General features: G+C 30.7%; 57 protein-coding genes and 1 pseudogene (1 of these 58 running past the window's edge). 30 read left to right on the top strand and 28 right to left on the bottom strand.

Features of this window, described 5'->3' with window-relative positions; all coding sequences use genetic code 11:
* Nucleotides 1–452 carry the 3' portion of a MarC family protein gene (locus Q0842_RS10335; protein ID WP_298497720.1) on the top strand. It extends 175 nt beyond the left edge of the window, so the window shows 452 of its 627 coding nt (coding positions 176–627); the start codon falls outside the window, past its left edge; it ends in the stop codon at nucleotides 450–452.
* A 9-nt stretch (nucleotides 453–461) separates the two neighbouring features.
* On the opposite strand, the gene Q0842_RS10330 is transcribed toward Q0842_RS10335, so the two are convergent.
* The 5 genes from Q0842_RS10330 to Q0842_RS10310 all read right to left on the bottom strand — a co-directional run bounded on the left by Q0842_RS10330 (nucleotide 462) and on the right by Q0842_RS10310 (nucleotide 4,763).
* Entirely contained in the window at nucleotides 462–1,364 is a 903-nt protein-coding gene (locus Q0842_RS10330) for a DMT family transporter (RefSeq protein ID WP_298497717.1), read from the bottom strand.
* Between the two features lie 138 nt (nucleotides 1,365–1,502).
* Nucleotides 1,503–2,309 (bottom strand): type 1 glutamine amidotransferase domain-containing protein, encoded by an 807-nt coding sequence (locus Q0842_RS10325; protein WP_298497715.1) that lies wholly within the window; start codon nucleotides 2,307–2,309, stop codon nucleotides 1,503–1,505.
* 8 nt (nucleotides 2,310–2,317) lie between these two features.
* Nucleotides 2,318–3,478: an iron-containing alcohol dehydrogenase gene (locus Q0842_RS10320; protein WP_298497713.1), complete on the bottom strand. Its 1,161-nt coding sequence runs from the start codon at nucleotides 3,476–3,478 to the stop codon at nucleotides 2,318–2,320.
* 47 nt (nucleotides 3,479–3,525) lie between these two features.
* Nucleotides 3,526–4,158 carry an NAD(P)H-dependent oxidoreductase gene (locus tag Q0842_RS10315; protein ID WP_298497710.1) on the bottom strand — a complete coding sequence of 211 codons (633 nt, stop codon included), beginning with the start codon at nucleotides 4,156–4,158 and terminating at the stop codon, nucleotides 3,526–3,528.
* A 17-nt stretch (nucleotides 4,159–4,175) separates the two neighbouring features.
* A complete protein-coding gene (locus Q0842_RS10310; protein ID WP_298497708.1) occupies nucleotides 4,176–4,763 on the bottom strand; it encodes a TetR/AcrR family transcriptional regulator in 588 nt (195 codons plus the stop codon).
* A 247-nt stretch (nucleotides 4,764–5,010) separates the two neighbouring features.
* Here Q0842_RS10310 and Q0842_RS10305 point away from each other — a divergent pair, with 247 nt between their 5' ends.
* From Q0842_RS10305 to Q0842_RS10265, 9 genes are all read left to right on the top strand, one after another.
* Complete coding sequence (locus Q0842_RS10305; RefSeq protein ID WP_298497706.1) at nucleotides 5,011–6,465, top strand: DUF3360 family protein; 1,455 nt, start codon at nucleotides 5,011–5,013, stop codon at nucleotides 6,463–6,465.
* A 203-nt stretch (nucleotides 6,466–6,668) separates the two neighbouring features.
* A complete protein-coding gene (locus tag Q0842_RS10300; protein WP_298497704.1) occupies nucleotides 6,669–6,953 on the top strand; it encodes an EF-hand domain-containing protein in 285 nt (94 codons plus the stop codon).
* A 95-nt stretch (nucleotides 6,954–7,048) separates the two neighbouring features.
* Nucleotides 7,049–8,644, top strand: coding sequence for a carbohydrate-binding domain-containing protein (locus Q0842_RS10295; protein WP_298497702.1), 1,596 nt, complete (start codon nucleotides 7,049–7,051; stop codon nucleotides 8,642–8,644).
* Between the two features lie 259 nt (nucleotides 8,645–8,903).
* A complete protein-coding gene (locus tag Q0842_RS10290; RefSeq protein ID WP_298497699.1) occupies nucleotides 8,904–9,782 on the top strand; it encodes an AraC family transcriptional regulator in 879 nt (292 codons plus the stop codon).
* Between the two features lie 100 nt (nucleotides 9,783–9,882).
* A complete protein-coding gene (locus tag Q0842_RS10285; RefSeq protein WP_298497697.1) occupies nucleotides 9,883–11,343 on the top strand; it encodes a hypothetical protein in 1,461 nt (486 codons plus the stop codon).
* A gap of 74 nt (nucleotides 11,344–11,417) precedes the next feature.
* On the top strand, nucleotides 11,418–12,047 hold the full coding sequence (locus Q0842_RS10280; RefSeq protein ID WP_298497695.1) for a class I SAM-dependent methyltransferase: 630 nt from the start codon (nucleotides 11,418–11,420) through the stop codon (nucleotides 12,045–12,047).
* Between the two features lie 7 nt (nucleotides 12,048–12,054).
* On the top strand, nucleotides 12,055–12,252 hold the full coding sequence (locus Q0842_RS10275) for a hypothetical protein (RefSeq protein ID WP_298497693.1): 198 nt from the start codon (nucleotides 12,055–12,057) through the stop codon (nucleotides 12,250–12,252).
* 1 nt (nucleotide 12,253) lies between these two features.
* Nucleotides 12,254–12,871: a ferric reductase-like transmembrane domain-containing protein gene (locus Q0842_RS10270; protein ID WP_298497691.1), complete on the top strand. Its 618-nt coding sequence runs from the start codon at nucleotides 12,254–12,256 to the stop codon at nucleotides 12,869–12,871.
* Between the two features lie 318 nt (nucleotides 12,872–13,189).
* Nucleotides 13,190–14,500 carry an ATP-binding protein gene (locus Q0842_RS10265; RefSeq protein ID WP_298497689.1) on the top strand — a complete coding sequence of 437 codons (1,311 nt, stop codon included), beginning with the start codon at nucleotides 13,190–13,192 and terminating at the stop codon, nucleotides 14,498–14,500.
* A 152-nt stretch (nucleotides 14,501–14,652) separates the two neighbouring features.
* Here the strand turns inward: Q0842_RS10265 and Q0842_RS10260 are convergent, their stop codons facing one another.
* Nucleotides 14,653–15,003, bottom strand: coding sequence for a helix-turn-helix domain-containing protein (locus Q0842_RS10260; RefSeq protein ID WP_298497686.1), 351 nt, complete (start codon nucleotides 15,001–15,003; stop codon nucleotides 14,653–14,655).
* Nucleotides 15,004–15,419: 416 nt separating this feature from the next.
* Between Q0842_RS10260 and Q0842_RS10255 the strand changes: the two genes are divergently transcribed.
* The 15 genes and pseudogenes from Q0842_RS10255 (at nucleotide 15,420) to Q0842_RS10185 (ending at nucleotide 33,103) form a co-directional block, all read left to right on the top strand.
* A complete protein-coding gene (locus Q0842_RS10255) occupies nucleotides 15,420–16,268 on the top strand; it encodes a DUF4437 domain-containing protein (RefSeq protein WP_298497684.1) in 849 nt (282 codons plus the stop codon).
* Nucleotides 16,269–16,299: 31 nt separating this feature from the next.
* A complete protein-coding gene (locus tag Q0842_RS10250; protein ID WP_298497682.1) occupies nucleotides 16,300–17,274 on the top strand; it encodes an LLM class oxidoreductase in 975 nt (324 codons plus the stop codon).
* Complete coding sequence (locus Q0842_RS10245; RefSeq protein ID WP_298497680.1) at nucleotides 17,271–18,071, top strand: SDR family NAD(P)-dependent oxidoreductase; 801 nt, start codon at nucleotides 17,271–17,273, stop codon at nucleotides 18,069–18,071. The genes Q0842_RS10250 and Q0842_RS10245 overlap by 4 nt, the downstream gene beginning before the upstream one ends.
* Before the next feature lie 223 nt (nucleotides 18,072–18,294).
* Nucleotides 18,295–19,998 carry a hypothetical protein gene (locus Q0842_RS10240; protein WP_298497678.1) on the top strand — a complete coding sequence of 568 codons (1,704 nt, stop codon included), beginning with the start codon at nucleotides 18,295–18,297 and terminating at the stop codon, nucleotides 19,996–19,998.
* 45 nt (nucleotides 19,999–20,043) lie between these two features.
* Nucleotides 20,044–21,252 (top strand): patatin-like phospholipase family protein, encoded by a 1,209-nt coding sequence (locus Q0842_RS10235; RefSeq protein ID WP_298497676.1) that lies wholly within the window; start codon nucleotides 20,044–20,046, stop codon nucleotides 21,250–21,252.
* 185 nt (nucleotides 21,253–21,437) lie between these two features.
* On the top strand, nucleotides 21,438–22,037 hold the full coding sequence (locus tag Q0842_RS10230) for a DUF6642 family protein (protein ID WP_298497673.1): 600 nt from the start codon (nucleotides 21,438–21,440) through the stop codon (nucleotides 22,035–22,037).
* Nucleotides 22,038–22,361: 324 nt separating this feature from the next.
* Nucleotides 22,362–23,416 (top strand): annotated as a pseudogene (locus Q0842_RS10225) (serine hydrolase domain-containing protein).
* Nucleotides 23,417–23,479: 63 nt separating this feature from the next.
* A complete protein-coding gene (locus tag Q0842_RS10220; protein WP_298497671.1) occupies nucleotides 23,480–24,214 on the top strand; it encodes an NAD(P)-dependent oxidoreductase in 735 nt (244 codons plus the stop codon).
* A gap of 239 nt (nucleotides 24,215–24,453) precedes the next feature.
* Nucleotides 24,454–25,110 (top strand): hypothetical protein, encoded by a 657-nt coding sequence (locus tag Q0842_RS10215; protein WP_298497669.1) that lies wholly within the window; start codon nucleotides 24,454–24,456, stop codon nucleotides 25,108–25,110.
* Nucleotides 25,111–25,243: 133 nt separating this feature from the next.
* Nucleotides 25,244–26,404, top strand: coding sequence for a carboxypeptidase-like regulatory domain-containing protein (locus tag Q0842_RS10210; RefSeq protein ID WP_298497667.1), 1,161 nt, complete (start codon nucleotides 25,244–25,246; stop codon nucleotides 26,402–26,404).
* Between the two features lie 550 nt (nucleotides 26,405–26,954).
* Complete coding sequence (gene dcm, locus Q0842_RS10205; protein ID WP_298497665.1) at nucleotides 26,955–28,007, top strand: DNA (cytosine-5-)-methyltransferase; 1,053 nt, start codon at nucleotides 26,955–26,957, stop codon at nucleotides 28,005–28,007.
* Complete coding sequence (locus Q0842_RS10200) at nucleotides 28,007–30,694, top strand: EcoRII N-terminal effector-binding domain-containing protein (protein ID WP_298497663.1); 2,688 nt, start codon at nucleotides 28,007–28,009, stop codon at nucleotides 30,692–30,694. The genes dcm and Q0842_RS10200 overlap by 1 nt, the downstream gene beginning before the upstream one ends.
* Before the next feature lie 4 nt (nucleotides 30,695–30,698).
* Nucleotides 30,699–31,442: a hypothetical protein gene (locus Q0842_RS10195; protein WP_298497661.1), complete on the top strand. Its 744-nt coding sequence runs from the start codon at nucleotides 30,699–30,701 to the stop codon at nucleotides 31,440–31,442.
* The gene (locus Q0842_RS10190) at nucleotides 31,442–32,431 is read left to right on the top strand and encodes a hypothetical protein (protein ID WP_298497659.1); all 990 of its coding nucleotides are present in this window, start codon (nucleotides 31,442–31,444) and stop codon (nucleotides 32,429–32,431) included. The genes Q0842_RS10195 and Q0842_RS10190 overlap by 1 nt, the downstream gene beginning before the upstream one ends.
* Before the next feature lie 252 nt (nucleotides 32,432–32,683).
* A complete protein-coding gene (locus Q0842_RS10185; protein ID WP_298497657.1) occupies nucleotides 32,684–33,103 on the top strand; it encodes a hypothetical protein in 420 nt (139 codons plus the stop codon).
* 811 nt (nucleotides 33,104–33,914) lie between these two features.
* Here the strand turns inward: Q0842_RS10185 and Q0842_RS10180 are convergent.
* The gene (locus Q0842_RS10180; RefSeq protein ID WP_298497654.1) at nucleotides 33,915–34,484 is read right to left on the bottom strand and encodes a hypothetical protein; all 570 of its coding nucleotides are present in this window, start codon (nucleotides 34,482–34,484) and stop codon (nucleotides 33,915–33,917) included.
* 149 nt (nucleotides 34,485–34,633) lie between these two features.
* Nucleotides 34,634–36,754: a translation factor GTPase family protein gene (locus Q0842_RS10175; protein ID WP_298497652.1), complete on the bottom strand. Its 2,121-nt coding sequence runs from the start codon at nucleotides 36,752–36,754 to the stop codon at nucleotides 34,634–34,636.
* A 184-nt stretch (nucleotides 36,755–36,938) separates the two neighbouring features.
* Between Q0842_RS10175 and Q0842_RS10170 the strand changes: the two genes are divergently transcribed.
* From Q0842_RS10170 to Q0842_RS10160, 3 genes are all read left to right on the top strand, one after another.
* Nucleotides 36,939–37,556, top strand: a complete 618-nt coding sequence (locus Q0842_RS10170) for a VTT domain-containing protein (protein ID WP_298497650.1) — start codon at nucleotides 36,939–36,941, stop codon at nucleotides 37,554–37,556.
* Between the two features lie 65 nt (nucleotides 37,557–37,621).
* Nucleotides 37,622–37,912, top strand: a complete 291-nt coding sequence (locus Q0842_RS10165; protein WP_298497648.1) for a DUF3817 domain-containing protein — start codon at nucleotides 37,622–37,624, stop codon at nucleotides 37,910–37,912.
* Complete coding sequence (locus tag Q0842_RS10160; protein WP_298497646.1) at nucleotides 37,909–39,195, top strand: mechanosensitive ion channel domain-containing protein; 1,287 nt, start codon at nucleotides 37,909–37,911, stop codon at nucleotides 39,193–39,195. Before Q0842_RS10165 ends, Q0842_RS10160 begins: the two co-directional genes overlap by 4 nt.
* Nucleotides 39,196–39,255: 60 nt before the next feature.
* Here Q0842_RS10160 and Q0842_RS10155 read toward each other — a convergent pair whose 3' ends face one another.
* The 6 genes from Q0842_RS10155 to Q0842_RS10130 form a co-directional block, all read right to left on the bottom strand.
* The gene (locus tag Q0842_RS10155) at nucleotides 39,256–39,978 is read right to left on the bottom strand and encodes a hypothetical protein (RefSeq protein WP_298497644.1); all 723 of its coding nucleotides are present in this window, start codon (nucleotides 39,976–39,978) and stop codon (nucleotides 39,256–39,258) included.
* 289 nt (nucleotides 39,979–40,267) lie between these two features.
* Entirely contained in the window at nucleotides 40,268–41,323 is a 1,056-nt protein-coding gene (gene leuB / locus Q0842_RS10150; protein WP_298497642.1) for a 3-isopropylmalate dehydrogenase, read from the bottom strand.
* A 136-nt stretch (nucleotides 41,324–41,459) separates the two neighbouring features.
* Complete coding sequence (locus Q0842_RS10145; RefSeq protein WP_298497640.1) at nucleotides 41,460–42,980, bottom strand: alpha-isopropylmalate synthase regulatory domain-containing protein; 1,521 nt, start codon at nucleotides 42,978–42,980, stop codon at nucleotides 41,460–41,462.
* Between the two features lie 3 nt (nucleotides 42,981–42,983).
* Nucleotides 42,984–43,580 (bottom strand): 3-isopropylmalate dehydratase small subunit, encoded by a 597-nt coding sequence (gene leuD / locus Q0842_RS10140; protein WP_298497638.1) that lies wholly within the window; start codon nucleotides 43,578–43,580, stop codon nucleotides 42,984–42,986.
* A 19-nt stretch (nucleotides 43,581–43,599) separates the two neighbouring features.
* Entirely contained in the window at nucleotides 43,600–44,994 is a 1,395-nt protein-coding gene (gene leuC, locus Q0842_RS10135; RefSeq protein ID WP_298497636.1) for a 3-isopropylmalate dehydratase large subunit, read from the bottom strand.
* Between the two features lie 180 nt (nucleotides 44,995–45,174).
* Nucleotides 45,175–45,558 (bottom strand): hotdog domain-containing protein, encoded by a 384-nt coding sequence (locus Q0842_RS10130; protein ID WP_298497634.1) that lies wholly within the window; start codon nucleotides 45,556–45,558, stop codon nucleotides 45,175–45,177.
* Between the two features lie 142 nt (nucleotides 45,559–45,700).
* Between Q0842_RS10130 and Q0842_RS10125 the strand changes: the two genes are divergently transcribed.
* A complete protein-coding gene (locus tag Q0842_RS10125) occupies nucleotides 45,701–46,117 on the top strand; it encodes a glyoxalase (protein WP_298497632.1) in 417 nt (138 codons plus the stop codon).
* Here Q0842_RS10125 and Q0842_RS10120 read toward each other — a convergent pair whose 3' ends face one another.
* The 6 genes from Q0842_RS10120 to Q0842_RS10095 form a co-directional block, all read right to left on the bottom strand.
* The gene (locus Q0842_RS10120; protein WP_298497630.1) at nucleotides 46,118–46,801 is read right to left on the bottom strand and encodes a DUF2461 domain-containing protein; all 684 of its coding nucleotides are present in this window, start codon (nucleotides 46,799–46,801) and stop codon (nucleotides 46,118–46,120) included.
* Between the two features lie 77 nt (nucleotides 46,802–46,878).
* Nucleotides 46,879–47,445 carry a hypothetical protein gene (locus Q0842_RS10115; protein ID WP_298497628.1) on the bottom strand — a complete coding sequence of 189 codons (567 nt, stop codon included), beginning with the start codon at nucleotides 47,443–47,445 and terminating at the stop codon, nucleotides 46,879–46,881.
* Nucleotides 47,446–47,495: 50 nt separating this feature from the next.
* Nucleotides 47,496–47,711, bottom strand: coding sequence for a hypothetical protein (locus Q0842_RS10110; protein ID WP_298497626.1), 216 nt, complete (start codon nucleotides 47,709–47,711; stop codon nucleotides 47,496–47,498).
* A gap of 167 nt (nucleotides 47,712–47,878) precedes the next feature.
* Entirely contained in the window at nucleotides 47,879–48,781 is a 903-nt protein-coding gene (locus tag Q0842_RS10105; RefSeq protein WP_298497624.1) for a mechanosensitive ion channel family protein, read from the bottom strand.
* Between the two features lie 51 nt (nucleotides 48,782–48,832).
* Nucleotides 48,833–49,336 (bottom strand): DNA starvation/stationary phase protection protein, encoded by a 504-nt coding sequence (locus Q0842_RS10100; protein ID WP_298497621.1) that lies wholly within the window; start codon nucleotides 49,334–49,336, stop codon nucleotides 48,833–48,835.
* Between the two features lie 204 nt (nucleotides 49,337–49,540).
* A complete protein-coding gene (locus Q0842_RS10095; RefSeq protein ID WP_298497619.1) occupies nucleotides 49,541–50,317 on the bottom strand; it encodes a tRNA pseudouridine(38-40) synthase TruA in 777 nt (258 codons plus the stop codon).
* A 95-nt stretch (nucleotides 50,318–50,412) separates the two neighbouring features.
* On the opposite strand from Q0842_RS10095, the gene Q0842_RS10090 reads away from it, so the two are divergent.
* Complete coding sequence (locus Q0842_RS10090; RefSeq protein WP_298497617.1) at nucleotides 50,413–50,832, top strand: hypothetical protein; 420 nt, start codon at nucleotides 50,413–50,415, stop codon at nucleotides 50,830–50,832.
* A 76-nt stretch (nucleotides 50,833–50,908) separates the two neighbouring features.
* On the opposite strand, the gene hisIE is transcribed toward Q0842_RS10090, so the two are convergent.
* The 8 genes from hisIE to hisG all read right to left on the bottom strand — a co-directional run.
* The gene (gene hisIE / locus Q0842_RS10085) at nucleotides 50,909–51,502 is read right to left on the bottom strand and encodes a bifunctional phosphoribosyl-AMP cyclohydrolase/phosphoribosyl-ATP diphosphatase HisIE (RefSeq protein WP_298497615.1); all 594 of its coding nucleotides are present in this window, start codon (nucleotides 51,500–51,502) and stop codon (nucleotides 50,909–50,911) included.
* Between the two features lie 52 nt (nucleotides 51,503–51,554).
* On the bottom strand, nucleotides 51,555–52,310 hold the full coding sequence (gene hisF / locus Q0842_RS10080) for an imidazole glycerol phosphate synthase subunit HisF (RefSeq protein ID WP_298497613.1): 756 nt from the start codon (nucleotides 52,308–52,310) through the stop codon (nucleotides 51,555–51,557).
* Nucleotides 52,310–53,044: a 1-(5-phosphoribosyl)-5-[(5-phosphoribosylamino)methylideneamino]imidazole-4-carboxamide isomerase gene (gene hisA / locus Q0842_RS10075; protein ID WP_298497611.1), complete on the bottom strand. Its 735-nt coding sequence runs from the start codon at nucleotides 53,042–53,044 to the stop codon at nucleotides 52,310–52,312. The genes hisF and hisA overlap by 1 nt, the downstream gene beginning before the upstream one ends.
* 1 nt (nucleotide 53,045) lies before the next feature.
* On the bottom strand, nucleotides 53,046–53,627 hold the full coding sequence (gene hisH / locus Q0842_RS10070) for an imidazole glycerol phosphate synthase subunit HisH (RefSeq protein ID WP_298497609.1): 582 nt from the start codon (nucleotides 53,625–53,627) through the stop codon (nucleotides 53,046–53,048).
* The gene (gene hisB, locus Q0842_RS10065) at nucleotides 53,627–54,763 is read right to left on the bottom strand and encodes a bifunctional histidinol-phosphatase/imidazoleglycerol-phosphate dehydratase HisB (protein ID WP_298497607.1); all 1,137 of its coding nucleotides are present in this window, start codon (nucleotides 54,761–54,763) and stop codon (nucleotides 53,627–53,629) included. The genes hisH and hisB overlap by 1 nt, the downstream gene beginning before the upstream one ends.
* 10 nt (nucleotides 54,764–54,773) lie before the next feature.
* Nucleotides 54,774–55,826 (bottom strand): histidinol-phosphate transaminase, encoded by a 1,053-nt coding sequence (hisC, locus tag Q0842_RS10060; protein ID WP_298497605.1) that lies wholly within the window; start codon nucleotides 55,824–55,826, stop codon nucleotides 54,774–54,776.
* Complete coding sequence (gene hisD, locus Q0842_RS10055) at nucleotides 55,823–57,106, bottom strand: histidinol dehydrogenase (RefSeq protein WP_298497603.1); 1,284 nt, start codon at nucleotides 57,104–57,106, stop codon at nucleotides 55,823–55,825. Before hisD ends, hisC begins: the two co-directional genes overlap by 4 nt.
* A 9-nt stretch (nucleotides 57,107–57,115) precedes the next feature.
* Nucleotides 57,116–57,671, bottom strand: a 556-nt coding sequence (gene hisG / locus Q0842_RS10050; protein WP_298497601.1) for an ATP phosphoribosyltransferase, incomplete at its 5' end; no start/stop codon positions are given.

The following is a 57,671-nucleotide window of genomic DNA, read 5'->3' as shown; positions in this document are numbered from 1 at the left end:
TACTTTTAGGTAAATATATTTTTGAATTATTTAATATTAGTATTCCTGCTTTTAAAATTACAGGAGGAATCTTAATATTTTATATTGGTTTTGAAATGCTACAATCAAAACAATCTAATGTCAAAAACCTTAAAAATGTACATATTGATGAAAACATTGCGGTATCGCCATTAGCTATTCCTATTTTAGCAGGACCAGGAACTATTGTAACTGCTATGAATTTTGTGTCGAATGCTGAAGCTATTCATATATTTTTAGTAATTGTAATTTTTGGCTCAATGAGTTTATTAACCTACTTTACTTTTAGATTAAGTGATCTTATTGTAAAAATTGTAGGGCACAATGTTATTTCGGTAATTGGAAAAATAATGGGTTTAATTATAGCTATAATTGGAACAGGGATGATTATACAAGGAATTAAAATATCCTTCAACTTAATGACACTACAATAATTACTGTTTTTAATTAGAATATAAAATTAAAAAAACACCAACCATAATTCCTAATAAAGGAATTAGTTTCTTTCGTTTATTTTGCTCTTTAAAAACCAAACCACCAACAACAACTGCTATAAGTATTTGACTTCTTTTTATTGCTGAAAGCAACATGATTAATGCTTCTGGGTCTTGTAATGCTTTAAAGTAAAAATAATCTGCAGCTTGTAATAAAATACCAACCGCAACAATAGACCAACGGAATTTAAAAGCCTTTCTTTTTTCAGCAAAAGGAAACCAGGTTACAGATAAAATAAATAATAAAATAAGTATTGTATAAAAGCAAAACCAAAATTGTAATGTTTGGGGGTTTAAGTTTAAATTTTGTATTAAAAACTTATCGTATAAACCACTTGAGGCACCCAAAAATGTAGCGCCAATTATTGCAAAAATCCATTTATTTCTTTTAAAATTAATACCCTCTTTTTTTCCTATTTTAGAATATATAAACACAGAAAATATAATTAAGAAAAAACCAATCCATTGGTAAAAACCAGGACGTTCATTATAAATTAAAATAGCACCAATAAAAGTAAAAAAGGGACCTGCTGATCTAATTGGTGTAACAATAGTTATAGGCAAATGTTTTAAAGCCTGATAAGCTAAAATCCAAGAACTAGCCATAATAACAGATTTTATAAAAATAAAACCGTGGGTTTGCCAAGATATTTCTTGAAAATTATAGCCATTAGCCTGAGCATATTCTGGATAAATATTAGATAGCACATAAAAAGTTACAATAAACAAAAAGCCGCTAGAAACGGTACCCAAAAGCACCGGAAATACTTCGTTACCCTGTACAGCATGTTTTTTGCACAGGTTATGTAATCCTAAAAAGAGAGCCGCCAAAAGGCCAAGATACATCCACATAATGCGCGCGAAGATAGTTTTTTTAATTATTAGATTTCAGTATTTATCCTTTGGAAATTTATGACTTTATAAAATCAAACAAAAAGCCCGTAAACATAATGTTTACAGGCTTTTTTAATTCTAATAAAAATAGAGAAACTATTTTAAACTATGTAATAATTTATCTGCTACCAACTCAGAAGAAGCAGGATTTTGACCCGTAATAAGGTTTCCATCTTGTATTGCATAGGCTGCCCAATCTTCTTTTTTAGAATAGACTCCGCCATTTTCACTTAACATATCTTCAACTAAAAAAGGTACGACGTCTGTTAATCCAACAGCAGCTTCTTCACTATTAGTAAAACCAGTTACTTTTTTACCTTTTACTAAAGGTGTACCATCTGCATTTTTAACGCCTTTTAAAGCAGCAGGAGCATGACATACAAATGCAATTGGCTTATCCTGAGCGTTAAATTTTTCGATTAAATCTATAGACGTTTTATCGTTTGCTAAATCCCATAATGGTCCGTGACCTCCGGGATAAAATACGGCATCAAAATCATCTGGATTTATTTCAGATAATACTTTAGTGTTAGCAATTCGTGCTTTTGCCTCAGCATCATTATCAAAACGTTTTGTTGCTTCGGTTGCAGCATCTGGCGAATCACTACTTGGGTCTATTGGTGCTGCACCACCTTTAGGTGTCGCTATAGTTATATGTGCGCCTTTGTCTAATAAATTATAATATGGGTTAGCAAATTCTTCTACCCAAAATCCTGTTTTCTTTCCTGTATCTCCTAACTTATCGTGAGATGTTAATACAAATAATATATTCATTGTCTTTTCTTTTTTTTGTTCTGTTTTCTCTTCTAAAGCGGTTTCAGAAGGTGCTACGCTTTTTGTGTCTTTACAACTTGAGGCTGTAATAATAGTTAATGTTAGCGCTAGTGTTTTTAAAAAATTCATCTTTAAAATTAATAAGCCATTTTTACTATTTTCTCAACTTTGTCTGGCGATAATGTTTTGTGTTCTCCTAAACCTGTCCAACCACGATTTGTAAAGCGTTTTGAGATTTCTTCTGCTGTACCTTGATAATCGTTTGTGTAATCAGATAGTTTTGTATCTATACCTAGTTCATGGAAAAATTCGATTGTTTTTTCGATTGCAGCATACGCTTTATCATCTAAACTTCCTTCTGTAATTTTCCAAACACGTTCACCATATTGAGCTAGTTTTTCTTTTTTAGCTTCAAAATTAAACTTGTAATGGCTTGGTACAATAACTGCTAAAGTACGTGCATGGTCAATACCAAATAAAGCAGTTAATTCGTGTCCAATTGCATGAACAGCCCAATCTGTTGGTACGCCTTTTTGGATTAATCCGTTTAAAGCCATTGTGCAACTCCACATAAAATTAGATGCTGCTTTGTAATCGGTTGGGTCTTTTAAAACCTTAGGAGCTACTTCAATTAAAGTTTGCAAAATACTTTCTGCAATTCGGTCTTGCAATAAAGCACCAATTGGATAGGTCATATATTGTTCTAATACATGAGTAAAAGCATCTGTTAAACCATTTGCTAATTGACGTTGGGGAATTGAGGTAATAACCTGAGGGTCTAGAATAGAAAATTCAGGAAATAAACCTGGTCCGCCCATAGCCAATTTTTCTTTAGTTTCAGCCCTGGTAATTACTGCACCAGAATTCATTTCAGATCCTGTTGCCGGTAAGGTTAAAACAGTACCAAATGGCATACCTTTTTCTGTTCTAATATTTTTAGTTAAAATATCCCAAGGAGTTTCACCATTGTATACAGCCGCCGCCGATAAAAATTTTGTTCCGTCAATTACAGAACCACCACCAACTGCTAATAGAAATGATATATTTTGGTCTTTAATAACTTGTAAAGCTTCCATAAGCGTTGCGTACTCTGGATTTGCTGGAATACCGCCAAACTCAGTAACATCAACATTTGCTAAAGCTGTTTTAACTTGGTCGTAAATACCGTTTTTCTTAATACTTCCGCCACCATAAAGCAGTAATACTTTAGCGTCTTGAGGTATTTCTTCTTTTATTTTTTCTATAGTATCCTTCCCAAAAATAATTTTGGTAGGGTTTTTAAAATCAAAATTGTTCATTTTCTTTTCTTTTTTTTTGTTGTTATTTTTTCTTTTAAAACTATAATTTACTCAATTACAGTTACTAACTCTTCCATAGGTTTTCTAACCTTTACAAGGTTTACTAACCAATCTTCATCTTCTTTTCTGTAACCAATTGGTAATAAAACAGCACTACGCAGTCCTTTTTCTCTTAGCCCCAAAATTTTATCGACAGCCTCAGGATCAAAACCCTCTAATGGCGTTGCATCAACACCTTCAAAAGCAGCAGCAGTTAAAGCTTCTGTAAAAGCAATATAAGCTTGTTTTGCAGCATGGTTAAAGTTTACTTCAGGGTCTTTTTGTGGATACATACCTAATAACATTTGTCGGTAATTTTCCCAACCCTCGTTTTCAAAACCACGAATTTTGTTTGTTAAATCAAACATGTGATTTATGCGATCTGCTGTATAGGTATCCCAAGCTGCAAAAACTAATAGGTGAGAACAGTCTGTTATTACAGATTGGTTCCAAGCAATGGGTTTAATTTGTTCTTTAATATCTTGATTTTTAATTACAAAAATTTCGAAGGGTTGTAAACCACTTGAAGTAGGAGCTAAACGAGCCGCTTCTAAAATACGTGCTATTTTATCTTCAGGTACTTTTTTACCGTTCATTGCTTTTGCAGCATAACGCCATTTTAATTTGTCTAATAATTCCATATTTCAATTTTTATTTTTTATTTATTTATTACTCTAATACTATTCCAAGCAGATTCGTATGCTTCTTGAATATTAGTGTCGTTTAATTTAAAAGCACCTCGTTTTTGTGAGATCATTAAAAAGGACAAAGGGTTTATAGAATAGGCATATAACAAATAATCAGACATGGGTTTTATAATACCTTCCTTAATACCACGAGCCCAGAGGTCGAGTAGGGGTTGTAAATGCTTAATACCCTCTTGTCTACTAGCTTCGTCAATCATAGGTGTATTATCACATTGTGCTAAAAACATAGCATTTTTACACTCATTTAATTTAAAGTCAGCTATACGTTTCCAGATTAATTCAAAACCTGCTTCCACAGACATGCTCTCAAGGTAATTCTCAAAAGCATATTTGGTGTATTTTGCTTTTACTTCAATATAGGTTTGATTTACTAAATCTTGTTTGTTTTCAAAATACAAATAGATAGTTGCAGGTGACACGTTAGCCATTTTTGCAATTTTACTCATAGGTGTAGCATGGAAACCATTGTTGTTTACCAACTCAATTGTAGCTTTAATTAACGCATTTCGCTTATCAATACTTTTTTGAAGTTTTGTCATTTTAATTTGATTTCTTGTACAAAGATAATAAAAAATGAACGTTCATTCTTTTTTTAACATAAGTTTAAAACTATCAAAACAGAAATATTAAAGTAAAAAACTATAAGTGACAGTATGTCAAAGTGTTCTAAATAAGCACAAAAAAATAATATACAACTGACAAAACTCATGTTTACAAACGCATTATGCAGTTAATTTTGCGAACTTATTAAGAAATAGTGTTAAAATATTAAATATTAGCAAAGGTATGAGCGAAAAAAAAGGGAATTCTTACAAGGAAAAACGAAGGAAGTCTAGCGAATTTGAAAATAGGGAAGACTACTTAGAACATGAATTACAAATCATGAAATTTCGTCGATGGAAATTACATTTACCGTTTAGAGATTTTCATATAGAATTTGAAGACTTAGTTCCTGCATTAGCAGCAACAATAGGTAAGGTAGTAATGGTTACAGCAATGGTTGCAGCATTTGCTGCACAATTTGGTTTATCACCAGAATTTGTTGCCGAAAATGTTCGATTCGAACTATTAATTGCAGGAGGTATTTTTGTTATACTTTTTTCTGCTCTTTTAAATCCTAGGGCGAATTTAGCTGGAACGCATGGCCCAATGATTCCATTAATCCCAATTATTGCAGCAGCAGGAGGTCATCCTTTAGCTTTGGGTATATTAATTGGTGTATTCGGGCTTATTTTAAGTATCACCAAAGGAGGCTCTAAACTAATGGCTTTAACAGGTGTTGGTGTTCGTGGTGGTTTACTTATTTACCTTGGTGCTGTGGGGCTTATTTCTCAAATTTCAAAATTCGAAACTTGGGCTGTAAATGCAGATGCAAGTACAGTATCATTTGTTGTTATTGGCGTTACAATTATTATTTATGCCTATTTAGCGCGTGTTAAAAAAAGATGGTTAGCCATACCACTATGCTCATTAATAGCAGGAATAATAACCTATGCTATGGGTGTTAATTTTGAGTTTACAACAGCTCCAGGACTACCTCATATGAATCCATTTTGGTGGTGGGGTGAAGATACAGGATGGCAATTAGGTTGGCCAAATATTGGACACTTTATTGCAGTAATACCATTTGCTATATTAGCTGTTGCTATGTGGTCTCCAGATTATTTAGGGCACCGTGTATTTCAAGAACTTAATTACCCTAAAAAAGCTAAAGATGTTTTAATGGATGTTGATGATACGATGACGGTAGCTTCTGTTCGCCAAATAGTTGGATCTGCTTTAGGTGGTGGAAATATTGCATCCTCTTGGGGAACTTATATGATTCCTGCTGCTATTGCTAAACGTCCTATTCCTGGCGGTGCAATATTAACTGCTATACTATGTATTTTAGCATCTGTTTTTGGGTATCCTATGGATTTAGCTATGTGGGAACCTGTATTGCGTGTAGCCTTAATAGTAGGTGTGTTTTTACCATTACTTGAAGCAGGTATGCAAATGGTTAAAAAACAAAATGATTCTTTAAGTGCTGGTACTTGTATTTTTGCTTGTGCTTTTGTAAACCCAGTATTTGGTTGGGCTTTAACCATGTTACTAGATAATTTAGGACTAATTGGCGATAGAGAAAGAGCAAAAGCATTATCGCTAAAAGAACGTTTAATTATCCCCGGAGCAATGTTTTTAGTTTGTGTTGTTTCTCTTGCTTTAGCAGGTCAATTGCCAGGAATTCCTGGAATTTTATAATAAAAAGAATATTTCTGGTTTATTCTAAACTTTTACTTTTATATCCTTTCCTAAAAGGATATTTAAAACGAAATCATTCTCTTAAAAATTTAAAAAGACTCTAAATATTTAGAGTCTTTTTTTTGTGTTTTTTTTAACAAGACAGCTCACAAGTTTATATAAAGGAACACATCTAAAAGTATATAACAATAAAAGTTTAAAAGATGAAAAGCAACACATTTAAGGTATTAGTTTTTGGGATTGTATTAATGATAACAAACAATTTTTATGGACAGTCACAAAATCAAAGAGATAGAAAAGAACCACCAACATTTAAGCAGTTATTAGAAGAAATGGACGCCAATGAAGACGGTAAACTATCAAAGAAAGAAATTAAAGGCCCTTTAAAAAATGATTTCACTAAAATCGATACCGATGAAGATGGATTCATATCAAAAAAAGAATTTGTAAATGCACCAAAACCACAACGAACACAAAATAAAAAATAATTAACAAAATCAAGGAGAGGTTTTAATAGAGTCTCACTTCTAATATAGCTTAATATTTAACGTAAAATTTCAATATTTAACTAAAAATTCAAATTATGAAAACAAGTAATATAAAATCTATTAAAGTTTTTAGCATATTAGCTTTAATAGTCTTTGCATTTGTTGCATGTAGTACTGATGATGATAACGATGATATCGATTCAACATCAGAAGATACAGTAATAACATCAGAAAATGTTACAATTACAGATACAAACACATCTGGCACAGCTGAAGGAGATACTAATAACACAGGTACAGATGAAGATGATTTAGTAGAAAATGCAACTTTTGAAAATACAATTCAAATTGTATTTTCAAATACATCTGCTACCATTACAAATCCTGTTCCTGATGATGTGGTAATTACACAAGATGGTGCCTATGTTACTATCAATTCCACTATTTCAAAAGTAGCTTACGAAATATCGGGTTCAACAACCAATGGTATGTTAAAAATTTATAGCGATAAAAAATTCAAATTATCGTTAAGTGATTTAAGTATTACAAATACTGATGGTCCTGCGATTAATATACAATCTTCAAAAACCATTTTTGTTGTATTGGAAGGTACAAATAACTTAACCGATGCATCAAATTATAATAATATTCCAGATGACGAAGATGCAAAAGCAGCATTTTTTAGCGAAGGGCAATTAGTTTTTAGTGGTTTAGGAGCTCTTAACGTAGCCGGAAACTATAAGCACGGTATTGCAAGTGATGATTATGTTAGAATAATTAGCGGAACAATTACAGTAACCGAAGCAGTATCAGATGCTATCCATACTAATGATTATATAATTGTAGATGGTGGTACGCTTAATTTAACAGCTGATAGCGACGGTATGGATTGTGAAAAAGGCTATATTATTATTAACGACGGAACCTTTATTATAAATGCAGTTGATGATGGAATTGTAGCCTCGTATGATATTGATGATGAGGAAGAGCCAGATGATACTATTACGCCATATGTAACTATAAATGGAGGAGATTTTGTTATAAATAACTCCGAAGGTGAAGGCATAGAAGCAAAAGGAATAATGACTATTAATAATGGTATCATAAATTTAAATTCTTATGATGATTGTCTTAATTCAGATGGTTTTTTATACATCAATGGTGGAAATATCTATGCTTATAGCACACGTAATGATGCTATTGATAGTAACGAAGGAATTACCATTACTGGTGGTACAACCATTGCTATAGCAGTAAGAACAGATGAACCAGATGGTAGTTTTGACACCGATGATAATTTATTTAAAATTACTGGAGGAACTATTTTAGGATTAGGACTAAACACATCATTTCCAACGGATAGTGAAAGCACACAAAATTCATTAATTTTTGATGGAGTTTATGCAAATCAGCTATTAAATATTCAATCAGAGGATGGAACGGAAGCCCTTACTTATGAAGTCCCTAATAGCGTAATAACAATTATATACTCTAATGCAAAATTAGAAACAGGTAAAACTTATAAAATCTATACAGGAGGAAGTGTTAGCAATGGTAATGAAATTAACGGATTATACACCTCTGGAACATATAGCGGAGGAACAAATTCAAGTGATTCTTTTATTATAAACAGCACAGTTACTCAAATTGGAGGAGAAATGGGGCCAACTGGAGAGCCAAGAGAAAGATAAGAATCTGGTGAAGATGGTATTACAGGATATTAAAAGCCTAAGATATGATTATAATAATTTATTAAGTTTCCCTTGATTTATTAGGTCAATTACTTGCAATTCTTAGGCTTTTCAAGCCGAAAGTGAAACTTAATTTAAACATACATAAAATGAGTATTAATCTATCCCGAACTTGTTTCGGGATGGCTTCTACTTTATTTTTATTGAATCATATTCAGGTGATATAGAAATCAATTTCTATATTTCTTACATTTGCATCATGGCTCATGAATTACCTAAGATTGCCTTTAAATCAAATTTTGAATTAGATATTGAAGTCATGACTTTTTCTGAAACTTTTCAGAAGTTAAACCAGTCTAATAATCACAATCCTTTTATTGCTCATAGAATACTATTTCATATTATCCTAATAGTAACCAAAAAATCGTATTCACATTTTGTCGATTTCAAATCTTATAATTTAATAGAAGGGAGCGCTATATTTATAGCTAAAAACCAAGTACATCATTTTACTAAGAAGTTAATAGAAGCAGATGGGTTTTGTATTATTTTCAATAGTAAATTTGTTGATAAATCTAATTATTTAATAAGTAGCTTAAATTTAAATAGGTTATTTAATTACCATATTGAATCTCCGGTTATTCATCAAAAAGATATGAATAATGATAACCTTGTTAGTATAGCAACTAGAATACGTGAGGAGTATCAATTTTCAAATAATTTTGCCAAATCAGAAATATTAGGTAACCTACTTCATGTGTTATTACTTAAAGCAGAGAGATCTAAAGAATTTCAATCTATAAAAAGCACAAATAACCATTGGCTAGAAAAATTTAACGCATTTAAAAACATGCTTGAAAAAGAATACACAAACACCAGAAGTTCAAGACATTATGCTTCTAACTTGTTCGTTTCTTATAAATTTTTAAATGATATTGTAAAGAATTTAACTGGTAAAACTGTAAAAACTTTTATTGATGATTTTGTAACAATTGAAATTAAACGTTATCTAGTATCAACTTCACTTTCTATTAAAGAAATAAGTTATAAAACAGGATTTGAAGAACCTGCAAATATGGTTAAGTTTTTCAAAAAAAAAACAAACTCCACACCACTTAAATTCAGACAACAAAAATAACAGACTGGTTACACTTTAACCATTTTTATAATCATTTTGATAATCATAATACTGTAGAGTAACTACATCTTTGCAGTATAAATTATTAAACAAATTAAAAATGATAAAGTATCTTAAATTTTTAGCCATTATTATAATAGCTTTTACAGTTAGCTCTTTTAGTAATAAAGAAACAAAATCTGTTTTAGAGGTTACTACTTTTAAAACGAAATCTGTTACAAACACATCTGTTTTCAATAAACTTGATGCAGAAATAGAAAACAATTTCACGAAAAAACAACCCGGTTTTATTAAACGCCAAAGTGGAGTAAACGCCAATGGAGAATATGTTGTTTTAGTGTATTGGGAAACTCTTGAAAATGCAAAAGCATCTATGAATAAATTTATGACAGATGCATCTGTAGCTGATTATGCTTCTAAGATAGAAGGTACTTCAATGAAAATGTCTCGCTATACTATTAATAAAAAATTTAATGCTCTAAATAGCAATTTTATTGAAGTTATGTCTTTTAAAACAAAAGCTGATGCTGATATGAAAGCATTTAAAAAAACCAATAAAAGAGTAGAGAAAGGTTTTACATCAAAACAAACAGGCTTTTTACAACGTTTAACAGGAGTAAATAAAAATGGAGAGCAAATTGTAGCTGTGTATTGGGATAACAAAAACAATTCTGATGCTGCATTACAACCATTTATGAACAATAACATATCCAAAGAATTTATGGGTATGATGAATGAACCATCTATTTGGATGGGACGATACCAAACACTTAAATCATTAAAAAACAACACTATGGAATTATCAAAAAAAGACAAAGTAGTAGCATTATTAAACAGTTTTAATACTGGGGATAAAACACCAATATCTTACATTAACCCAAACAAATACATACAACACAACTTAGCAGTAGGCGACGGTTTATCGGGGTTTGGAGAAATATTGCATCATGTACCACCACAAGGTTTCAAAGCTAATGTAATTCGTGCTTTTGAAGATGGAGATTATGTGTTTACACATACTGAATATGATTTTTTTGGACCAAAAGCTGGTTTTGATGTATTTCGTTTTGAAAATGGTTTAATTGTAGAACATTGGGATAATTTATTAGAAATTCAAAAGCCCAACCCAAGTGGAAGAACACAATTTGATGGAGCAACAGAAATTTCAGATTTAGACAAAACAGAAGCTAATAAGGATGTAGTAAAAGGATTTATTAAAAATGTGTTATTAAATCATGAAATGGATAAACTAACAACCTATATTAATCCAACAACCTACATTCAGCATAACCCTGCTGTAGCAGATGGTTTAGATGGTTTTGGAGCAGCAATGAAATATTTTGCAGAAAACGGTTTAGTTATGGAATATACGAAGCTTCATAAAGTATTGGGACAAGGAAACTTTGTATTATCCATAAGCGAAGGTAAATTTGGTAAAGGAGACCATACTGCTTATTATGATTTATTCAGAATTGAAAACAATCTTATTGTTGAACATTGGGATGTTATTGCTCCTATAGAACCGAAATCTGAATGGAAAAACAATAACGGAAAATTTTAAAAACCCCTTTTAATTAATAGCAATTAAGGAGTATCGGTTTTACCGATATTCCTTTCTTTAATAAAACAATAATTATGATAGTTGCACAACAAAATCAAATAGTAAATACATTAAATGAGTTGTATAATGATGCTGTAAAAGATAAATTTAAAATAATGAAGGGCTTAGCTAAAAGTGTTTTTAGGCCAATGCAACCTGCCGATTTTAAAGATGTATATCTTTCAATTTCTAAACAACAAGGTGAATATTTACAACAACTTATAAAGCAAAACAACTTTAAGAATATAGTTGAATTTGGGACCTCTTTTGGTATATCAACATTGTTTTTAGCTCAAGGTGTACTTGAAACTGGAGGCCATATTATAACTACAGAATTAATAGAAACTAAAGCTAAAAAAGCTATTGAAAACTTTAAAAAAGCTGGAGTTAACGAACTAATTGATGTAAGAATTGGTGATGCATTAAAAACCTTAAATAATCATAATGACCCAATAGACTTATTGTTATTAGATGGTTGGAAAGATTTATACTTAGCTATATTCCAGACACTAGAACATAATTTCCATAACAATAGTGTTATTTATGTAGACAATGCAAATATGGAAGAAGCAAAAACATTTTTAAAAACAATTAGTAAAAACAAAAAATACCAATTACAACCACAATTAGGCGGAAAAGTGGTATTAATAACTATTAAAAAATAAACGCATTATGAGTAAAGTATCTATTTGCCCAACTTGTGGCAGTAAATCAAAAATTAAAGAAGAAAATGGTATTGTTTCTTATGAAGCGATTCAAGAAGATGAGGTGTTTAAAAAAGTAAGTCAACTTAAAAAAGCAATGGAAAAATTTAAAACCAAAGCCGAAGATTTAGAAAAACAAATAGAAACAATAAAAAAAGACAATTAAGATGAAGTTTTTAAAAAAGAATTATGGATGGATAATAGTTGCTATACTAGCGTGTTTACCATTATTTGTAATTTTTAATATGATACAAATTAATTTTACAGACCGTATTTCAATTACTTTAATTAAAAATGGAAATAGTAATGGCATGACCACCTTAGAAATGCTTTATCATGTTTCTGGAGAATTTGCCATTAGGTGGATGACAGCTGTACTTACATGCACACCTTTTTATATAATATTTGGAGTTAACAACCTTTTTGTAAGACAAGCAATGGGTATAGCTACAGCAATATGGAGTTTTGTACACTTTATAATTTTTATTATTGCTGAAGGGCTATTAGAAACATTTACTCAAGTAAATTATATAGCTGGATTTATTGCTATTTTAATTCTAATTCCTTTGTTTTTTACTTCAAATAGAAAATCTATGAAACTATTAAAAAAACAATGGAAAAAACTGCAAAGCTTAGCTTATGTGGCTATATTTTTAAGTCTATTACATGTTGCCCTTTTAGAAAAAACTTATCTAATTTACGCCATAATTGTGGGTATAGGATTATTAATTAGAACTCCAATAATAAAAGAAAAACTAATAGGATTCCGTAAAACTAAATTATAACTCTTTTAGAATTATAGTACAAATAACATAATCTTATATAAATATCATATCAATTAATCTATTAGATTAGCATAAGAACTTACTAAAATTAAAACCCTATCAATTCTTAAAAAAGCAATATATCAGTTAGTTAGATACAATTTCAAATCGTATTTACACTTACTTATTTCTTATAAAAACTAATTTTTAAAAACCTTCTGTTTTCATAATAAAAATCTAAATATTATATTCGTTATAGGCAAAGCATGTGTATGTATCAAAATTCTATAAAATTACATGCAAAAACAAAATCTATATACCACCAATAACTTTTAAAAAGTGACTAAAAACGATAACAATTTAGATACAAAACAGTTTGAAAAGGATAAAATTATTGAAAGACATTTGCGCTTTCAAGATTTATTAATTAGTATTTCTACAAAATATATTAATTCAGATTTATCAGATATAGATAAACTAATTCGAGAATCTTTACAACAAATTGGTGAGTTTGTAACCTCAGACAGAAGTTATATTTTTTCATATGATTTTGTAACTAATACATGCTCTAATACTTACGAATGGTGTGCTAAAGGCATTGAGCCAGAAATAGATAACTTACAAAATATACCTTTAGATTATATTACACATTGGTTAGATGCACACAAAAAAGGAGAAGCCTTTTATGTAGAAGATGTGAGTCTTTTACCAAAAGATGGCGAATTTGGTTTGCGGGCTATTTTAGAACCTCAAGGCATAAAAAGTTTAATAACCATTCCAAAAATTAAAAACAACGAATTAATTGGTTTTATAGGTTTCGACTCCGTTAGAAAATTAAATTCCTACTCTGAAAACGAACAAGAAATCCTTTTTGTTTATGCCAATATGTTGGTTAATGTTATTCAGAAAAAAGAATATGAAGAACGCATAAAAGCTCAGGAAAAGAAAAAGGAAGAATTATTAAAAAGCCTATCTATACAAAACGAAGAACTTAATGAATATGCCCACGTAGTTTCGCACGATTTAAAAGCGCCGCTAATTAATATTCACACCTTAGTTAGCTGGTTTATGGATGATAATAAGGAGTCTTTAGCTGAAAATTCATTAAAACCTTTACATCAAGTATTGTTTAATGTAGAAAAAATGGACTTTTTAATTAAAGGAATTTTAGACTATTCTACTATTGATAAATTAGAACAAGAAGACAAACTCGTAGATTTTAATCTCATTATTAAAGAGGTATTACAAACCCTTTTAATACCAAATCATATACAAATTACTATACAAGATAACTTACCAAGTTTATATGGAAATACCTGGAGGTTTAAACAGGTTTTTCAAAATTTAATACAAAATGCTGTAAAATATTCTGATAAGGAAAACGGCATAGTAGAAGTAGGCTACCTTGATAAAGATACTCACTATGAGTTTTTTGTAAAAGACAACGGCATTGGTATTAATGAAAACTATTTTGATAAAATATTTAAAGTCTTTACCAAATTAGAAAGTACAGGATCTTCTTCTGGAATTGGACTCTCTATTGTTAAAAAAATTATTAATTATTATAATGGTTCTATTTGGTTAGAAAGTAAACAAAACATTGGAACCACCTTTTACTTTAAACTTTTAAAGGATTTAGAAAACGATTAAAGGTTTTTATTGATTATTAATTTGTTGTGAAAGTGGCCTTAAAAGGTTATGAAAATACATGCAAGGCTATTAAACACTATATTAAATGGCAAATTTTAATGCATTATATTTTCTTCAAAAAGAGAAATAAATTTAAATAAAATAATCTAATATTAATTATTAACTTCAATTCCTCCTTTTTCTTCAACAACATAAACACCCCAATCTGCTATAGATTTTATAAGTGGAATTAGCGTTTTACCAAAATCGGTTAATGAATACTCAACTTTTAATGGTGGCTTAGATGTATATACTTTTCTTTTAACTATCCCATCTTCTTCCAAAGTCTTTAATTGCAAGCTTAAAGTACGTTCTGTAACCGAAGGCATTTCTTTTCGTAATTCATTGTATCGAAGTGTTCCATCAATTAAATGGAATAATATAACTGTCTTCCATTTACCTCCAATTATTCCCATTGTTAAACTTGCACAACATGGGTATTCTTTACCTTTAAACTTATACATAATATAGTTAAAAATTTAATTAACATTATTTAAGATTACTGCAAAGATAAAATACTATAATAACTTTAACAACTATACTTTGTATAGTAAAATATATTTGCCACATACAACTCATTATCAGTATGTTAAAATAATTTTTTATACTATACATTTTGACCGTTATTGTGAGGTCTATTAACTATACATATATTTGAGACTATAAAAATGATAGTATAATTTAAACATTACTGAAATTATTAAAACCGATACTTTAAAAGTCTTTTAAAAATAAACAACACAATGCTCTTTTTAAGTAATTTGAAAAGTACAGGTAAGACTAAAAAAGAGTTAATTAAGGCAGTAACAGAAAACTAAATTAGACATTAAAATTAATAACAATTAGTTTATACCATTATTTTGGGTAAGGATAAAAAAATATGAAAAAATTTCAATTACTTAGTTTAGCAATACTTATAACTACTAACGTATTTGCACAAACACCAAAAACAGACCATATAAAAACTTTAAACGAAGTGGTAACAGCCAATAATATTGAATGGGGTTGGTTAAACCCGTTACGAGGCGATAAAAGTCCAGCAGCCGGAAAACTTTGGGGCGACCGAACAAATACTTTAGCATCTGGTTTTTTAGTAAAATTTAATAAAGGTTTTTCCTCGCCACCACATATTCATAATGTAACATATCGTGGTGTAGTAATTAAAGGTTTATTGCATAATGATGATGAAAATGCCGAGAAACAATGGCTACCAGTAGGATCTTTTTGGCAACAACCTGCAGGTGAGGCACACATTACTGCAGCTTCAGGTGAAGAAAACCTAGCATATATTGAAATTCAAGAAGGTCCTTATTTAGTAAAACCAACGTCTGAAGCGTTTGATAGTGGCGAACGACCAGTAAATATCGATACATCCAACCTTGTTTGGCTTAACGCTAATAATATAAGTTGGGTTTCTAATAAAAGTAATGTAGAAACGGCATTTTTATGGGGAAGCCATGATAACAAACTATTACGTGGTACACTTGTTAAATTACCTGCTGGTTTTAATGGAATAATTAAAAATCTAAGTCCAAACTTTAGAGCAGTAATTATTCAAGGTACTGTTGTACACCAAGTTTATGATAATGAAATTGTGAATTTGTTAGAAGCAGGAGCTTACTTTGGTGCTGCTGAATATTCAACGCATAAAATTACTGTAAAAGACAACCAAGAAGCACTTATTTATATAAGAAGCAATGGAGAGTTTGAAGTTTTTTCAAACAAATAAAAATTGTTTTGTTATATTTTTTAAATTTATTATGAAGCCCTTCGAAAACATAAACAAAGCATATAATACGGTTTTTAAACAAAACGAATTGAGTATTGGATTGGTTGTGCCTATTGAAAAATATTCTACTGGTCCTGTACCAACAATGAAAGACCATTTACTACGTGTAAAACAAGTAGAATCCTTAGGTTTTAAATCTATTTGGATACGAGATATTCCGTTTAACGTGCCTAATTTTGGTGATGCTGGCCAAACCTTCGATCCGTTTACCTATTTAGGATTTTTAGCTGGTCAAACTTCAAAAATTGCTTTGGGTATTTCTAGTATTGCCTTACCATTACATCATCCTTTACATGTAGCAAAATCGGCCACAAGTATTGATCAATTATCCGATGGCAGATTGTTATTAGGAGTCGCTTCTGGCGATAGGTTTGATGAATATCCTGCTATGGGTATTGATTATGAAAACAGAGGTGAGTTGTTTCAAGAATCGTTCAATTATATTAGAAATGTTCAGAGCGATTTCCCAAGCTTTGAAACAGATAACTACGGAAACGTACAAGGCAATATCGATATGCTGCCAAAGCCTACAGCACATAAAATTCCGTTATTAATGACAGGAAGTAGCCGACAATCTTTAGAGTGGAATGCTAAAAATGCCGATGGTTGGATGAATTATCCTAGAGATTTATACACCCAAAATAACACCATTAGACAGTACAGAGAATTAGTTGCAAAAACATCTGAATTTGATAAACCATTTATGCAACCCATGTATTTAGATTTGTTAGAAGATGCAAACGCAAAACCACAACCCATTCAATTGGGCTATAGATTGGGAGTAAATCATTTAAAAAATTATTTGAATAAATTACAAAGTATAGGCGTAAATCACTTAGCCTTAAACCTACGTTTCAATTCAATGAGTGTAGATAAAACTTTAGAACTACTAGCTAACCACGTGTTACCAGAATTTCATTCAACAGAAAACATTAAATTATCATGAGTAAAACGATTATAATTACAGGAAGTACAGACGGTATAGGAAAACTTACCGCATTAAAACTAGCAAAAGAAGGGCATACAGTTTATGTTCATGGTAGGAGTGAAGCCAAAGTAAATACTCTTATTGCTGAAATAAAAGAATCTTCTAACAATCAAAATATAAAAGGTTTAGTAGCCGATTTTTCAGATTTGGACGCCGTTTCAAAACTAGCTGAACAAATAAAAAAGGAGATTCCAAAAATTGATATTTTAATCAATAATGCAGGAATATTTAAAACCAAAGATACCTTAGCTAAAAACGGATTGGATTACAGAATAGCAGTTAACTTTTTAGCTCCTTATGTGTTAACTAACATCATTATTCCTAATTTAAAAAATACAGAAGCATCAAGAATTATTAATTTAAGTTCTGCTGCACAATCACCAGTTTCAAAAGCTGTATTATTTGGAATAGAACAAGTTTCCGATAATTCTAGTTATGCTCAAAGTAAGTTAGCGTTAACAATGTGGAGTTTCCATTTAGCAAAACAAGAACCAAATATTACTGTAATTGCTGTAAATCCTGGATCCTTATTAAATACTAAAATGGCTAACGAAGCTTATGGTCAACATTGGTCTCCTGCAGAAAAAGGTGTTAATATCTTGTATGATTTGGCTCTATCAGAAAAATATAAGAATGATACAGGTAAGTATTTTGATAATGATAAGGGGCGTTTTTCAGAGGCACATTCAGATGCTTATAGCCAAGAAAAAATCGCTAATTTGTTAATGCATACCGATAGTTTATTGACCTCATAAAATCTCGTCTATAAAACTAGGCGTCTTAAGTACACAGTTAAACGTATGAAATGGGTTACATAAACATATTTTTACTATATTTACTTACACAATCACTTAGTTAAAGTGATTAATTCTCCCATTTAGTAGTAATAGCAAATATTTTTTTAATTACCCAATTTAGGGTGTGTTTTGGTTTTAACTCTAGCCATATCATTGTTTTTAATAACCTAACCAACCAATTATGAAAAAATTAGCGATTCTATTTATTTTAATGTTCCCTATTATTATCAATGCTCAAACATTTAGTGCCTCCTTGAGTGATAAAATACTAAGGTCCTATGAAGACAATGCAGGAAAGTCTGTAAAACCTGCAATAAAATTTAGTTATGTTATTGAAGCTAATAAAAAAGAAACAGACTATATTGAAATTACTTTAAAATCATCGAATGATGATGTTACAGATGAAGTATTTTCATTAAAGCCATTGTCAATTGATTTATTCAAACCAAAATTTCAGTTACATTATAGCAAAATAGTAAAAGCTTCAGAAGGCATACAAGCTATGCAAAATTTAGATTATAATGATGCATTAATTTCAATACTTTTTGCAAAACTTATCAGTTTTGAAAGAACTGAAGATGAAAGGCCTGTTGTCGCCAATATTACATTATTAGATAATATACCTATTAAAGTTTATTATGCGAATAATTCTGGTGGTAATGCGAATATTAATTGTAAAAGTAAAAAAGACAGCCCCTATAAAGTCAAATTTTTAGAAGAAGCCCGTTTAGAATTAACGTTTTATAGTGGTTTTATTGAAAAAGTAGAATTAGCAGGAAAATTAATGGACAATCCTGTTCGATTTTCTAATTTATTTTCTATCGGTATTTCTTCAAGTGATGGTATTAGAAAATTTAGCAATCACAGCTTAGAAAGTTTTAATTCATATTTTTATATTCCTGAAACATCAGAGGGTGCAAAAGATGACAAAATACTAAGACATCGAAGTTCTATGAACCAATGTTCTTGGACACTAGATGTGAATTTTTCTGATATTATCGATTATGATAGAGAAATTGACATTAATGCCAATGATATTAGCCCAGAGCCTACAAAACTTGTTTTAGATGCTATTCAAAAAACCACAAAACTATATAAACCAGAATCTACTAAATTATTTGAAGCAATTGTTTATTCAGATTTCTTTGGTGTGTTTGACGATAAAAATCCGAATGGTATTATTCAAACAGAAGTTGCTAAAAAATTCTATATCAACACTAAAAGAAAACAAAATAAATGGTATTCATACATACTCCCTCCAGCTTGGTATTCTCATGCTATTGGCCTTGTTGAATATGTAAATTTAAATGCAAAATTCAGTAAAATTGAAGAAAACAATAAATTTTTAAAAGCAGAACAATTAGATGATGTAAATTACTTTTCTCCGCTAAGTATAAAACAGCATGAATCTTTTAGTATTGGTGTTGATATTAATTTGGTATCATTCGAAAACCAAAATAAAAAAATAAACACCTTTATAGATTTTGGTTGGAATTATGGTCGAAGTGGCATTGAGTTTTCAGAAGAAGATCAAATATTCTTAAACACTATTACAGGTTCAGCCAATATAGCTTTTCATATTATTCCAGAAAAGCGTTATGGTTTTATAGCAAACAATCGTATATCGCGTTTTATGATATTAAATGATGATTTAATTAAGGCAAATAGCTTTTCATTAAAATCATTAAAAAATGGAGAGTTGGAAGATCCAAATAAATGGTTAAACAGTTCTCAAATAGAATTTTATTTAAATACCTCGTCTACTGGCAAACTGTTTATCCGTTATAGTTTAGTAAGTGATCTTAAGGATTTTGATAATAATTTTTCTCAATTCCAATTTGGATATTCCTTCTTTATTTTACAACAAAATGGAAAAATTAAGTAACTCATTTATAAGGTTTAATTAATAATATTAATTTAAATAGAAATTATGTATAATATTCTATCATTAGATGGAGGTGGAAGTTGGGCAATAATTCAGTTACTAACTCTTAAAGATCGATACGGGAATGTTAGTGGTCATGAAATACTTCAAAAATATGATTTAGTAATTGCTAATTCTGGTGGCAGTATTGTTTTAGCCGCACTTGCAGAAAATTGGACTATCGATAAAGCTTTAACTTTATTTAAAGATAAAGACATAAGAGAAAGTATTTTTAGTGAAAACACATTTAAAGATCGTTTCTTCCCGGTAGATTATCTACGTTTATTAAAATTACCTTTTGGTCCAAAGTATAGTTCAAAACAAAAAAAAGATAGTTTTGAGACGCTGTTTAAAGAAGTTAATAAAAGGCAAATGTCAGAGCTTCCTGCATTTATTAAAAACGACTCTTTAAAAATTGTAGTTTGCACTTATGATGCATTAAATAATAGAGCCAAATTTTTTAAATCTTATGGAACAGAATCAGATGATTACGATTCTGTTAAATTAACACAAGCAATTCATGGTTCGTCAAATGCTCCTGTGCAATATTTCGATTTTCCAGCAAGATTTAAAGCAAAAAATAGCGAAATTTATTATGAGTTATGGGATGGCGCTTTAGGAGGATTCAATAACCCTATTTTGGCAGGCATAATTGAAGCCTTTAAACTAGGTGTAAAGTTGCAAGATATAAGAATAGTTTCCATAGGGACTGGTAATAAGTTAATGTCAATAAAGGAAAAAAATAACTTTTGGAAGTGGAAACAAATTGCCATAAAAAAAAGAAGAAAAAAGTTAGAATTTAATTCATTAAAGCCACAGGCCAAGTTTTTTAAACTAACCGTTCTAAATCAAGCTAAAACCATATTATATCAACCGCCAGATACCGCTAATTATATTGCCATGATGTTTTTAAAAATGGTTTCCGAAAAAACTATAAATGAGCATATTGTTAGACTATCGCCACTAATTCATAGCGATTCTAGTACTTCAGAGCAGGTTGAGCCACTTATTAATAAATTGTATGCTTTAGATATGGATATCACTAAAGAAGAGGAAATACAATGCCTTTTAGATTGTTTTGCCATGTGGCAGAAAGGAGAAATTTTAAATCAGCCATTAGAATTTAAAATTAAACGAGACAATGATATTGTTTTTATTAATGGCAATAAGGATTATAAAAATGGAATTGATAAGTGGAAAAGTTGGGGGTTTTAATTTTGGTATTTTTCTTTAAAATGTAAATGATAACATTTGTACTATAATGTATTAAGGCATTCGTGGTGTAAATTACATGAACACCTTAAACATAATAAAGTCATGTGTTTTATATAAAATCGCTGAATAAAATAAAACATTTGCATTAATTTTACGTTTTAAAGATTTTATATAAATTCTGAAATTTGCTAGAAAAAAGACAACAATTACCTCAAAATCAAGTCATAGATACCGACTATTTTATTTACTGTTTAGAAGCGGTTAAAGATGTAGACATAGATACCGTTACCGAAGCACAACAAAAATTAGCACAATTAACCTCGCAATATGGTGTAGCTAGTATTTATAAAACATGCGATACTATTGAAGGGTTGGAAGACAGCTTAAATGCTTTGGTTTTAGGCGATCATAATTTTAAAGACTACGAAATCATTTACTTGGTTATAACTGGTGAAGCCAATAGTATTTGTTTAAATGACTATTACTATAGTTTACAAGAAATTGCAGAAGTTTTTGAAGGCCGATTACAAGGCAAGATTTTACATTTTTCGAATGCCAAAGTGCTAGATTTAGACGAAGAAGAAGCACAGTATTTTTTGGATATTACTGGTGCAAGAGCTATTTCTGGATACGGTTATGCATCAAACGGAATAACTAGCTCAAATCTTGACATCGCATTCTTTAACTTATTTAACGACGATGATAATATGCTAGATGTGGTTGAAGAGCTACACCAAAGGCATTATAAAATGTGTAAACTACTAGATTTTAGGTTGTATTATTAAGCAAGCATCTAAAACATAAATAAGTTATTATTTACTTTAGGTATGCAACTTACGCTATAGGTATAAGCGAACTTTCAAGTATTACGTTATCTTATCATTTTATTATAAATTACTAATAGTAAACCCTTTATACGCAACAAGAATAGGAGAGAAGTAGTATCGTGTATAAAATGGCTTTTATATTTATGAACTAACTAATCAAGTAAAATCAATTCATCCATTATATATTACAGTTCAGTTATTTACATTATATTTTTATACGCATCAAAAATATATTTGTACCAATAAAATAATAATAACAGAAAGTATTATCTTATTAATGTCATGAATAAAAATACAACAAAGACTAGCAAAGGAAAACAAATTTTTAGGGTAGTATTACTTCTTGGAACTTTAATTTCCTTGTGGTTTGTACCTTGGATATTAGTAAAAGCATGGATACTACCATTACCAGAAACCGTACAAGAACAAGTAGACCAAACCTTGGGTTATGGTTTTGATGGTGTTATTGTATATGTAGACGAGGCCGGAAAACCACCAGCATTTTATACAGCAGGTTATCATAACAAAGAAAAGAAAATACCAGCCAAACCTGATGCCTTATTCAAAATAGCCAGTATAAGCAAGCTATATGTCGCCGTTTCCATTACTAAGTTAGCAAATGCCAATCGTTTGTCATTAGATAAAACAGTAGCCGATTACTTTCCAGAACTTGTAGGAAGAATTGAAAATGCAAATGAGATCACCTTACGCATGATGGTGCAGCACAGAAGCGGTATTCCCAATTTTACAGATAGTGCAGAGTTTTGGGCAAACCAGCCAAACACCAATATAGACGTACTAAACTATGCACTCGATTTACCAGCCAATTTTAAGCCCAATAAAGATTATGGCTATTCAAACACCAATTATTTATTGCTTTCTAGAATTATTGAGCAAGTAACTGGAGGTCCTCGTCAAGACTATTTTAAAACCGAGATTTTAACACCACTTGGTTTAAAAACACGTTTGGTTCTCTTGATGAGGTAAAAAACCTAAACGATATTATGAGTGGTTATTATGTTGGCTATGACGATGATTTTAAAAACGAGAATCAAGGCATGATAGCTACCGCACAAGATGTAGGCATCTTTCTAAGAGCCTTAAATGATGGCACATTACTTAATGAAAAAGAAATGGAAATCTATGCGTCTATTTACGAATTTAATCATGGCGGGTTGGTTCCGGGTTATCAATGTATGGCAGAGTATCATAAGGATATTGATGCCGTAGTTATTCAATTTATGAACACCACCGATTTTGAAGGCTACCAATGGAACTTGTTACAAATAACACATGCACGCGTTGTTAAAATACTGCGTAAAGAAAAAGTGCTATAAGTGAAACAATTGTACTAATAGGTCGTCTTAAATACACATCAATCAATTAATCAAACAATCAGTATGAATATTTTAGTAGTAGGCGCAAGTGGTGCCACAGGTAGTCAATTAGTAGAGCAACTTTTAAATCAAAACCACAAAGTAAAAGTCATTGTAAGATCCCCACAAAAGTTACCCGAAGCATGGAAAACTCATGCTAATCTTCAAATTATCTCTGCAAGTCTTTTAGAATTAAGTGATGCCCAACTAAGTAAAATTGTAAGTAATTGCAATGCCGTTGCTTCCTGTCTTGGACATAATATGACTTGGAAAGGCATTTACGGCCAACCAAGAAAATTGGTTACAGAAGCTGTGCAACGATTATGTCTTGCTATACAATCAAATAACCCTCAAAATCCAACCAAATTTGTGTTAATGAACACCACCGGAAATCGTAACCGCGATTTAAACGAGCCTATTTCATTTGCTCAAAAATGTGTTATTGGGTTACTGCGTTTACTATTACCACCGCATGTGGATAACGAAAAAGCAGCCGATTATTTACGTACACAAATTGGTAAAAACCACCAAGTTATTGAATGGGTTGCTGTAAGACCAGATGGCTTAATTAATGAAGAAAACGTTTCCGATTATGAAATTCATCCATCACCAACACGAAGCGCTATTTTTAATGCTGGTAAAGTTAGCCGCATCAATGTTGCCCACTTTATGGCTAGCTTAATAAACGATAACACCCTATGGACGACATGGAAAGGACAAATGCCTGTTATATATTCAAAAATTCTAAATAAGGACTAGATTATATAAAATTACTTAATCAGGTATTGCTATTTTATATAACGTCGTATTATAGAATAATTAAGTATTAAAATGTTCTGCGTTATGTAACTTGAGCTTTCGTAAAAGCTAAAGTTGTTACTATATTTTCTTGAAAAAATTTATTCTAAAAAGTTTCTTTTACAATGTTAATGAAATCGAGGTACGAGATTCACGAACTCTTTTTTATCAAATATTTAGTTTGGGGGCCGAAGTATGCAATGTCAAAAAATTTATATGGGCCTTATGAGTATCAGGGGGCATTTTTAAAAGGAGGCCATAATGATGTGTTTCAATGGAAGGGACAGTGGTATGCCTTTATGGTAAATAAAGAAATTAGTTTATTTTATAGAGGTGTTTCTTTAAAGTCTCTTTATTTTAATGAAGATGGAACAATAAGGATTCCTAAAGATGATAAGGAGTATCCTATAAAAGGTAGACAATGGGATTTTATGCATTCAACCATGGGGTGGCGTTCTAAACAAGGGACTACTTTGAAATGGGACAAATCTGGATGTATAAAAGGGGATATTAATGGAGACGCTATTATTGAAGGCGCTGTATGGACAAGTGCAAACTTGAATCAAGCAGATAGTGTCATTGTGAAAATTAAAAACTTGAGTAGTGCTACCAAGGGTAGAATTGGTATAGCTTCTCATACTTTAGGTAATCGCTTCTGGAAACACCCAGAAATAGATTGGGATAAGGAATTAAAAATAGAATTTGATATTAAACCAAATACTATAGAGATGCAAGTGTTGAAATTTAAAATCTCTGATTTTGGAAAAGTGGATGAATCCTTAAAAAGACTTCGGATTGAGCCAGCTTTAGGAGTAACTTCAGGTAAATGGGAAGTACATTATATTAGTGTAGAATAACTAAAGGCTCTTGGAATTGATAAAACAAGTAAATTATTTACCTATAAATACAATTTATTTACAATAAACTACATGGATTAAATCAATTTTTTTCTTCTTTACATTTTAAGTAAAACATGTTAATTAATATATTTTGAAAAACAATTTAAGAAAATCGACTGTTCAATTAATTATAATTCTTTTCTGTAGCCTTATTTATGGGCAAGATAAAAAGATTGAATTAAAAGGAATCATTATAGATGAAACTAAGTACCCAGTACCTTTTGTAGCTGTAGGAATTGTAAAAAAGTACCTCGGAACAGCAAGTACAGAAGACGGAGAATTCTCCTTTTTTATTACAGACAATGAATTACAAGACTCACTTTCAGTTTCTAGTTTAGGTTACGATTCTTATAAAATTAAGGTAGAAGATTATTTGAAACTTGAAAAAAAAGAAATAATACTTACCGAATCAACTACTCAGCTTAATGAAATTGTTTTACTAAATCCAATTGATTATGTAAATAATGCAGTTAAAAAATTAAAAGAAAACACAATAAGTAGTCCTTATCAAATGGACGTTTTATTCCGACGAGCTACTACAGAAGGCAATGTTTCCAAATTTTTTGTTGAAAACTTTATAAAGGTAAGGGATAAGGGGCCAGCTTATGGTCCAAATATATTCCAAGTTGTTGAGTCCAGAAAATCAGCAGATTATAGAATTTGGAAAAGAAAGCAATGGAAACATGACTTCCAAACCGTCTATAATTTAAATCCATTTAGGCCTCATCAGTCTATGCATAAAAGAAACTTAAAAAAGTTTACTTGGAAAAAAGTAGGAGAATCAAACTATGAGGGCGAAGATGTTCTGATTTTACAAGGAAAATTAGATTGGGTTAAGATAAAATTATTTATAGGTGTAGATACTTATAAAGTTTACAGAATAGAAAGAGGTAATGCCCTTTTTATCTATAAGCCATACGATAGTAAACGATTAGTTTTAAGTTATTTTAAAGATGAGTGGAGACTTAAGCCAGATTTAATCCCTAAAGAATATAAAAACACAGAAGTTGCTAATACGCATTATAAAACAGAGGGTTTTGTTTATAATATTGAAACAAATAAGAAAAAGATAAAAGTTTTTCCTTTTGGAGAAGATACCGATATGGGTCTAATTGACTTACCCTATAATGAGAATTTTTGGAAAAGTTTAAGTCTTCCACCTGATACTAAATTTTACAAGAAGATTAAAGAAGGATTAGAAAGTAATTTTGGTGTGCCTTTAGAAAAACAATTCGAATTAGTTAATAAATAATTTATCTTTTTACTAAAATCCATCCACCGGATAATCAAAAATTAAAAGTATACTATATTCCAAATTGAAAACTAATAGATCTCAATTATTTTTATTTGGCTACAGAAATTTGTAATGTAATTGAGCGTGAATAGAATCAAAGTATAGATTATGAAAATAATTTATTATCCATTTTTTTCATAACAATACAATAAAATTAAAGTTTTTAATGTTACAAAGCCATTTTATATAATGTCTGATTATAATTCTTTTTCTGAATTATAATGGCCTGCGTTATGTGCACTTTGCTTTGGTAAAAGCGAAGTAGCTAATTCTACTTTTTCTTTATTTTTTTCTTCTATAATTTTTCTCTACAATGTTAATGAAATCGAGTTCGCGAGATTCAAGAACTCCTCTAAAACAATATTAACCTTGTGATTAAACAGTCTTTTCACGAAACGACGATAGGAGAGAAGTGGAATGTGTGTGGAATGGATTCTTTTCATAAATGTTTAAAAACTATATATAGAATTTCTTTTTTCATTGTCTAATTTTATTAAATTCGTAGTATATGGAATTTATAGATTTATACGCAGGAATTGGAGGAATAAGATTTGCTTTTGAAACTCACGGAAACAACTGTGTTTTCTCATCAGAATGGAACAAATATTCTCAAATTACTTATAATGCTTTTCATGGAGAATTACCATTTGGTGATATTCATGAAATTCAAGATATTGAGAATGAGATACCAGATCATCATTTATTGACTGCAGGATTTCCTTGTCAGCCATTTTCTTTAGCTGGTGTTTCTAAGAAAAATAGTCAAGGAAGATTGCATGGTTTTGATGACCCAACACAAGGAACTGAGTTCTTTAAAGTAAGAGAGATATTAAGAATTAAGCAACCTGAAACATTTCTTTTGGAGAATGTAAAAAATCTTAAAAGTCATGATAAAGGAAGAACATTTACCACAATATGTGAATCTTTAACTCAAATTGGATATACTTTTAAATCTAAAATTATAGATGCTTCATATTGGGTTCCACAACACAGAGAAAGAATTTATATCATTGGCTTTAGGAATGATTTGAATATTTCAGAAGAACAGATTGAAGCGTTATTTCCAGAAAATCCACAGCAAAGAATTTATGAATTAGGCGATATTATTACTCCTGAAAATGAGATAAATGAACTTTATGGAGATAAATATACTTTAGGTTTAGGAACATGGAATGCACTTCAAAGACATAGAGAAAGACATCAAAATCGTGGTAATGGTTTTGGTTTTAATATGATTCGAAGACCTTTCGCAAATAATGTTACTAGAACAATGTCTGCGAGATATTACAAAGATGGAGCTGAAATTTTATTAGAACAAGATGGTGATATTCCAAGAAGAATTACGCCTTTAGAAGCATGTATGCTTCAAGGTTTTCCTGAAGAATGTTACAGATTTTTTAATGGAGAAGTGGAACAACCTGTTTCAGATGGTCAAATTTATAAGCAGTTTGGTAATTCAGTAGCTGTTCCTGTATTAACTGCTATAGCTGAAAACATGACTAACTTTATTGAAGAAAATCAATTATTAGAGCAAAATAATGTTATTTTAAACGAGATTTAATGGCAAACACTTCTGATATAATAGAATTAATAAATAGTTCTAATGAAACATTTATAAAAATTGTTTCGGCTAATGATGCTGGTGAAACTGGAGGACATCAAGGAGGTATTTATATTCCTAAAAACTCAATTTCTATATTTTTCAATAAGCCAGGAGTTAAAGGAGAAAATAAGGAAAAGTTTATTAATATCAATTGGTATGATGGATTAGTATCTGAAAGCCGAGTTATATATTATGGTAAAGGTACTAGGAATGAATATAGAATAACGAGACTAAATAAAAAATTGACTGTTAATAGTCTTTTTGTTTTAATTAAAGTAGATGAATTAAATTACAAAGGATATTTAATTAATGAAGACGATTCAAAGGACTTTTTGGGAAGTTTGGAATTACATAAAGATGATATAATCAAAGGATTTACAATTTCAAAATCAGTTTTTGAAGCTGAGCAACAAACAGAAATTGATTTTGGCGATAACGATAATGTAAAAGAAAAACATTTTAAACCAAAAGCTCATATATTAACTCTATTAGGTGAAGAACTTATAAAAAGCCCAGTAATGGCAATATATGAGTTAATTAAAAATTCTTATGATGCAGATGCGAAAGAAGTAAATGTTTATTTCAGAGATATTGATAGTATTGAGAAAGGAGCTATTATAGTTGAAGATAGTGGAACTGGTTTAACAGAAGATGTTGTTGAAAATGTATGGCTAGAACCTGGTTCTGATTTCAGAAAACCAATTAATAGTGAGACAGGGCTTAGAGAAATTATTAGGTCTCCTATTTTTAATAGAGTCCCAATGGGTGAAAAAGGTATTGGTCGATTTGCGGTTCATAAACTAAGTACAAAAATTCTGCTAATTTCGAGGCCAAGGATAATTGAAATTGATGAAGAAACTAAAAAAATAATTAAAGATGAATTAGCTGATTATGAAATTCAGTTATACATTAACTGGTCTAAATTCACACAATCTAAACATTTAAAAGATATCCCTGTCAAATGGAAAGTGAAAAAAGACCCGAAAGAATTTAGATTTAAAGAAAAGAGTGGAACTTATATTCATCTAAGTGGGCTAAAAGAAACTTGGAATAAAGGAATGTCAAGATCTCTAAAGAGAAGTACACTTGCAATGTTGTCTCCTAAAAATGATTCTAAATTATTTAAAATTAATTTGGAATTTGGTAATAATTGGCTCTCAGATTTTCCTTCTACAACTGATGTTTTGAATGAAGCTCCATATAAAATGGTTGCTCTTCTTGATAAAGACTACAATTTGACTTTTGAATATAATTTTAACTTACATAATAACTCAGATATAGGACAAAGAAAAATTATTGATAGCTCTAGTTATAATAAATCAGTTAAAGGTTTAATTAGACCTTCAATGAGAGAATATTTTGAAAAGAAAGAATTAGAAGAAGATTTAATTAATTCTGAACTTGAAAAATACGACAAAGGAGAAATCCCTTTTGGAGGTTTAATGATTGAATTCTATTCTTATGATTTGGATTCTGTATCATTGAAAGATACTTCTTCTAATCCTGGATTAGTTAAAACAATATTAAAAGATCATTCTGGTATTAAAGTTTTTAAAGATGATTTAAGAGTTTATAACTATGGTGAACCAGGTAATGATTGGTTAGGACTTGATTTAAAAAGAGTAAATGAGAAGAAGTGGTTCTCTAACAATCAAAATATTGGTTATGTATACCTTAATTCTGAACAATCTACTTCATTAATTGAAAAAACAAATAGAGAAGGATTTGTTGATAGTTTTGATTATGATCAATTTGTTGTTTTAATTGAATGGATTTTATTACAATTTAGAGAAGAGAGATTAAAGGATAGAGAAATTTGGTTAAAATACAACAAGAAAAGTAACTCTGGTTCATTTGAAGATAGCGTTGCTTCTTTTAAAGCTTTGATAAAATCTACTGATTTAGATAATGAAACTAAAAAAAGTAAATTATTAGCTGAAGCTGATAAGATTGAAAAAGAATTTAAAGAAAAACAAGACACATTATTACTTCCTGCTGGTGTTGGACTGACAGCCTCTGTTGCACTTCATGAAATAGATAAATTAGTACCTAGAATGGAAGAGACTGTCAAATCTTCACCATTTAATAAAAAGACTATAACAAATCAAGTTACAGAACTTAAAGGATATGTTGCAGGTATACTTTCCATGCTTAAAAAAGGTGGTGATAGTGAAATTAACATTGAGAAATCAATAAAGCAAGCAATTGCTAATTATGAACTTAAACTTGAATTAAGAAAGATTCGCTGCACTATTGATATAGAAAAAGAAGTAACCAATTTATTATGTGATAATAGGTATTTCATAACAATGATGATGAATCTTATTGATAATAGTATTTATTGGTTAGATGCAATTTACTCTGATAGTAAAGGTATATATATATCTGTTTTCAAAGAAGAAAATGATACTCATATAATTTTCGCCGATAATGGACCAGGTTTTACTGATAGTGTAGAAGAGATTGTTAAACCTTTTCATTCTAGAAAAAAGGGAGGTATTGGGTTAGGATTATATATTATTGATACTTTAATGATAAAATATGGAAAACTAAATATTCATTTAACAATTCCATCACATATAAAGAAAAGAATCCCTAATGATTATAATGGAGCAATCATTGAATTAGTATTTAAAAACAAGTAGTAGGATGACAACATTTGGAGCACAAGTTGCAATAGTAGATGACAAACCCGAAGAAGTGTACAAAATTCAAGAAAATTTAGAAAGCCTCCATGTTGGTTATAATTTTTTTGACGCTACACCAGCTAACGCTACTTATCCTGAAAAACCAATAGAAACATTAGATACAATATTTTTGGATTTACATTATGGAGAAAAAACAATAAAACAATTTGATCCATACCAACCTGCAGCATGGGTAAATAAGCTAGTGTCAACAAACCATAAATATTTTCTAGTAGCTTGGACTTTGGATACCGATGATTTTTTTGCAGTATTAAAAGTACTATCTGAATTGAATAAATCACCTTACGCTTTTTTTGCTGCACAAAAAAACCAATATACACAAGAAGATAGCTCCTACAATATTGAAAAGCTTTTTTTAGATATACAGGCTGTTCAAAATGAAATTAAAACTGTTGATACAATTCCTGGTCAAATAATTCATATTGAAGAAGATAAAGTTCTTATAAAATGTAGAATTTCACCAGATAAGCCAATATTTCAAGTAAGAAGGTTCGACTTAGAATTATTTGACAACAAAAACCTTAAACCTGAAATAAATATATTTATTAATATCCAAATAACAACGGAACCTGGTATAAGAACGATTGAATTATTTAAAACTAATGATAATTTAAAAGGATTATTTGAAGTAGAAGATTATTTTAAAGACTTTAATAATTCTAAATTTACTGGAGAAGATAAATAATGAAAATTACTTTCAAAGACGTAGGGCAGGGTGATTCTATCATTTTAGAATGGAATTATGATCGTGAAGATAAAATAGGTATAATAGATTGTAGTAAAAAAGGTAAAACTAATCCAGTAATTGATTATTTAAAAACAACTTCTTATACTAATATTGAATTTATTATTTTATCTCACCCACATACGGATCATTATTCGGGTATGATTGAATTACTAGAATACTGCAAGTCTCTAACTATAAAAATTACTAGCTTTTATCATACTTTATATGGTATTGGAAAAAATTATTGGAAGTATTTTGAATTAGATTCGGAAGACAATAAACAATTTGGTCGTCTAATAAATCTCATTTCTGAACTTGATAAAAAAGAATTTTTAGAAATTAGATTTATTAATGTAGGTCAAACTATAGATTTGTATCCAAATGCCTATTTAAGGTGTATGTCACCATCTCATAAAGAATTAGAAGAGTGTCAAAGAATTATGAAGTTTGATCCTGCTTTACATAAAAAGGAACAAAGTTCTGCAGCAAATTATTTAGCGACTATTTTTAAATTGAAAATTGATAATAACTATGCTCTATTGACTTCTGATGCAGAGGTTCTTGCTTTTCAAACTATTTTATCGAAGCGTAACCAATTGTTAACCGATAAACGATTAATTCTTTCTCAAATGTCACATCATGGTTCTTATAAAAATTATGAGGACAGTTTTTGGAGTACTATTAAAAGAAAGAAAACACTTCCAGCAGTAGCTTCTGCAGGTAAAAATGCCAAATATAAACATCCAGATTATCAAACATTAAAAGCTTTTGTAAATCATGATTATACTATTCATTCGACATCACCTCATCATGGTATGGCAGAATATATTGCAGAATTAGAAAATATAAAAAAACTAACCTCTAAACTTGACACAGTTAGTGATGAAGCAGAAGAGTATTATATTTATGGCGATAAAACATTTAATTGGAATGAGCTCATTAAATAGGTGACCTCAGAAAATTTTGGTAAAACAATAGGTGAGTGGAGCGTACATATTTTAGGGGTTTAGTAATACAGTTTCTTAATAGTTTTAAGTATTCAAGGGATTTCGAAGTAATCTTAATTAGTTACAATGTTTCCTAAAATATAGCGTAATGAGCCGTAATTGTTTCCAAAAGTTTATGCAGTCATGATTTTTTTGTTTCTTTTTTTATCCAAGAAAAAAAGATAATAAACTTAATAATGTATCTTGTTAGCTATGAATACTGTAACTGAAAACGCTATACAATTTATGAAACTAGAGCTTCAAAACGCTCAAATTGAAGTTTCAGCAAATAAAAGTAGGAGAGAAGGAGTTGATTTTTTAATTGGGAATAAACAAATATACTTACAGCCTTTAGATTTAGATACCATTCTACAAAGTTTTAAAATTTTAAAGCATGAGTTAGGAGAACCAAACGATAACTTGTTTATCGCTTTGGTTTTAATCATAGAAAAAAAAGCAAGAGTTCTTTATGTAATTCCATCTAAACAATTACAAGATTCCAATAATGACTTCTTTATAAATAATGACGTTAGCTTAATGCCTAGTTTGTCTAATTGGGAAATTAAAATATCAAGTACAACTATAGAGAAATTAGAAAAGTATGCTTTAAACAATATGCTTGACAAACTTTAAATACATCTATAAATATTATGTAAAATAGGATTTAAAAAAAGTTAAATTGAAATTCTTAATAGAACAAGTGTATAGAAATTTTCAAGCAAGGATTTTTTAGCAAGGGAAAATTTTATACTCTTGTGGCAACTTTACGAGAATCACGTAGAAAAAAATATGGAGCACAATTATTCAATTACGCTAAAATTTCAATAACATCTAAAAGCTAGCTTTTTTTTGGCGCTGGCAAAGCGGCGGTAAATTGTGTTTAAAAATAAATGTTATTGAAACATTTAAATTTTTAAAAAGCAATCGAGCGATTGGCAGCGGCAATTTTACATAACGGCAAATTATAATACAAATTTGTAAACGTGAAGTTTCTCGAGAATCGCTTATTTAAAAAAACTTGAACAATTGTACAGAATATTAAAATTATACGAAAAGTACATTACTAATGTTTAATGACCCAAGTACTAAGGTTTCTAATGGAAACGATACTTTCTGGGATATTTTACATAATACTACATTATAACTATCTAATTTTAATGGAATGAATTTGTATTATAATTTATATTATGTAAAATAGAATTTAAAATTAAGTACACTACTTTAATTGTATTAAATAAAATGGATACTCAATCCATTCTATTTAATAGTATGTAAAATAGTATTTAAAATCAAGTGTTTTACTTTCTATTGTATTATAAAAATTGATAATCAATCAATTTATTATAATAGTATGTAAAATAGAATTTAAAATTAAGTACACTACTTTAATTGTATTAAATAAAATGGATACTCAATCCATCAATTTAAAATACATCCATCAAAATTAATCAGCTACTTGAGGAATAGATTTTATATGAGCATACACTTCAATACCGCTAATAGTTGTTTCTGCAATGGCAGAATTCATTTTAATGCCTTTAACTGCATTTGTTTTACCATCTGGAGAAATTGCAATAACATCATAAAAAATCTTATTTTCATAAATGGCTCTAATATGTACAATATTACCAGATTGACTTACACCTTTAACAGGCAAATGTTTCCCATCTTCTGTAATTGCTTTAATATCCAATAAGTTGCCTAATTCATCAATAGCTTTTACAGGATAGTATTTTCTTTTATCAACTAACATCTTAATTGGTAATTTTTTACCTCTTACAAAAGCCTTTACATCAAGTAAACTTGTTTGTTTTGAGTTCTGTATTGCTTTAACATCATAAATATTCCCTTTTTTATCAATAGCCTTAATTTTCAAGAACTTTAAATCTGGTCTAAATGCTTTTACATGCCATATTACATCTTCAAACTCTTCTTTATGTGCCTTTCGTTTTTGAGAAAAGCTAAGGTTTACAAACAAGATGGCAATCAAGCAAAAAATTATACTTTTTTTCATAACAGTATTTATCTTAATTATCTATAAAAATACCCATGAATTATAGTTTATAGTATGACTAATGTCATGTATATTAATATATTACTACTCCCCTTTTATTTTAAAAATTACATTAAATAATATGGTCTATAACCTCTATTTTTTGTTCATTAAACGGCTGCTGTTTCCAATTGTTTTACTAATTTATTTTGAACATTTTCTGGTACTGGTTGGTACGATGCAAATGAATTATTAAAGGTTGCGCGCCCTTGTGTTAACGAACGTAAATTGGTTGAATATCCATACAATTCTGCTGCTGGTGTTATTGTTTTTAAAATCTGATAATTATTATTGCTTTCAACACCTTGTATTATTGATCGTCTTGATTGTAAATCTGTCATAACACTACCAATCATTTCTTCTGGTACTTTTACCACTAATGCGTTGGTTGGCTCTAATAATTTTGGATTAGCTTTTAAAAACGCTTCTTTAAAGGCATTTGCGCCTGCTATTTTAAAAGAAATATCGTTAGAATCTACAGAGTGCATCTTTCCGTCATAAACCATTACCCTAATATCTCTAACAAACGAACCTGTTAACGGGCCATCTTCCATAACTTCTAAAACACCTTTCATTATAGATGGTAAATAACGTTGGTCTATAACACCTCCAACAATACAATTATAAAATACTAATTTGCCTCCCCAAGGTAAATCAACTTCCTCTTTGCCTCTTAAACTAAAGCCTTCTGGCTCAGGTATATTGTTAATCCAAGGTTCAATTTTCATGTGTACTTCTGCAAATTGTCCAGAGCCGCCAGATTGTTTTTTATGCTTATAATTAGCAGTAGATGGCCTTTGTATGGTTTCTCTATAAATTATTTTTGGTTTTTTGAATTTAGCTTCAATACCATAAACATTCTTTAAAGTCCAATCAATTGTTGCTAAATGCAATTCACCTTGACAGCCTAATAATTGTTGTTTTGATTCGTTGGAATACTCTAAAACAGCCGTTAAATCTTGACTATGAATTTTTTTAAGCGCATCAATTAATTTTTCCTCATTCTTTTTTTCAGTAGCTGTTACACTTTTTTTAATTCTTGGTTTTGGATAAAGTATTGGTTTTATGGTTGTATTAGTATTTTCAGATCGTAATGTATCGTTTGTATCTGTAAACTTTAATTTTAATGTAGCGCCTATATCTCCTACTGTTAATTTAGTTACCGGATGCCGCGCTTTACCATCCATTATAAATAATTGGTTTAAAGCTTCGGTTTCATTATTTCTAGGATTAACCAATTTATCGTTAAGGCTAACTTCACCAGATTTCACCTTAAAAAAGGTAATCTGCCCCAAATTAGGTTGGTATATGGTTTTAAAAACAAAAAGTGCTGTTGGTGCATTTTTATCCCGATTTAAGGTCTCGCCTTCTACACTCTGTTCTTCATTCAATTCTGATGCAGCTGGAGCCACATTATCTATAAAGCCCATTAACCGGCCCGTTCCCATATCGTTTAAAGCAGAAACACAAAAAACAGGAAATAATTCATGTTTTAACATACCTGCTTTAATGCCTTGTCGCAATTCATCTTCATTAAGTGTGCCTTTTTCAAAAAACAGTTCTAATAATTCATCATCGTTTTCAGCTGCTTTTTCAACCAACTCATTATGCAGTTTGTTTGCTAGATCTATATAGGCCTCTGGGATACTTAATTTTTCTGGTTTTCCGCCTTCTGGCTTAAATTTATAGAGTTTCATTTTTAAAACATCTATAATACCTTGTGAGCCATCAATTTTAATAGGAAATTGAATTTTTACGGCATGATTACCTACTAATTCATTAATGCTTTTATAACTTTCTTCAAACTTTAAATTAGGATGATCTATTTGATTAATTACAAATAAGGAAGCTTTCCTGTATTTATCAATATAATTCCAAATAATTTCGGTACCTACTTCTACGCCATGCCTGCCATTTACTACCGTTACAACAGTATCTGCAACACTTATAGACGAAATAATTTCGCCAATAAAATCATCTAAACCTGGAGTATCTGTTATATTTATTTTATAATTACGCCACTCTGTATGTAAAGGAGTGGCGAATATAGATGCGTGTCTTTCGTGTTCGATTTCATGATAATCTGAAACAGTATTATGATTCTCTACAGTTCCTCGCCTATTAATTAAACCAGCCTCAAATATCATGGTTTCTGATAAAGTTGTTTTTCCGCTATGATGTGCGCCTACCAGTACAATATTTTTAATATGCTTTTCATCAAATATTTTCATGTTTAAGGGATTTAATGTTGATTCTAAAACTAGTTAATTTAAGTTTTAAAAAATATGACTTTAGTCATTTACAACCCCAAGACGGCAAGTTTTTAAATTATGAAGGTTGTTAAATATGGCTTAAAATTATTATTTCTACTTTTTTTCCTATTATATTTGCAATCCCTTTATCTGTCAAGAAAGAATGAAACAAAAGTCTAAGCAAAAAACTGCAAAAACTCGTTTGCAGCTTTTACATCAATATTATTCCTATACTGGATTCTATACATTTGTATGGCAAGCTGTTAAAAAAGCATTGCCGTATATTATTGGTATTATAATAGCTGTGTATACTGTTAATCACTTTTTTAGCATTAATGAGGCTTTAATTAGATTAACTGAAATACTACCATCTTACGGTGTGTTAAGTTTCTTTTTTGTATCCGAAACGCTTTTAGGTCTTGTACCACCAGAAATATTTATAGCCTGGGCTGGTAAAATGTTAAGTCCTTGGTTTTATTTAGGACTTTTAGCAGTTTTATCTTATGGTGGTGGTTTATTGTCTTATTGGATGGGACGCTCTATTACCAAAATGCCATCGGTACATAACTACTTAGAAACTAAAATGGAAAAGCAACTTAAAAACTCTAAAAAATGGGGTGGCTTTTTAATTATGGTTGGTGCGGTGTTACCACTACCCTTTTCAATTGCTTGTATAGCTGCAGGTATTATTGAGTTTCCTTTTAAAAACGTGATGCTTTATGGAGCTTTAAGATTTTTGCGTTTTGCTATTTACGGACTTATTATTTTTAATGTCTTATAAATAATTCTTAAATCTTACTGTTGTTATTTGATTGTGAAGTACTTTTGCAAAAAAAATAAATCAGTATGTTTTCATCATTAAATATATTTAGAATTGTAGCGCTTTTAGAAGGTATTTCATATATCCTCTTATTGTTTATAGCAACACCAATAAAATACGTATTAAACGACCCGCAATACGTTAAAATGTTAGGGATGCCTCATGGTATATTATTTGTGGCTTATGTGGCACTTGCAATAGTATTTAAAAAACAGTTTTCTTGGACTAACAAACAGTTTGCAATTGTACTTTTAGCATCAATTATTCCTTTTGGGACCTTTTATATAGATAGAAAATATTTAAATCTAGCGAAATGATTCAAGTCGAAAATATTGATGAAACCATTTCTGATAATGCATCAAGCATTAAACATTGGGTTTTAAATAAACTCATAGAATCAGGGATTTCTGAACAAACTGCCGAATATCTTAACATGTTAATATTACTAATTGGTTTATTGATTGTTATTGTTATTGTAGATTTAATCATCAGAAAACTATTAATTGGTGCGTTTTCTCAATTTGCAGAACGAACTAAAACTAATTTTGATGACTTATTAGTAGCCAATAAAGTACCTAGAAATGTTGCACACATCATTCCGTTGCTTATCGCTATAGAGTTTGTTCCAGATGTCTTTTCAGATTTTTATAATTTTGAAAACATAATAGAAAAAGGGCTTATTGTTTTTGCTATTGTGCTTACCCTTTGGGTGGTTAGAAGTTTATTAAATACACTTAAAGATTACTTAAAAACACTTCCTCGTTTTAAAGACAAACCCATATCTAGCTACATACAAGTATTCATGATTTTTGCGTGGTTAGCTGGTTTTATGTCGGCCATAGCTATTATTACTGGCATTCCGTTCTGGACATTCGTTACAGGCCTTGGTACTATCTCTGCTGTTATTATTTTAGTTTTTAAAGATACGATTATGGGTTTTGTGGCCAGTATCCAAGTCTCTATAAACGACATGGTACGTATTGGCGATTGGATAACCTTTGAAAAATATGGAGCCGATGGCGATGTTACCGAAATATCTTTAGCTACTGTAAAAGTCCAGAATTTCGATAAAACCATAACAACCATTCCTACCTATGCCTTAATATCAGATTCGTTTAAAAACTGGCGTGGTATGACGAATTCTAATGGCAGACGCATTAAACGCGCTTTGTATTTAAAACAAGAAGGCGTGAAATTCTTAACAGCTTCAGACATTGACAAACTTAGAGGTATTAAACTTATTAAGCCTTATCTAGATTCTGCTGAAGCTAAAATCTCGGCCTATAACACTTCAAATAACATAGATAAATCACTTTTACTAAATGGTAGAAATTTGACAAATCTTGGGGTATTTAGAAAATATATAGATATGTACTTAAAAAACAATTCGGCTATTAATAAAGATATGATGATAATGGCGCGCCAATTAGCACCAACAACACAAGGTATTCCTCTAGAAATTTATGCCTTTAGTAGCGATAAACGTTGGGAGAATTACGAGTATATTATATCAGATATATTCGATCATTTAATTGCAGCTCTACCCTATTTTGATTTGGAAATATTTGAACTACCTTCAACTATAAAGCTACAAAATTAACAAGAAAAAAAAAGAACCTGTTTTTCAACAGGTTCTTTTAAACTGAAATAGTATTAAGTATTATTTAACAAACTTAGCAGTACCTTGTAAAGTTCTGTAAATGTATAATCCTGAAGACAAATAGTTAATATCAATAATTTTTGAAGCCTTACCTTCTGCAACAAGTGCACCAGTAATACTGTAGATTTTGTAATCAGCAGCCTTATTAACATTTAATTGCCCATGAGAAACGTATAATCTTGGCTTATTTTTTTCAACCGCATTTGTAGAAAGAGTTGCTGGTGAAACTATCTCAAGAAAAATATCAGTTGAAGTTCCCCATTGGCTCGAAGTTGGAGTATTCCATCTTTTTCCGTTTAGGATAAGTTTATGAGTTTCTCCAATTATAACATTTGTTCCCGAATTCCCTGGCCATGCATTACCCTCTGCAGGTAAATTAAAAGTACGTGTAAAAGTTTCAGAATAAGTGTCAGTAGCATACGTAAACTGATTACTGTTATCTGCATTAAAAACGTTAGAAGATGCTGTTGTATATTTTACAACAGAAAATGTTCTTTCTACAGGCTCCATATTTGCAGGTACAGTAGATACAGTAAATGTCACTTCTAATGTACCTCCCGCTTCAACTTGAATAGTTGATCCACCTGCAGGATCTGAAGTGGTTACAGTACCTGAACTTCCATTAGAAACTAAAGTAATATTAGAAACTGTTTGAGAAAATCCAATGGAAGCAGCAAATAAAGCTATAACGGTTAAAGAATTTTTGAGTAATTTTTTCATCATATTTAAATTTTTAGAATTAATTATTGAACAATTTACACCTTATTCGTTACAAATACTTCTTCTATATTACCCCAAAATCTACTAAATTATCTTCTTTTAGAATTAAAAACACTAAATATTAGCATCAATCCTAAAAACGTTGCTTAAGATAAAAATAACTCCTTGCGTTTGCAGGAGTAACATCTATTAAACTTAAAATTATTTGTGTAGAAAAAGATTTAAATAATATTGTATAAAAAAACCTGATGTTTTTTACATCAGGTTTTAAAAATATTATTTTTTCTAAGATTTAGATATTTGCAGCAAGCCAGTCTCCAACTTCTTTAGTACCGTAAGCTTTTCCGCCATCGGCTAAATCTTCAGTAACAATACCTTGCTCTAAAGCGCTATTTACAGCATCCCTAATAGCTTTACCTTCTGCTTGTAAACCAAAGTTTTCAAACATCATTGCAGCTGATAAAACCGTAGCCATTGGGTTTGCAATATTTAATCCTGTTGCTTGTGGGTAAGATCCGTGAATAGGTTCAAATAAACCAATATCCGATCCTAAAGATGCCGATGGCATTAATCCCATAGATCCAGAAATTACAGAAGCCTCATCGGTTAAAATATCACCAAATAAGTTTTCAGTAATTAATACATCGTAGCTATTAGGCCATTGTACTAAACGCATAGCAACTGCATCAACAAACTCATAACTTACTTCAACCTCAGGATAATCTTTTTCCATTGCTTGTACCGTTTCTCTCCACAATCTTGAAGTTTCTAAAACGTTAGCTTTATCAACACAACATAGTTTTTTACCTCTAGTCATTGCTAATTCAAAACCTTTTTTAGCCAAACGTTGTACTTCTGCACGTGTATAAACACAATTATCAAAAGCCGTTTCACCACCATCTCTTCTACCCTTCTCACCAAAGTAAATACCTCCAGTAAGTTCACGTAAAAACACTAAATCGGTACCTTCAATACGCTCTTTTTTTAAAGGTGATTTATCTAATAACGACGGAAATGTAAACGTTGGTCTAACATTAGCAAATAAACCTAAAGCCTTACGCATTTTTAATAAACCTTGCTCTGGGCGTACCTTTGCAGAAGGGTCATTATCAAAACGCGGGTGTCCAATAGCACCAAACAATACAGCATCAGAGTTTTTACAAATCTCGTGCGTTTCATCTGGGTAAGGTTCTCCAACAGCATCAATTGCCGCAGCTCCTGTTAAAGCTGGTTTCCAAGTAATTTCATGTCCAAATTTTCCAGCCACAGCATCACTTACTTTTACAGCTTGATCTATAACTTCTGGTCCTATACCGTCTCCGGCTAAAAGCGCAATATTTAATTTCATTCTATTTAATTTAATCTTTTAATAATTTTTTTATTTGGGCGTTACCACAAGGGTCGGGCTTTACTTTTCAAGTCCTCGCTCCTTCGTCGCTGTGGGCTTTCCATTGCAATCCCTAACGCGGGCATACAATTACTAATTAGCTTACAATTATATTAAGCATCTTTTCTGTAGCCTTAATTGCCGATACCGTTTGGTCACTATCTAAACCACGTGTTTTAAACTCTTTATCACTATTCTTCCAAGTAATAATCGTTTCACACAAAGCATCAGAGTTACTTCCAGGAGGTATTCTTACCGCATAATCAATCAATTTAGGTAATACCACTTGTTTTCTTTTAAAAACATTTTTTAAAGCATTCATAAAAGCATCAAACTGACCATCGCCTTGCGCATGCTCTTCAAAAGTTTCATCTTCAATAGTAATAGAAACGGTTGTTGAAGGTTTTAAACCCTTAGAGTGTGTTAACACATAAGAGTTTACAGTTACTTTCTCTTCGTATGTTCTATCTAAAACATCAGAAATTATATAAGGTAAATCCTCTTTAGTAACCACTTGTTTTTTATCGCCTAATTCAATAATACGTTGCGTAACCTTCTTTAAGTCATCATCATTAAGCTGAAGACCTAATTGTTGCAGGTTTTTTTGAATATTAGCTTTTCCAGACGATTTCCCTAAAGCGTATTGGCGTGTTCTACCAAAACGTTCGGGCATTAAATCGCTAAAATATAAATTGTTTTTATTATCACCATCTGCATGAATGCCAGCAGTTTGTGTAAATACATTAGCTCCAATAATAGGTTTGTTAGCAGGAATCATTACACCAGAAAAGTTTTCTACTAACTTACTAACGGTGTATAACATTTTTTCATTTACACCAATTTTTATATTTGGCATAAAATCATTTATAACAGCAATAGTACTAGACATTGGTGCGTTTCCTGCACGTTCGCCCATGCCATTTACGGTTAAATGTAAACCATCTGCTCCTGCTCTTAATCCTTCCATAGCGTTACATACACCTAAGTCGTAATCATTGTGCGCATGAAAATCAAAATGCAACTCTGGATAAGTATCTTTTATTTCTTTTATAAAATCGTAAGATTCTTTAAAAGTTAAAACACCCAAAGTATCTGGTAGCATTATTCTTGACACTTTTTGGGTTTTTAAAAACTCTAAAAACTCATAAACGTAAGCTTTAGAGTTACGCATACCATTGCTCCAATCTTCCAAATAAACATTAGTTTCAATACCATGTTTTGTTGCAAAATCAATATTTTCTTTTATTTCTTTAAAATGCTGATTAGGAGTTTTTTTAAGCTGATGAGTTAAATGATTTAATGAACCTTTTGTAAGCAAATTTTGAACCTTAGCACCAGCTTCAATCATCCAATTAATAGACACACCATTATCAACAAAAGTTAAAACTTCAACAGCTTGTAAATAGTTGTTTTTAGAAGCCCAATCTGTAATATCTTTTACTGCTTGAAGTTCACCTTCAGAGACACGTGCAGAAGCTATTTCTATACGATCTACCTTTAATTCTTCAAGTAAAAGTTTGGCAATTGTTAGTTTCTCTGAAGCAGAAAACGACACTGTCGAGGTTTGTTCACCATCGCGCAATGTCGTATCCATTATTTCTATGTGCTTAACACTCATGGTTTAAAACGGGCGAGATTCAGTAAATGTTTCAATCTCACTTTTCATGCTTTGCAAATAGTCTATATCATCAAAACCATTTAGCATGTTTCCTTTTTTATATCCATTAATATCAAACGATTCTTTAGAACCTGTTGCTAATAATGTAATAGTTTGTGCTTCTAAATTAATTTCTAATTCTGTGTTAGGATCTGCATAAATAGCTTCAAAAATTTCATTAGAAAATTCTGGGCTAATTTGTACTGGTAACACACCAATATTTAAACAGTTATTTTTAAAAATATCTGCAAAAAAACTAGAAACTACACAACGGAAACCATAATCGTAAACCGCCCAAGCAGCATGCTCTCTAGAAGATCCTGAACCAAAGTTCTTACCTCCTACTAATATTTTTCCTTTATAAATAGGATTGTTTAAAACAAAATCTTGTTTTGGTGTATTATCACCATTATATCTCCAATCACGAAATAAGTTATCTCCAAAACCTTCTCGTTTTGTAGCTTTTAAAAAACGTGCTGGTATAATTTGATCGGTATCTACATTCTCAATTGGCAATGGAACTGCAGTACTTGTTAGCGTTGTAAATTTATCGTAAGCCATTTTCTTGTATTCTAAATTATTAAAGTAATTCTCTTGGATCTGTTACTACACCAGTTACCGCAGCAGCAGCAGCTACTAATGGACTAGCCAATAAAGTTCTTGATCCTGGTCCTTGACGACCTTCAAAGTTTCTGTTTGATGTACTAACTGCATATTTTCCAGCAGGTACTTTATCATCATTCATTGCTAAACACGCAGAACAACCAGGCTCTCTTAAAACAAAACCAGCTTCTTCAAAAATATCAAGCAATCCTTCTTCTTTTATTTTAGCTTCAACAACATGCGAACCAGGAACTAACCAAGCTGTTACATTATCAGCTTTCTTTCTACCTTTAACAATAGAAGCAAATGCTCTAAAATCTTCAATACGCCCGTTTGTACAACTTCCAATAAACACATAATCGATTTTCTTACCAATCATTTGCTCATTTTCAGCGTAACCCATATAAGCTAAAGACTTATCATAAGTTGCTTTTCCACCTTCAACAGATTCAGCAGTTGGAATGTTATTTGAAATACCCATACCCATACCTGGATTTGTACCATATGTAATCATAGGCTCAATATCACTAGCATCAAAAGTTATTTCTTTATCAAAAACAGCATCGTCATCTGTTTTTAATGTTTTCCAATATTCCATAGCGGTATCCCAATCTGCACCTTTAGGTGTTTTTGGACGCCCTTTAATATAATCAAATGTTTTCTCATCTGGAGCTACCATACCACCACGTGCACCCATCTCAATAGATAAGTTACAAACAGTCATTCGGCCTTCCATACTCATGTTTTCAAAAACATCACCAGCGTATTCAACAAAATATCCTGTTGCACCAGAAGTAGTAAGTTTTGATATAATATATAACCCAACATCTTTAGGAGTAACTCCTTTATTTAAAGAGCCATTTACACTAATACGCATTTTCTTAGGTTTTGGCTGCATAATACATTGGGTAGTTAATACCATTTCAACTTCCGATGTACCAATACCAAAAGCAATAGCGCCAAAAGCACCATGCGTTGATGTATGTGAATCTCCACAAACTATCGTAGCACCAGGAACTGTAATACCGTTTTCTGGTCCTACTACGTGAACAATACCATTATTTTCATGACCTAAACCCCAATGGCTAATACCATACTTATTAGCATTATCTTCTAAAGTTTTTAATTGATTAGCAGATAATGGATCTTGTACTGGTAAATGTTGATTAATAGTTGGTGTATTATGATCGGCAACAGCGAAAGTACGCTCTGGATATAAAACACTTAACCCTCTACTCTCCAATCCAACAAAAGCTACTGGACTAGTAACTTCGTGTATTAAATGACGGTCTATATATAATACGTCTGGTCCATCTTCAATCTTTCGCACCACATGCGAATCCCATACTTTGTCAAACAATGATTTGCTCATAAATAATTTAAATTTTTAAAAAGGAATACAAAGTTAATTTTTATTACATATAATCGAAACTTTAGACCACATTGTTATTTTATTTTTATAAAATATATAATGGAAGTATAATTCTTTGCATTTTATGCAATGAAAACAAAAAATTGATTACAATTTTTAAAGAAGAGTTACGCTAAAAAGTTACAATCTGTCTTTTACATATTCAACTCTTGTTTTTCCGTGTGGCAAAACTTTGCCATCTGGCCCAATATTTACCATGACAATATTAGAAATAGTTATGATTGTTTCTCTTGTCATCATATTTCTAACTTCGCAACTTAAGGTTAAAGATGCTTTTCCAAATTTAATAGGCTTAATTCCAATTTCAATAACATCACCCTGTTTTGCAGATGCCTTAAAATCTATTTCACTAATATATTTTGTAACTACTTTTTGATTTTCTAATTGAACAATACTATACAATGCTGCTTCTTCATCAATCCATTCTAGTAATCGGCCACCAAACAAAGTCCCATTAGCATTTAAGTCTTCTGGTTTTATCCATTTTCTTGTGTGAAATCTCATAATTTTCAGGTGTTTATTTATCTGTTATTTATGTAGAATAAAGATATAAAATTCTTAAATGTTGATAACCTCGTTAACAATTAAAAACAGATTTCTTTAATGATACCTTCATTATCAATAATTTTATTAAAAATCTACATTAATGGACACTAGACAATTCACCCTAAAAAACATTCGCCCAGAAATTTTAAAAGCAACCGTAAATGATAATATGAGTAGTGACGAGCGTTTTCAGAATTTAGTATTACGCCCTATTATTAAATTTCAAAACGATTTATTAATTGAAGTTTTTAGAAATTACATAACAAAGCACAAATCTGTTTTTTATGATTTTTCTTTAGATAAACGTATTATTTACATAGAAAATGCTATTCAAAAAGATATGAAATTGCGCAACTCTATGAAAGGTATGATTATAGGTCATTTTACTGTTGAAGAATATAATATTTATATTAAAAACTCTTCGGCTTTAAACAAACGAATGATGAACCTTGTTAAGGAGCGGTTATTAAGCCATATACAAGTTTTTAAAAATCCAGAATTACTAACTGCGGTATAATTAATCTATTAATGAAACTCCATTTAAATCTGTAGTTAATACATCGCTCATGTAATCAAAAAATGGTCGTATTGCCTTAAAGGCGAGATCTACTTCATTTATAAAACTAGGATCTAAAACTTCTTTGTCAGAATATTTTTTAGTAAAAATATATTGTTTTTTCTTAATTAAATCAATGGCTTTATGGTCTTTATTAAAACCTCGTGGAGCAGATTTTACTTCATCACCAATAAAAGAATCACCCCAAATAGTATTAAATTTTTTATCTGCAAGAATAGCTCTAATTTCAGAGTCGTCCATTTCAAATTCTTTTCTAATACGCATCAAATCGGCTGATTCTGGTTGCCAAAAGCCTGTAGCAATAAAACTTTCGTTGTTAGGCTGAATATGTAGATAATAACCACCTCTTAGTCTTGGTTTTGTTCTATGAAACGAACCTCCAAAATGGGTTTTGTAAGGTAATTTGTTTTTGGAAAAACGAACATCTCTGTATATTCTAAATATTTTTAGTTTATCGATATCATCATGCTCGTTAAGGTTTTTTAAAATTGAATTATAAAACGCTTTTGCTTCTGCCTCTATGGCTTTAAATTCTGGTTTGTTTTCGTTAAACCAATCTCGGTTATTATTTTTTTCTAGTTTTTTAAAAAATTGAAAAACAGATTTTTGTACAGAAACGCTCATAATTATATGGTATTGAAATTCGAAAATACAAAAAGTCCCGAATGTATCGGGACTTTTTGTATTATCTTAAAAATGATTTATAAATTTAAATTGTCTTTATTCTCTTTAAAAATAATGCTTTTTAGCTTTTTTGAATCTTCATCATAGTATTCAATAATAAAGTTACCTTCTTTATTAAAATAACCAATACCGTTGTAAATCTCTCCCTTTATTATATAACTTCCAGTATTTTGAGTACTCCAGGCTTTCCCTATGGTAACAAATTTGTTATTCTCATTATCAAAAGCCATATCAAATCCAATATCATTTGGTGTGAACTTGTAATTTTTATCACTATTTAAAAAATAGGTTTCCTTTGTTAAAAAGTCATATTCAGTATCTGCATCATCATCAATCATTATCATTTTTTCAATCTTTTTAGTTGCCGAAATACGATTTTGATTTATTTTATCTGCATCATTTTTATCTAAATTTACATTTGATGTTTCTCTTGTTACAACTTTAACTTTTTTCTCTTTAGTTGTATCACCATCTTTATATGTTACTGTTTTAACTTCCGTTTCTTCTTTTAATTCTGTTGGCTTCTCTTGAGCCATTGTTGTACCACAAATTAGTAGTACAATAATATATGCTATATGTTTCATTTTTATATTTTTTTTTATTTATAAATTAATTTTAAAGCTATTTTTTGGGTTTATTTAGCTTCTTCTTTTATTTCATTGATTTCATCTTCAACATCCTCAATAGCGTCTTCAACATCATCAGATAATGTTTCTGAATTTGCTTTTAAATCTTCTTTTACTTCTTCAATTGCTGTTTCCAATTTATCTTCAGCCGTTTTATTTTCATCTCTACAACTTATAAAAGAAATTGAAATCAACAAGGTTATTATTACTATGTATTTTTTCATTATCTATTTTTTAAATTATTAAATATCAATTACTTACACCTGCTTATTAAAGTAAAAATTTACCTTTACAAAATCCGTTTAACATTAATAAATATTCATATTAATTAGAACAATTTAATGCTAAAAACTTTTATGGTATAGCTATTCGTTTTACTTTAATATGTAAATTAATTATTAGAAAACTCTTTGTTAAAAACAAGCTTGTTTAATGACAGTTTATTGTCAAACTGTAAAGTTCTAATTGGGAAAGGAATATTAATTCCTGCTTTATCGTACGCCTTTTTAATTTCGATAATAGCCGTTGTTTTTGCTCTTAATTTTTCAAGCATACTATCTGCATCTATCCAAAAACGACATAAATAGTTAATTGAGCTATCACCAAATTCTGTAAAATAAAATTCTACATCTTCTGGTTTTTTAACTTGATCGAAGGTGTTATAGATTGTTTCCTTTGTTAAACGTTCTACTTCTTCTAAGTCGGATTCATAACCAACACCACACTCTAAAAACACTCTCATTTTAGTTGTTAATGAATAGTTTTTAAGTGGGTTTTCAAGCACCATACTGTTAGGTATAACTACAATGTTATTATCTGCTTCTTTAATAACAAACTCTTTAAGGTTTACATCAATCACTTCACCAGAGAACCCATTAGATTCAACCCAATTACCAATTTGTATTCTTTTCCTGAAAGAAATAACAATACCAGCAAATGTGTTTGAGAGTGTACCCTGCAATGCTAAACCTATTGCTAAACCTACAACACCGGCACCTGCTAGTAAAGAGGTGAGCATTTTACCCAAATTTAAAATTCCTAAAGCAAGAAACAATCCGGTAGCCACAACTAAAACTGCAGATATTTTAGAAATCATATTTGTAATTGATTCTTGACTTATACGTCTTGCTAATAATTTCCTAACAATCTTACTTACATATTTAGCAGCAAAGTATGAAAGCCCCATAACTAATAAAGCCAATACCAAATTAGGGATGTTTTGTATTATAGCACTTAACCACCCCTGTAGTTTATCAATTAAATTATTAAATGCCGTTCCTATTGTAGTTTCCATTTTTTTTAAAGTTTAAAAGTTTATAAATCATTTTTTATTAAAAAAGATGTATTAAACTTCAACTACATTAGGCTTAAATATTTCTGAGGTACTTTTAGACCATGCATTAAGCATCCAACTAGATTTTTCTAATTCTCTTATATATGCTCCTATTAAATCTATAGTACCTTCATCTGATATTTTATCGGCCTTTTCGATTACTATAGCCATTTGCTCAAGTAATATTTTATGATCATTTAATGTTTCTTCAACCATATCTTTATCAGACTTAATTGGTTTATCCTCATTAATTGACGATGCTTTAAGATAATCTTTCATTTTACTCATTGGGTGAAATCTTAAAGTTAAAATACGTTCTGCGATTTCATCTATTTTTACTTTTGCATCATTGTACAAATCTTCAAACTGTTCATGTAAATCAAAAAAGTTTTTCCCTACAATATTCCAATGGTTACTTCTTAATTTTTGATAATACACATGGTAATCTGCTAATAAAATATTTAATTCCATAACCACAGGTAATACTTCTTCTTCATTCATTTTTAAATAATTCATAATTTTATTTTTTAGGTTAATATTAAATTTAAGAGTGAATGTATATGCCATTCTCTCACACCGCTAAATTAAAATATGACTATTGAAGTGATTTGTTCGTATGCGATTAATTCTTGCTCATTTGATAATAATGGCAAGTTTTAATGAAAATTAAAACAATTTTTAATTTAATATGAAGATTTTTGAAGTAGTGTAACGCAACTTCTATTCAAATTCTATTTTATTGAGAATGAGACCCGAAGCTGGAGCAATGTAATTCATTTTTACAAAATTATCTGGCAATAAACTGTCTTCAATATCATTTAAAGATAATTTTCCTTTTCCCAAATCAATTAACGTCCCCATCATTAACCGAATCTGATTTCGCATAAACCCTTTACCTCTAACTCTTAATATATAAGATTGATTAGGAAAGTAATTAGCCGTATAAATAGTGTTTTCAATTAATTCGCAGGTTAAAATGGTTCTAGTATAAATACCATTATCTGTTGGTTTATAGCAATAAGATTTTAAATAATTTTCTCCTTCAAAAAGTTTTGCACCTTTTTTCATCAATTCAATATCTAAATCGTCAAGAATAGTGGTCATTATTGGCGCGCAGAATGGATGGCATTTTTCACCATAAGTAAAGAGGTATAAATATTCTTTAATTTTAGAATGATTTATAATATTAAATTCAGCATCTACTTCTTTTAAAGATAAGGCTCTTAAATCTTGAGGTAGATTTGTGTTAAAAAGTTCGAGAAAAGCTTTTTGATCGTCTATGGGTTCTTTTAAAAACAATTCAAAATATGCACTTTCAGCCGAGACCATAGCATCAGTTCTACCAGAGCTTAAGCTTTTAAAGTATTTGCCTTCTAAGATAAAATTCAATGTTCTATCAACCATTAAATGTAGTGTTTTTACATTTGGTTGTTTTTGCCAACCATGGAAACGGTAGCCTAAATATTGAATATTAATTACGTAAAAGTATTTTTTCATTTTGAATAAAAATAGAATTTGAAAATAGGGTATTTATTAAATGTGACAAAAAAATTATACATTGTATTACTAAAAACAATTAAATACTATTAATTATGACCAACACATTAACTAGTAAACCACCTATTTGGTTTTGGATTGTAAGCGTTATTGCACTTATTTGGAATGCCATGGGCGTTAATGCTTATTTGCAACAAGCGTATAATACTGAAAGTTATCGGACTATGTACACCGAAGAACAACTAGAAATTGCAGCTAATATGCCAATATGGGTTACAGCAGCATTCGCTATTGCCGTTTTCGCGGGAACTATAGCAGCTATTGGATTATTACTCAAAAAATCATGGTCTGTAAAATTATGGATATTATCATTAATAGCTGTAATTGTACAAATGGGATACACCTTAATAAATGGTTGTGAATCAAATATGATTATGACTATTATGATAGTAGCTTTTGCATTTATATTTGTATGGTTTGCTAAAATGTCTAAAACTAAAAATTGGCTTGGATAGTCAAAAAAAACAGTATAAATAAAAAAGCATTAGTAAAATCTAATGCTTTTTTTATGCTTTTTATAAATAGATTGTTTTATTTGTGTCTTCCTATTAATTCTTTCTCAATATCCTTTAGGGTAAATCCCTTGGCTTGTAAAAGCATTAGGTAATGAAACAACAAATCTGCCGATTCATATAAAAATAACTCATCGTTATTATCCATAGCCTCAATAACGGTTTCAACAGCCTCCTCGCCTACTTTTTGAGCTACTTTATTTATACCTTTAGAAAACAAACTAGCCACATATGATTTTTTGGTATCCTTATTAGCTACACGCTCTGCAATAACATTTTCTAAGGTAGAAAAGAAACCATAATTAGAATTGTTTTCCTCTTTCCAACAGGTATCTGTACCGGTATGGCATGTTGGTCCTACTGGATTAACTTGAATAAGTAATGAATCGTTATCACAATCATTTTTTATATCTACAAGGTTTAAAAAATTACCGCTTTCTTCACCTTTAGTCCAAAGGCGCTGTTTACTTCTACTAAAAAAAGTAACCTTCTTAGTTTCTAAAGTTTTCTCGTAAGATTCAGCATTCATATAGCCCAACATTAACACATTTTTTGTTGTGGCATCTTGAATAATAGCTGGAACTAATCCGTTTGAGTCGTATTTTATGGTCATGATTATTTTTATTTTTGAAATGCCAAACCGAGTTAAGCATATCACGCGCGATTTATAATCGTACTTCTATATTATTACTTTTTAATTCTTTTTTTAATTCTGGAATTGGAATTTCACCAAAATGAAACACACTTGCTGCCAAGGCTGCATCAGATTTTCCATCTTTAAAAGTGTCTACAAAGTGTTGTACATTTCCAGCTCCACCCGAGGCTATTATGGGAATGTTTAATTCTTCAGATAATCTAGCTAAAGCTTCATTTGCAAATCCATTTTTAGTACCATCATGATCCATTGATGTGAATAGAATCTCTCCTGCTCCACGTTCTTCAACTTCTTTTGCCCACTCAAACAAATCGATTTCTGTTGGAATACTACCACCTGCTAAATGCACTTTCCATTGGCCATCTACTTGTTTTGCATCAATAGCAACAACAACACATTGGCTTCCAAATTTATTTGATAATTCATTTACCAATTCCGGTCTTTTAACAGCAGAAGAATTGATAGACACCTTATCTGCACCACATTGTAATAAAGCATCAACATGCTCTACACTAGAAATTCCACCACCAACGGTAAACGGAATATTAACTTGTTCGGCTACGTGTAAAACCATGTCTAAAGTGGTTCCGCGACCTTCTAAAGTAGCAGAAATATCTAGAAACACCAATTCGTCTGCCCCTTGATTTGCATATTGTTTAGCCAATTCAACAGGGTCTCCAGCGTCTCTTAAATCAACGAAATTAACACCTTTTACGGTTCTTCCGTTTTTAATATCTAAACAAGGTATAATTCTCTTTGTTAGCATTATACAAATTTTTCTAGTTGGTGAAGTTTAATTCTATTTTCGTAAATCGCTTTTCCTATAATAACGCCTTCGCATCCTAACTCGATTAATTTAGGTAACTCATCGATATGAGAAATCCCACCTGAAGCAATTAATTTTACAGATTGCCCACTACTACTATTGCTACAAGCCTCAATAATTTCTTTATATAAATCAAATGAAGGTCCTTCTAACATACCGTCTTTTGAAATATCTGTACAAATAACATATTGAATACCTTTCTTTTGGTAGCCTTTAATAAACGGAATAACATCTTCTTTACTTTGTTCCATCCAGCCACTAATTGAAATTTTTCCTGCATCGCTATCGGCTCCTAAAATAATTTTGTTTCCGCCGTATTTAGAAATCCAACCTTCAAAAGTTTCAGCATCTTTAACCGCAATACTACCTCCTGTAATTTGTCTAGCTCCAGAATTAAAAGCAATATGTAAATCTTCGTTAGTTTTTAAACCACCACCAAAATCAATTTTTAACTTGGTTTTTGAAGCTATTTGTTCGAGCACTTTATAATTAACAATGTGCTTGGCCTTTGCACCATCTAAATCTACTAAATGTAAATACTCAATGCCCGACCCTTCAAACATTTTGGCAACCTCTAAAGGGTTTTCGTTATATATTTTTTTAGTATCGTAATCTCCTTTTGTAAGGCGAACACATTTTCCGTCTATAATGTCAATGGCTGGTATTATTCTCATATTATAATTCTAAAAAATTCTTTAATATTTTAGCGCCTTCAATGCCGCTCTTTTCTGGATGAAACTGAACACCATAAAAGTTTTCGTGTTGCAAAGCAGAAGCATAATTAAGTCCATAATCTGTTTTAGCAATAGTTTCATTACAATGCTCTGCATAATAACTATGCACTAAATACATGTATTCGTTTTCTTTAATGCCTTTAAACAAATCTGATTTTAAATCTTTAATAACATTCCATCCCATTTGCGGCACCTTTACCTCGTTTGTGAAGCGTTTTACATTGGTTTGAAAAATGCCAATACCTTTAGTGTCGCCTTCTTCTGTGTGTTTACACAATAATTGCATACCTAAACAAATTCCTAAAACAGGTTGTTTTAAGGTAGGAATTAATTTATCTAACCCACTTTCCTTAAGCATATTCATAGCAGTACTTGCCTCACCAACTCCAGGGAAAATTATTTTATCGGCGGCTTTAATTTCATCTGGATTATTAGATAAAATAGCGTCTACACCCAGTCTTTTAAAAGCAAACTGAATACTTTTTATATTTCCAGCGCCATAATTTATTATAACTAATTTCATTAAAGCATTCCTTTAGTTGATGGTAAAAACATTTTGTTAGGGTCTCTTTTTACAGCCATTTTCATAGCTTTTGCAAAAGCCTTAAAAATACCTTCTATTTTGTGGTGTTCGTTAACACCTTCTGCTTTTACATTCAAATTACATTTAGCCCCGTCTGTAAATGACTTAAATAAATGGAAAAACATTTCGGTTGGCATATCACCAATTTTTTCACGTTTAAATTCGGCATCCCATTCTAACCAATTTCTACCTCCAAAATCGACAGCAACTTGAGCTAAACAATCGTCCATTGGTAAACAAAATCCGTAACGTTCAATACCTAATTTATTACCTAAAGCTTTATTAAATAACTCGCCTAAAGCAATCATAGTGTCTTCTATAGTATGATGTTCGTCAACTTCTAAATCGCCATCAACTTTTACTGTTAAATCCATGGCACCATGGCGACCAATTTGATCTAACATATGATCAAAGAAAGACAATCCTGTATTAATATCATTTTTACCAGAACCATCTAAATTTAATTTTATATAAATCTTGGTTTCATTGGTGTTACGCGTTATCTCTTCAACACGACTTTCCAGTTTTAAAAACTCATATATAGCCGACCAATCTGTACTTGTTAAGGCAATACAATCTTGAATGTCTTGTTTTGAAGTTTCAATTTCATCGGCTCCTAATTCTGGGTTTTCAGATAAATAAATACCTTTTGCTCCCAGATTTATTGCCAATTCCATGTCTGTAATTCTATCTCCTAAAACAAATGAATTTTCTAAGTCATAGTCTTCAGAAAAATACTTAGTTAATAGGCCTGTTCTAGGTTTACGCGTTTCTGCATTTTCATGAGGAAACGTTTTATCTATAAATACTTCAGAAAACACTACGCCTTCTTTAGCAAAGGCATCAATTATTTTGTTTTGGGCAGGCCAAAATGTATCTTCTGGAAAGCTATCGGTACCTAAACCATCTTGATTTGTAACCATAACCAACTCATAATCCAACTCATTGGCAATTTTAGCCATGTATTGAAATACTTTTGGATAATATTCTAGCTTCTCTAAACTATCTAATTGATAATCAACAGGTGGCTCTAAAACCAATGTCCCATCTCGGTCTATAAAAAGTACTTTTTTCATATTTATGCTTTTAGCTAATTGCTAACTGCCTTAAAGCAGAAATTAATGTTTTATTTTCAATTTCGGTTCCAACCGTAAAACGTAATGTGTTTTTACAAAGTGGTTGGGTTGTTCGGTTTCTAATAACAATACCGTTTGCTATTAACTGGTTGTATCGTTTAGTAGCATCATCTACCCTAACCAAAACAAAATTAGCTTCGGTAGGAAAAATGGTTTCTACAAAATTGATGTTTTTTAAAGCTTCAATTAATATATCGCGTTCTTTTAAAACCGATTTTACTTCATCCTTTACCGCTTCTAAGTTCGAAATACGCTCTAATGCTCGTTTTTGAGTTAACTCATTAACATTATACGGCGGCTTGATTTTGTTTAAAACTGAAATAATTTCCGCGGAAGCGAAACACAGACCTAAACGAATTCCTGCCAAACCATAAGCTTTTGATAGCGTTTGAGTTACGATTAAATTCGGGTAATTACTTAATTCTGAAACCCAACTATCTTGATTTGAGAAATCGATATAGGCTTCATCAATAACAACTAAACCATTAAAATTTTCAAGTAATGTTTTAATTTTCTCTGAAGCAATAAGGTTTCCTGTTGGGTTATTAGGCGAACAAATGAAAAGCATTTTTGAGTTTTCATCTATGGTGTCTAGAATAGCTTCAACATTTGGTTGAAAATTTTCATTTAACTCCACTTTACGCTCTTCAACTTCGTTTAAATTAGATAACACGGTATACATACCGTAAGTTGGAGGTAATGTGATGATATTATCTTGCTTTGGCTCACAAAAGGCTCTAAACAATAAATCTAAAACTTCATCGCTTCCATTACCAAGTAAAATTTGATTTTCTGGAACATTTTTTTGTTCTGATAACACAGATTTTAATGAACGTTGTAGCGGATCGGGATAACGATTTACACCATTCTCGAATGGATTTTCGTTGGCATCTAAAAAAATCATTTTAGAACCATCGGAAACATATTCGTCTCGCGCCGAACTATAAGCTTTCATAGCTTTTACGTTCGCTCTAATTATATTTTGGATGTTAAACCTTGTCATTTTAAATCTTTTAAACGAATACTTACAGCATTTTTATGGGCCTGTAAACCTTCGGCTTCTGCCATTAACTCAATAGTTTCGCCAATATTTAAAAGGCCTTCTTTTGATATTTTTTGAAACGTCATGCTCTTTAAAAAGCTATCTAAATTTACTCCAGAATAGGCCTTAGAAAAACCATTAGTTGGTAATGTATGGTTGGTTCCTGAGGCATAATCGCCAGCACTTTCTGGTGTATAATCGCCAATAAAAACGGAACCTGCATTACTTATACCATCTACATACAAATCTTCATTTTTAGCACAAATTATAAAATGCTCCGGACCGTATTCGTTAATTAATTCGAGGGCAATAGTATCGTTTTCAACATAAATCAACTTTGAGTTGGCTATGGCTTTTTCGGCAATTGCTTTACGCGGAAGGACATTTAATTGTTTTTCAACTTCCTCTGAAACATTATCAATTAATGTTTTAGAAGTTGCCACCAGTATTACTTGACTATCTGCACCATGCTCAGCTTGACTTAACAAGTCTGAAGCGATGTAAGACGCATTAGCCGTTTCGTCGGCCACAATTAGTAATTCACTTGGACCTGCAGGCATATCGATAGCCACACCATGTTTAGTTGCTAATTGTTTGGCAACGGTTACAAATTGATTTCCTGGTCCGAAAATTTTATAAACCTGCGGAATAGTTACTGTGCCAAACGTAAGTCCAGCAACGGCCTGAATACCTCCTACTTTTATAATTTTAGTAACGCCACAAAGTTTGGCAGCAAATAAAATTTCGGGCGCTAATTCGCCTGCTTTATTTGGTGGCGAACATAGCACAATCTCTTTACAACCCGCAATTTGAGCAGGAACCGCTAACATTAAAACGGTTGAAAACAAAGGCGCAGTTCCGCCAGGGATATACAAACCTACTTTTTGAATAGGTCGTTTTTCCTGCCAACATTGTACACCTTTAGTAGTTTCAATAGCTACTTTTTCTGTTTTTTGAGCGGTATGGAAAGCTTCAATATTACCTTTGGCCTTAATTATAGCATTTTTAAGGTTTTCTGATACTTTGGCAATGGCATTTTCAATTTCTGCAACTGAAACCACATTATTTTCTAAACGAATACCATCAAATCTTTCGGTATATGTTTTTATCGCGTTATCACCGTTAATAGAAACATCTTTAAATATTTCGTTAACGATAGATTCTATATCACCAACTGTTTGCGTAGGTCGTTTTAAAACATCCGACCAACTTTCTTTATTTGGATTATTTATAATTTTCATGATAAGCGATTAAAGCACCATTTTTTCAATTGGACACACTAAAATACCTTGTGCTCCATTTGCTTTTAAACCCTCAATGATATTCCAAAAGTCATTTTTAGGAATTACCGAGTGTACAGAACTCCAGCCTTCTTGCGCTAATGGCAGTACTGTTGGGCTCTTCATACCAGGTAATAAAGCAATAATGTCTTCCAATTTATCATTAGGTGCATTAAGTAAAACGTATTTAGAATCTCTACCTTTTAAAACAGACTGTATTCTAAATTGAATGGTATTTAAAATGGCTTGTTTTTCATCGTCTAAAACCGGCGAAACAGCCAATACAGCTTCAGATTTTAATAAGACTTCAATCTCTTTTAATCCATTTTTAAATAAAGTACTACCACTAGAAACGATATCGCAAATACCATCGGCTAAACCAATGTTTGGTGCAATTTCTACCGATCCGTTAATGATGTGTAATTGGGCATCAATATTTTGTTCCTTTAAAAACTTTTTAACAGTTTCTGGGTACGAAGTTGCTATTTTTTTACCGTTTAAGTCTTTTAAAGAATTATCCTTTGAA

Source organism: uncultured Algibacter sp. (assembly GCF_947495675.1).
In the GTDB taxonomy this organism is placed as follows: domain Bacteria; phylum Bacteroidota; class Bacteroidia; order Flavobacteriales; family Flavobacteriaceae; genus Algibacter_B.
The sequence above is the reverse complement of the archived record's forward strand: the minus strand, read 5'-3'. Positions and strand labels throughout refer to the sequence as shown.

Bases quoted from the DNA above. Each gene is read 5' to 3' on its own strand.
- dcm (WP_298497665.1), top strand. From the start codon at position 26,955: ATGGAATTTATAGATTTATACGCAGGAATTGGAGGAATAAGATTTGCT.
- Q0842_RS10125 (WP_298497632.1), top strand. From the start codon at position 45,701: ATGGACACTAGACAATTCACCCTAAAAAACATTCGCCCAGAAATTTTA.
- Q0842_RS10235 (WP_298497676.1), top strand. From the start codon at position 20,044: ATGTATAATATTCTATCATTAGATGGAGGTGGAAGTTGGGCAATAATT.
- hisH (WP_298497609.1), bottom strand. From the start codon at position 53,627: ATGAAATTAGTTATAATAAATTATGGCGCTGGAAATATAAAAAGTATT.
- Q0842_RS10240 (WP_298497678.1), top strand. From the start codon at position 18,295: ATGAAAAAATTAGCGATTCTATTTATTTTAATGTTCCCTATTATTATC.
- hisC (WP_298497605.1), bottom strand. From the start codon at position 55,826: ATGACAAGGTTTAACATCCAAAATATAATTAGAGCGAACGTAAAAGCT.
- Q0842_RS10220 (WP_298497671.1), top strand. From the start codon at position 23,480: ATGAATATTTTAGTAGTAGGCGCAAGTGGTGCCACAGGTAGTCAATTA.
- Q0842_RS10305 (WP_298497706.1), top strand. From the start codon at position 5,011: ATGAGCGAAAAAAAAGGGAATTCTTACAAGGAAAAACGAAGGAAGTCT.
- Q0842_RS10095 (WP_298497619.1), bottom strand. From the start codon at position 50,317: ATGAAAAAATACTTTTACGTAATTAATATTCAATATTTAGGCTACCGT.
- hisB (WP_298497607.1), bottom strand. From the start codon at position 54,763: ATGAAAAAAGTACTTTTTATAGACCGAGATGGGACATTGGTTTTAGAG.
- Q0842_RS10260 (WP_298497686.1), bottom strand. From the start codon at position 15,003: ATGTATAAGTTTAAAGGTAAAGAATACCCATGTTGTGCAAGTTTAACA.
- Q0842_RS10300 (WP_298497704.1), top strand. From the start codon at position 6,669: ATGAAAAGCAACACATTTAAGGTATTAGTTTTTGGGATTGTATTAATG.
- Q0842_RS10145 (WP_298497640.1), bottom strand. From the start codon at position 42,980: ATGAGTGTTAAGCACATAGAAATAATGGATACGACATTGCGCGATGGT.
- Q0842_RS10110 (WP_298497626.1), bottom strand. From the start codon at position 47,711: ATGAAAAAATACATAGTAATAATAACCTTGTTGATTTCAATTTCTTTT.
- hisD (WP_298497603.1), bottom strand. From the start codon at position 57,106: ATGAAAATTATAAATAATCCAAATAAAGAAAGTTGGTCGGATGTTTTA.
- Q0842_RS10155 (WP_298497644.1), bottom strand. From the start codon at position 39,978: ATGATGAAAAAATTACTCAAAAATTCTTTAACCGTTATAGCTTTATTT.
- Q0842_RS10105 (WP_298497624.1), bottom strand. From the start codon at position 48,781: ATGGAAACTACAATAGGAACGGCATTTAATAATTTAATTGATAAACTA.
- Q0842_RS10175 (WP_298497652.1), bottom strand. From the start codon at position 36,754: ATGAAAATATTTGATGAAAAGCATATTAAAAATATTGTACTGGTAGGC.
- hisF (WP_298497613.1), bottom strand. From the start codon at position 52,310: ATGCTAACAAAGAGAATTATACCTTGTTTAGATATTAAAAACGGAAGA.
- Q0842_RS10310 (WP_298497708.1), bottom strand. From the start codon at position 4,763: ATGACAAAACTTCAAAAAAGTATTGATAAGCGAAATGCGTTAATTAAA.
- leuC (WP_298497636.1), bottom strand. From the start codon at position 44,994: ATGAGCAAATCATTGTTTGACAAAGTATGGGATTCGCATGTGGTGCGA.
- leuD (WP_298497638.1), bottom strand. From the start codon at position 43,580: ATGGCTTACGATAAATTTACAACGCTAACAAGTACTGCAGTTCCATTG.
- Q0842_RS10295 (WP_298497702.1), top strand. From the start codon at position 7,049: ATGAAAACAAGTAATATAAAATCTATTAAAGTTTTTAGCATATTAGCT.
- Q0842_RS10330 (WP_298497717.1), bottom strand. From the start codon at position 1,364: ATGTGGATGTATCTTGGCCTTTTGGCGGCTCTCTTTTTAGGATTACAT.
- Q0842_RS10325 (WP_298497715.1), bottom strand. From the start codon at position 2,309: ATGAATTTTTTAAAAACACTAGCGCTAACATTAACTATTATTACAGCC.
- Q0842_RS10245 (WP_298497680.1), top strand. From the start codon at position 17,271: ATGAGTAAAACGATTATAATTACAGGAAGTACAGACGGTATAGGAAAA.
- hisIE (WP_298497615.1), bottom strand. From the start codon at position 51,502: ATGACCATAAAATACGACTCAAACGGATTAGTTCCAGCTATTATTCAA.
- Q0842_RS10315 (WP_298497710.1), bottom strand. From the start codon at position 4,158: ATGGAATTATTAGACAAATTAAAATGGCGTTATGCTGCAAAAGCAATG.
- Q0842_RS10270 (WP_298497691.1), top strand. From the start codon at position 12,254: ATGAAGTTTTTAAAAAAGAATTATGGATGGATAATAGTTGCTATACTA.
- hisA (WP_298497611.1), bottom strand. From the start codon at position 53,044: ATGAGAATAATACCAGCCATTGACATTATAGACGGAAAATGTGTTCGC.
- Q0842_RS10320 (WP_298497713.1), bottom strand. From the start codon at position 3,478: ATGAACAATTTTGATTTTAAAAACCCTACCAAAATTATTTTTGGGAAG.
- Q0842_RS10120 (WP_298497630.1), bottom strand. From the start codon at position 46,801: ATGAGCGTTTCTGTACAAAAATCTGTTTTTCAATTTTTTAAAAAACTA.
- Q0842_RS10280 (WP_298497695.1), top strand. From the start codon at position 11,418: ATGATAGTTGCACAACAAAATCAAATAGTAAATACATTAAATGAGTTG.
- Q0842_RS10185 (WP_298497657.1), top strand. From the start codon at position 32,684: ATGAATACTGTAACTGAAAACGCTATACAATTTATGAAACTAGAGCTT.
- Q0842_RS10190 (WP_298497659.1), top strand. From the start codon at position 31,442: ATGAAAATTACTTTCAAAGACGTAGGGCAGGGTGATTCTATCATTTTA.
- Q0842_RS10290 (WP_298497699.1), top strand. From the start codon at position 8,904: ATGGCTCATGAATTACCTAAGATTGCCTTTAAATCAAATTTTGAATTA.
- Q0842_RS10195 (WP_298497661.1), top strand. From the start codon at position 30,699: ATGACAACATTTGGAGCACAAGTTGCAATAGTAGATGACAAACCCGAA.
- Q0842_RS10250 (WP_298497682.1), top strand. From the start codon at position 16,300: ATGAAGCCCTTCGAAAACATAAACAAAGCATATAATACGGTTTTTAAA.
- Q0842_RS10160 (WP_298497646.1), top strand. From the start codon at position 37,909: ATGATTCAAGTCGAAAATATTGATGAAACCATTTCTGATAATGCATCA.
- Q0842_RS10115 (WP_298497628.1), bottom strand. From the start codon at position 47,445: ATGAAACATATAGCATATATTATTGTACTACTAATTTGTGGTACAACA.
- Q0842_RS10130 (WP_298497634.1), bottom strand. From the start codon at position 45,558: ATGAGATTTCACACAAGAAAATGGATAAAACCAGAAGACTTAAATGCT.
- Q0842_RS10275 (WP_298497693.1), top strand. From the start codon at position 12,055: ATGAGTAAAGTATCTATTTGCCCAACTTGTGGCAGTAAATCAAAAATT.
- Q0842_RS10215 (WP_298497669.1), top strand. From the start codon at position 24,454: ATGTCAAAAAATTTATATGGGCCTTATGAGTATCAGGGGGCATTTTTA.
- Q0842_RS10090 (WP_298497617.1), top strand. From the start codon at position 50,413: ATGACCAACACATTAACTAGTAAACCACCTATTTGGTTTTGGATTGTA.
- leuB (WP_298497642.1), bottom strand. From the start codon at position 41,323: ATGAAATTAAATATTGCGCTTTTAGCCGGAGACGGTATAGGACCAGAA.
- Q0842_RS10165 (WP_298497648.1), top strand. From the start codon at position 37,622: ATGTTTTCATCATTAAATATATTTAGAATTGTAGCGCTTTTAGAAGGT.
- Q0842_RS10285 (WP_298497697.1), top strand. From the start codon at position 9,883: ATGATAAAGTATCTTAAATTTTTAGCCATTATTATAATAGCTTTTACA.
- Q0842_RS10200 (WP_298497663.1), top strand. From the start codon at position 28,007: ATGGCAAACACTTCTGATATAATAGAATTAATAAATAGTTCTAATGAA.
- Q0842_RS10100 (WP_298497621.1), bottom strand. From the start codon at position 49,336: ATGAATTATTTAAAAATGAATGAAGAAGAAGTATTACCTGTGGTTATG.
- Q0842_RS10255 (WP_298497684.1), top strand. From the start codon at position 15,420: ATGAAAAAATTTCAATTACTTAGTTTAGCAATACTTATAACTACTAAC.
- Q0842_RS10180 (WP_298497654.1), bottom strand. From the start codon at position 34,484: ATGAAAAAAAGTATAATTTTTTGCTTGATTGCCATCTTGTTTGTAAAC.
- Q0842_RS10170 (WP_298497650.1), top strand. From the start codon at position 36,939: ATGAAACAAAAGTCTAAGCAAAAAACTGCAAAAACTCGTTTGCAGCTT.